We start from the raw sequence: 57671 nt of genomic DNA, 5'->3' as shown, positions 1-57671 counted from the left end.
AGCCATGCCCATTTTACCAATTTGCGCTAATGACCAACCTGCATCATTTAAGAATAATTTGGCTAAACCAAAACCGGAAACAGCTGTCACCGCAGAAAGCAAAGTTAATAACAGTAAACGCGGGGCACCACGGCGTTTAACCGTTTTTAATAGACTCGCTTTCTCGTTCATTTCCTGTGTGATTGATGGTGTTTTTAATGGACAGAGACTAATAAACACTAAACTGAGTAACGGCACACAAGCTAAAACCCCCAAGGCAAGGTGCTGGCCTAAACTTTCACTCATGATCATCAACCCTGCGCCACCAACAAAAAAGCCCGCCATCACCCCGGCTATCTGTACCGCATTAATTTTTGATAACATTGTGCCACTGACCTGCTCCGCAGCCATACCATCTGTTGCAATATCTTGGGTGGCACTGGCAAGTGAAGCGACAAACAACAAAACAATGCAGGGTAAAGCATTCGCAACTGACAGCCCGATGGTACTTAACGCAAACATCGTTACCGTCACAATGATTTGCATTGGAATAATCCAGCTTTTACGACGGCCTAAATGTTTCCCCCAATGGTTATCAACAAATGAAGCCCATAAAAACTTTACCACCCACGGCAAGCCGACTAATGGCAAAAAAGCCAATGCTTTCAGTTCCCCACCATCATGGCGTAAAAAAGTAGGCAACGCATCCATTGCGATCCCCATCGGTATCCCTTGTGCAAGATAAAGTAACCCCAACGTCACTACTAACTGTTTATTCTGTAATAGATCTTTCATACCCACTCCGTGCACGTTTTGCTGTGCATGACAATTTTCGACAACCGAATAAAATAAATAGGAGCCCTAACCCGCCACATAACAAAACGAGATTGATACGAGAAAAAGGTAACGAGCCAAACAAATAAGAGGCGATAAATGCGAATAGCAACAAAATGGCAGAGAGAAAAAGGGATACCATTAAGCTAAGCTGGGCATTTTTACACAGTAAGCTCGCGATACATGCAATCCCCCAAACCATAAAAAAGTGTATTGGCAGTAAAGCAGTGAACCATGGCATTACGGCTAACAGCACACATGCGGACAGCAGCAACCCACCGCAACAGCCCACAATGAACCTTGCGGCTAGGCTATGCATTCTTTTCCAACACCACATGGCGAGGCCAACAGAAACCAATATCAGCCCACTCAACCCTGCGATAAAATGCAGGTAACTCAATGTATTACTTACTTTAGGCAGCCATTGATATTGCCCATAATGCAAGGGTTGGATGGCAATAAAAGCACGTGTCCAAAAGCCTTGCTGTGCAGAATCTCGCACTGCAACTAACTGGCGTTTTTTACTATCAAATTGATATTGTTCGAAATTAGAAGTGGATAACTGCCCATCACGCACACCGCCAATCACCCACGTATCACCTTGTTTGAACAAGGTTTGAGGTATAAAGCTAGGGACCGTTTGCTGTAATGCGCTGACTGCCGCAGTAATCGAGCTTTCAGCCACAGAAACGGGTGTTTTTAGTGGCTCAAACTCCCCCATCAAGGTTTTCATGATAATGTGTGGATTATCCGGTGCCGCCCTTTCCCCAAGGGAGACGGTTCCGAGCGCACCTAACCCCGATAATGCGCCGGTAAACGCAAATAAAACCAGCCACGGATAACACCATAAGCCAAGCCAGCTATGTAAATCGTGAAGCAATACTTTTAAGTGTGTGGTGCGTGGCAAGTGCAACATTGTGGCTATTCTGCGACGTTGTATCACTAGCCCTGTGATTAATAAGACAACTAATGCAAAACCAAATAAACTGATAAAAATACGTCCAGGAAAACCCATAAATAAGTTTTTATGTAATGTCACTAACCACATTGTCGGGCTATCTAATACAACCAATTCACCGTTAATCGCGCTATAGCTGAGTTCGCATTTCCCCATGCTTTGGCAAAAAGTGATCACTGGGTTGTGCTGTTCTGGCAATTGGATCATGGTTGCACTTGGTTGCAACGCAAGGAGCTGTTCGAGTGGTAATAACTTACCTGAAAGTGGCACATTGTTACCCCACAACCTCAATGCATCACTGCCTAAGCTCCAGCACCCGGTGAAAAAGATCACAAACAGAAAAACACCAAATAGCGCCCCCGCACTGCGATGTAATTGGTTTAAACGACGAGTGAGGGAAAGAGGCTGTTTATGCTTCATATCCACCCACCTATCATTAAAAATAGCGGCAATGGCCACCAACTATAGCTGCGTACTAATATTTGCCGCCAATTTGATGCACTGAGGTTATAAATCAATAACCCCATTGAGGTGATAACACTTAGAAATATCGCACCATATAAGCGTTCGAGCGGATCTGTTGATGGATAAAAACGTGCTATCAACATCGATAGCACGATCCCACTGAACAAGGTGCCAATAACTGCTAGGCAACTCACTAATTTCATTAGAAATCAGCCTTCAATGTAAACATCACATTACGTGGGTCACCATAGCGGTTATTCCATTGAGGAGAGAACAACCCTGAGTAATAACGACGGTCAAATAAGTTATTCACGTTAACCGCTGCCGTCCATGTTTCATCGATTTGATAACCTAAACGAGCATTGAAAATGGCATAACCGCCTTGGCGTAAAGTCACATTGCCGTTACTTGTACTGTATGCACTCTGGGCTTGCATGCCACCGCCCAAGCTCCATTTTCGCTCATCCCAAGGTAAGTCATAGTTAGACCAGACACGCAACATATGTCGCGGAGTTAAGGTGTTGTAAGACTCACCTTCGCGCTGGCTGTCATCACGGTATTTCGTATCCGTATAGGTATAACCCACCGAGACATCCCAAAATGGGGTCAGATAACCAATGCCTTCAAGTTCAAAGCCTTGGCTACGGACTTTACCACCACTAATGAAATAGTTATTAAAGCCCCCCGTTGGGTGCGCAGGGTCAATTTGTGGATTATTTTTGATATCGATTTGGTAAATAGCACCGGATAAGTTTAATCCGCCATTGAATAGGGCACCTTTGACACCCGTTTCAAGAGTTTGCCCTTCAACAGGCTTGAGCATTTTTCCGCTCCACGTTTTTCCTGTTTGCGGCTGATAGACCGTTGAATAGCTGCTATACCATGACCATTGGGGGGTAAAATCCCAAATTACGCCACCATAGGGGGTAAGACGGCCATTTTCCGTGAAGTTTGCTGTTGGCGTTTTGACATCCCACCAGCTATCGCGTACACCCGCAATAACCGTGACAGGTTCGATCACTTTGATGCGCCCCATCCCATATAAGCCTTTTTGGGTTGTTTTAGTTGGCCCAGCTGAACTATAAGCGCCAACACTCGGTTTTGGCACGCTGTGAGGGTTCCAACGATACACATTCACAGGCACATTTAAGGCGGGGTCTAAACCTGCGCTATATTGCTTTTCACTGGCATGTGAGTAACTTGCACCGACAACCACATCATGGGTTAACCCCCACGCGTCCACTTTGCCGTTTAAACTGGTATCTAAGCTGGTTTGTTCGTTACGAAATTTATAGGCGCCCCCCATCAGCATCGCACCATCACCCGTAACTGGATCGATATTTCCCCATGCGCCTGCATACAGTAATCGAGCATTCACATGTTGATATTCTGCGTTAAGCTTATATTGCCAATCATCGTTGATTTTATGTTCAACACCCGCAAATGAGCGGGATGTATCCCACTTGAAGCGATCCCAATCCACATCTAAATAGGTTTTACGCGGTAGATGTAAATCACTGCCATCTTTACCAAAAGGCACCCCTGCCATATTGGTGACAGAATCAATGGTTTGGAATTGCGCGCCCATACGCAGCAAGGTGTCAGGGGTAATATCGATATCGACCGTACCGTACATCAAACGGGTTTGTTGATCAGAAACATCATAAAAATAATCTTTATCTTCCCACGCCATAACAAATCGCCCACGAACAGAGCCAGATCCATTCAGTAGCCCGCCAACATCCACTTCGCCGCGATAACGATCCCAACTTCCCGCACTTAAACTCAACTTGGCCATGTTTTCTTTTGGTGCATGTTTTCGCACCATATTGACAGTTGCCGCTGGGTTTCCCATACCATGCAATAGGCCGTTCGAGCCCCGCAGAATTTCGACCCGCTCGTATACCGCCATATCTTGAGGTGAGCTCGCCATATTCCCTAGTAACGCGGGCACGCCATCAATTTCAAATGAGTCAATCTGGAAACCACGGACATAATAAGCGGTTGTTAACTTCACATAAGGCGCGCTGGTTACCCCTGTTGCACGTTGCATTACATCATCAAGGGTTTGTAGGTTTTGTTTTTCAATTTGCTCTCTATCAATCACGCTAACAGATTGCGCCACTTCTCGCGGCTTAAGGGCAATTTTCCCAAGCGTTGTTACACCGGGTGCAACATAGTCATCATCAACCTCTGAGGATGCTGTCACTTGTATAACATCCTGTTTCGGTTGTACTAACTCTGGGTTTGCTTGTACAGACCAACTCACTGTTGCACACAAAAGGGCACAAGGTGTTAAGCGGAATATTCCGCGTGACTTAATGTTATAAACGGACAGCATTTCCCACCCTAAAAAAGTTAAATGATAATTGTTATCAATTTAGCAATTAATGTGATGGGTTACTTTCGACTGCCGGAATTTGTCTATCGTTATCCGGCACATCGATTGTTATTTTTTGAGTTGATTCGGGGAAATACCAAAGCGCTTGCGAAATGCAACGGAGAAATGAGCGGGGGTATAACCGACTTGGTAAGCTACGGTTGAGATATTTGCATCATTCATACTCAGCAGTTGAAAAGCCGTTTCTAAACGGTACTCCTGCAACCAGCCATAAATACTGTTACCGAATAATTGACGGAAACCTTGTGTAAGTTTACGGGTATTGATCCCTAACCGCTTAGCCAGTTCATCTAAACTGGGCGGAGATTCTATTTCCTGAATCAATATCGTTTTTGCCATATGCAGACTATCAATATCTCGCTGCCGTAATGTGCCCATAACCGCCGAATTCGCACTAGATAACGAATGATGTAAGCATAATGCCGTAATTTCAGACACTTTAGCGCTTAAATATAGCTGGCGTAATGATGAATGGGTTGGGCAAGCAAATAGTTGATGCGTGATTGCTAATATATTGGGAGGAATAACCAACTGTAATAGTTTTGGGGAATTTGGGTGATAACACGTATCTGGCAAACTTAATTGCTGCGCATCCAACCATTCAGGGGAAATATCTATCATGGTGTATTTCATGGTTTGTTGGCCATAAAATTGATTATTCAATAGATAATTTTTCTGGCTGCCCGATAAAATCAAAGAAGGCGAATTCACTTCAACATTTTGTCCCGCACTACTACGGCAGCCCATTGCACCTTGATGGATAGCCACAATTTTTAGCCCAGCGGCTTGCTCTTCTTCAATACCTAAATCACGGTTAATCAGAAACTCACCGCGACGGATCCGAATAAACTCACCAACAGAGTGTTCTTCTCGGGCTGAATGCGCTTGAGTGAATTTATCTTCGATGCGCTGCTGCATAAAGGCTCTTACCTAGACGAATAAATAAACAGTGATAGTGACAAAAAAACGCCAAGATAACAATAATTATCATTCGCAATAAATAAAGAGGAGATTAATCAGTTTAAATTGAAGATTTGACTGTAGCTTTTAGGGTTCAAACGCAAATAAAGAATCAATGTTACTAATACAAAGACCACATGCATTGCCCATACCCATGTAAAACTCTGGCTCAATTGCTGTATCCACGCAGCACATAGTGGCCCAAAAGCTGCAATAATGAATCCCCCAGCCTGCATCAATGAAGTCAATGCCCCTGCACTAACCGGGTGAGGTAGGTGGTCTAAAGCGGTAATAATACTTAATGCAAAGCAGCCACCTAGCCCCATGCCTAATAACGCAACCCATAAAAGTGGCGCATCGCTGGCAAACAGCATCAACCCAGAAAAACCAAGAGCTTGGCAACTGAGCGTGACAATCAACCAAAAGCGACGGTCAATATTATGCGATGCAAATACGGGTATCATAAGCGCAGATAACGCCTGAAAAACCGTTAATATGGCAACAAATGAGCCACTTTGTGCAGCACTCATTCCCTGCTCTTGGAAAAAAGGTGCCAGCCAAGTCACCACGGTGCCATATCCTGCATTAATCAGCCCAAAGCCTGCCATCAACAACCATGCTCTCGGCTTGCGTAAGAACACCAATACTGAGACCCGATCTGCTTTTGAGCCCCGTTCCGTGTGTACATTCGCCCAAATAGCCAACAGCGCCAACAAAGCAGGGAAAGCTAGCCACGCTAAGGCACTCTGCCAATGGCCTGTCATTTCCTCAACCAAAGGCGTAAGCTGTGCGCCGATAGCGCCTCCCGCCATCAATGTGGCTGAATATAGCCCGGTCATCATCGCCATTTTTTGGGGGAAATTCGCTTTAATGAGCCCAGGAAAGACCGACTGAATATAAGCCGCACCCACTCCACATAAAAAAGCGGTTAATAATAAAGCCGCACCATCCGCAACAAAGTAACGAGCGAGTGAACCGACTAGCAGTAACAACATTGCCGTACTGATACCCGCACGTTCGCCTATACGTTGGTTTAACATAGGTACAACCAATGCCCCAACCCCCATCAATAACATGGGTAACAGCGTTAAAAGCGAAATACTTTGATAACTCATCCCTGTCGTTTGAATAATATTGTCGATGACAGGCCCAGGCCCCGTCATAAAGGGTCGTAAGTTCAGCCCGACTAAGACAATGGTCAATATCAATGACAACGAAGATGGTGCTGTTTTACTCATTGAGATTGCCGTTCCCACCACTGTTGGTACAGGGTGCTACGCGTTTCATCATTAGGTTTTAATTGCTCAAACCGTAAACCTGATTGCTGCTCAGGAACGACCCTCAGCGCTTTTGCTATGGCGTCAGTAGAGAGCCCAAAAGGTGCGGCATCATCATTTGAATAGGCGTAGACGACCCGAGAGATCCCCGCCATTCGCATCGCGGCCAAGCACATCGGGCAAGGCTGCCCACTTGCATAAACCACACAGTCATCCAATTTCACACGGCTTAATTTTTGCCCTGCTTGACGCAATGCCATCAGCTCCGCATGGGCGGTTGGGTCATTGAGCTCAAGCATCTGGTTAACGCCACTTGCAACCACTTGCCCATCACGGACAACTATTGCGCCAAAAGGCCGTCCGCCAGCTTGCACGTTCTCCATTGCTAAGTTGATAGCTTGTTGTAAAAATTGCGTATCCGTCATTATTTCGCTCCTGAACGCTCAAGAATTTCGATTAAATTACGGTAACCTTTACTTTTCGCCAGCGTCAACGGTGATATCCCCGAACCATCCGCTAAATTGACATCTGCGCCACCTTTAATTAATTCAGTGACAATTTGTGCGTACTTATCGCTACCATCACCCAAAATAATCGCTTCAATCAGTGCAGTCCAACCCAACCGATTAACGTGATTGACATCAACACCCGCATCAATCAAGGTTTTGACCGTGGCAACATGGCCGCGCTCTGCTGCGGGGATCAACGCAGTTCCCCCGTAGCGATTGGTACTTTTCAAATCAGCACCATGTTGCAGAGTCAATACAAGTATCTCTTGCAAACCACGCGCCCCTGCGTACAAATAAGGGGAGTCTTGCATATTATCCCGTGCATTCACGTCCACGCCTTGCTCAATCAAAAAACGGGCAACCTCAAGATGGTTTTCATGGGTTGCCGCCATCAACGCAGTACGTTGGCGTGAATCTCGCTGTTCAATGTCTACGCCCTGCTCAACTAAGGACTTAACACTTTGTAAGTTACCTTGTTCAGCCAATGATACCAAAGAGTTAGCTTGTGAATTTGCCATGCCTTTCCCCATAAATATCAATGAAATCATAAGAATGCTAGCTAAGTGAACCAACCATTTTGCACGTAAAAAGAATGTTTTCATGATTAATCTCCCCTATGACTCTTTAATCTACTGAAAAAGTATGCTATTTAAAAATTAAATAACCAAATGATAGGTATTTATAAAATGAATTCGTTGCTCAATCTAGTTTTGTTGAAAACCTTTGTTACTGTCGCTGAGACGGGGAATTTCACCGTGGCTTCACAGCATTTAAATTCAACGCAATCAACATTGAGCCAGCAGATCCAACGACTAGAAACTTTAGTCGGCCAGCCTTTATTTATCCGAGGGCACCGCATACTCACCTTAACCGAAACTGGAGAAGTTTTGTTAAGCTATGCAAAAAATATTTTGGCGCTAAATGATACCTTCTTTATGAAAATCACTGGCAATGCCGTCATTCAAACTATCCGGCTCGGTTTTCCTGAGGACCTCGCTTCTGGCCAAGTCACCCCGACACTGGCCGCATTTATGCAAGCTAACCCCAATGTGCGGCTAGAAGTTACGAGTGGCCTAAGCCGCCAGCTCCATCAGCGCTACCAACATGGTGAATTAGATTTAATTATTGTGAAACAGAAGAAAGGTGAATTTAAAAGTGATTACCATTGGCCAGAGCCTTTGTGTTGGCTAACGAGCAACCAATATAAACGTTTCAATAATGATTCAGTACCTTTGGTAGTTTTTCCTGAAAACGGCCTTTATCGTAATGACATGTTTAAGTTATTAGACAATGAGCAACGCCCTTGGCACATAACTTATACTTGTTCTAGCCTTGCTGGTATTCAAAGTGCTATCGCAGACGGGTTAGGTATTAGTTTATTACCTTTACGAGCAAAACTTCCTCAACATCGAATTTTAACAGAAGAAGAAGGTTTCCCTACTGCTCAAGAAATGGAAATTGCGATGCATTTCCAAACAAATACTTCGGATACGGTGACTCAACTCGCCGAGAAACTGGCACAACAATTGGGGGCACGCGAGTGATGAATAAACTGATTGAATTAGAAAAAAAATTACATAACAGTACTAACCGACAGAATAGCAATTTTCTTCGCGAGATATTACATGAGGATTTTTTTGAATTTGGTCGTTCTGGCTTTTCAACCGATAAACTCGATACCTTAGCGTCATTGGCTAGTGAAACAACTAAAACGATTTACGCCGAAAATTTCTACTGCTCGCAATTGAGTGATAATACGGTGTTGATGACTTATATCAGTTTTGAACAGCAAGATGGGGATAAAACCAAGCTAACTAACCGCTCATCTATTTGGCTAAAAAATTCAGCAAACCAATGGCAATTAAGGTTTCATCAAGGGACACCCGCAAATTAACAATAAAGTGGAAATGAATCACCCACTTTATTGTTAGCACAACATTAATTGGCTAATTGGCTGCGTTATTTCTTATCAAAATACCCTGCGCGAATGGATGCTCCAATTAAATTCACAACAAAACGCCCTGCAGTCACCCCAGTTAGCTTAGAGGGAATATCTTTTGCGGGTGTAATTTCAACGATATCCATACCAACAACGCGACCTTTTTTCACTAAACCGTGAATTAGGCTACGCGCTTGCAAATAAGTCACCCCACCAGGGGCCGGGCCATCAACTCCAGGCATGATACTCGGGTCAATACCATCCGCATCAATACTAATATAATAGTTCGAATTATCTGGAATGCGGTCTAAAATGGCTTGCATGCCAACCTCGTGTAGTTCATAGGCCGGAATAACATGCGCACCATGGTCTTTAGCCGCTTGGTAATCCCCTGGGCGTCCGCTACCTTGTGCACGTAAACCAATTTGGAAAATTTCACCTATATGCTTCATTTCAGAAGCGCGACGGATCGGGCTTGAAAGGCCGGTATCCACCCCATTAACCTCTTCACGCCAATCTAAATGTGCATCAATATGCACAAGTGTAATCGGCCCTACTTCATCAAATCCCTGCAAAATAGGCGTTGTGATCCCATGGTCGCCCCCTAAAACAATAGGAAGTGCTTTAGCTCTTAATAACTGTCGAATTGCCTCGGCTGCACGCTGATGATGCTCCCCCAAAGGCTTTGATAAATCAGGAATAACATCACCACAGTCAACAAATTTAATATCTTTCCGGCCTTGTAGTAGTGGCCCATCAATATCAAAATCATAATGATCTGGATGTCTAACAATTCGGTCACTCATATCACGTAAATATTGTGGAGCACGAGATTGATCGTTGGTAAATGCATGAGCACTATAAGCTGAACTAAATGGCATCCCTAGTATGGCAATATCCGCTTCAATGTTGGTCAATTCAGTCACTAATTCTGAATATAAAAATGTTTTATGGCCAACATGTGGGGGTGTCGTTAATTTTTTCATACAAACTATTCCTTCTTAGATTTAGTTTTCTTTCTTTTGTTTTTTATTTCTTAGCCACCAAATGTGTTAGCTAAGAATACAAATAGAGGGACACCAACAATATCTGTTAATACCGTTCCAGCGATTGGTATAATAATGAATGCCTTTCGTGAGAATAAACCGTATTTATTACAAATAGCATCCATTACCACTAAGCCATTTGGTGTTGCACCTAAACCATGCCCAATAAAACCTGCTGACATAACAGCGGCATCATAGTTTTTACCTAATGCACGGTAAACAACAAATATAGCCACTAATATTGTTGTAATGACTTGTGATATTAATATGATAGTTAGAGGTAACGCTAACTCATATAATTCCCAAAGTTTTAGCTTCATCATTGCCATCACTAAAAACATTTCTAGTGATAGAGTGGAAAATAATACAACTGTATTGCGAGATATTTTAATCATCGGTTTTCTTTCATTAATTGAATGAAATATAACGCCGATAAACAAACTAAAAATATGGCCAGGAATAGTAAACCCTGTTACTGTGCTTATCCATTTTGCTGTCGGCATTCCGATAGCGAGTACGCTTAAAATAACTGCACCTGTAATAATACATTGTTGAGCTGTAATTTTATCCTCAGTATCGTTACTTTCCGCTAAATTTTCTAAATCAACATGGTCAGTTTCAATCTTTAATTTATTTCTTTGGATTAACCAGTTCCCAACAGGCCCACCTAGAATTGACCCTGCAATCAAACCAAAGGTCGAAGCCGCTAACCCAACATTCAGGGCTTGGTTGTGACCAAAGGACTCAATCAGCGGTGCTAAAGATGCCGCCATACCATGACCACCTTGCATCGAGGCTTGGCCTGCCATCATAGCAACTAGTGGCTCAATATCTAAAACATACGATAAACCAATACTGACGCCGTTTTGCATAAATGCCAAGCCCCAGCAAATCACCATATAAATCAGTAATATTTTTCCACCACTCACTAATAATTTAACCCCCGTCATTAAACCTATTGTGACGAAAAATATATACATTGATAAATCATATAATGTGTTATCAAAATTAAGCTCTACAATATTAAATTGATAAGCTATCCACATTACAATAGAAAACATAAACCCGCCGATAACCGGACTAGGAATTGAATATTTCATAAAAAATGGAAATTTCTTTATAATTACATTGCTAGCGATTAACAACAAAGCCCCTAATGCTGTAAATGTAATCATATCTAATTTTATTGTTAACAATTCATCTGTGACCATAAATTAGAATCCTTTTGTATTTATATATATTTGGATTAATTATTATTTTGTGGCGCCACTTTGGTAATAATCTATTAACAACTACAACTTTAAGATATACGTATCCACTAGGAATAAAAGTGATATTTTTGATCCTATGGTTTCATAAAATGAAACCTTTTATATAAATAAAAACAATTTTAACATTTAAAATAAAGCAGTATTAATTATGCTATTTGTATCGCAATAAAAAATAAGATAGATTAGCATTTAGTGATTGATTTCACGTAATAGGTATAAATATGCATAATAAAAAATTAACTGAAAAAGACTTAAAATCATTACGTGTTTTTACTTCCGTTGCAGAAGCTGGTGGCTTTACCATTGCAGAAAAAAAACTAAATATGTCAAAAGCGTCAATAAGCCGCCATATCCGTGAAATTGAAGAAAAACTCGGGGTTCAATTGTGTGAAAGGGGTCCTTCTGGCTTTAAGCTAACTGAGTCAGGCTTATTTGTTATCGAAAAAGCCAATACCGCTTTGAAAGCATTAGATAATATCAAAACTGAAGTTGATGAACGCCATGGGATTTTATCTGGAACATTAGTTATTGGTGTTATTGAACATATATTAACGGATCCACTCTGCCATCTATCAGCCACTATCGCTCAATTTACCCAAGAGGCACCTAATGTTAAATTAGAGCTAAGTATACTCAACCATAATCAATTAAATAAAGCGCTTAGTGATAGAACAATTCAAATCGGTATTCGCGGGCAATATCACGAAAATAGCCGTTTTAATTACCAATTCTTATTTATAGAAAACCATAAGCTTTATGTTTCTGCGAATACGGCCAACAACAAACATAATCTAGCATTGGTTTATCGGCCACACCCATTCACTGAAAGTATTTTAGCATCGGGTGAATTTAGCCGAGGCCCCGAAGCCGCTGGCCTTGAGGCCGTAGCCACCTTTATCGCTTCAGGTCACTATGTCGGAATTTTACCGGAAGACTATGCCTCACATATTAATTTCCGCCATTCACTCATAGAAATGAGCGACTCCCCTGTCTTTCATAACCGCATATGTGCAATCACCGAGGCTAGTAAACCGCTAACACAAAGTGAAGCTCTGTTTTTAAAACTACTTTCACAATTAAGTAAAGCACCAGTATCTACATGATCAAAAAATCCCCCAGCAAGTCACCTCACTGGGGGATTTTAAAAGTAAAAACTTAACGAATGTTAATTACAGTACATCAACACAGTTCAGTTCTTTAAATGCTTGCTCTAAACGAACAACCATTGACTCTTGTGCTTTACGCAGCCATACACGTGGGTCATAGTATTTTTTGTTAGGTTTATCCGCACCTTCTGGGTTACCTAACTGACCTTGCAGATAGCCTTCGTTCTTTTTGTAGTACTGTAAAATACCATCCCAAGTTGCCCACTGGGTATCAGTATCGATGTTCATTTTGATAACACCGTAGCTCACTGCTTCTTTGATTTCAGCAGCACTTGAGCCAGAACCACCGTGGAATACGAAGTCTAAGCTGTTGTGTGGCAGGTTATATTTTTCTGAAACGTAGTCTTGTGAATTACGCAGAATTTTTGGCGTTAGCTGGACGTTACCTGGTTTATAAACACCGTGAACGTTACCGAAAGAAGCCGCGATAGTGAAACGAGGGCTTACTGCATTCAGTTTTTCGTATGCGTATGCAACGTCTTCTGGTTGAGTGTACAGCTCAGAGCTGTCCATACCCGTGTTATCAACACCGTCTTCTTCGCCACCGGTACAGCCTAATTCGATTTCGAGTGTCATATCGATTTTAGCCATACGCGCTAAATATTTAGCACAGATTTCGATGTTTTCTTCCAGTGATTCTTCAGACAGGTCAATCATGTGAGAAGAGAACAGTGGTTTACCTGTTTTCGCGTAGTGCTTTTCACCCGCATCTAACAGACCGTCGATCCATGGCAGTAATTTCTTCGCACAGTGGTCGGTATGCAGAATAACAGGAACACCGTAGTGCTCAGCCATTTGGTGTACATGATGGGCACCAGAGATAGCACCTAAAATTGCCGCTTGTTGGCCTTCAGCTTTCAGGCCTTTACCTGCGATAAATGCAGCTCCGCCATTAGAAAACTGCACAATAACTGGCGCACGCACTTTAGCAGCCGTTTCAAGTACGGCGTTAATTGAATCCGTACCAACACAGTTCACTGCTGGCAATGCAAAGTTATTTTCTTTAGCAACTGCGAAAACTTTCTGTACATCATCACCAGTAAGAACACCCGGTTTAACAAAATCAAAAATTTTAGACATGTGAAAAGGTCCTGTGGTAAACAGGCAGCCTACGCTGCCTGTTGTGTATGAACAATTAATTACGCTTTAGCACGTTCTTCTAGCATCACAACGGCAGGGAGCTTTTTGCCTTCAACGAACTCAAGGAAAGCACCGCCACCAGTAGAGATATATGAAATTTTGTCAGCAATATCGAATAAATCGATAGCTGCTAGTGTGTCACCACCACCAGCAATAGAGAATGCGTCGCTGTCTGCGATTGCTTTTGCAACGATCTCCGTACCTTTACGGAAATTAGGGAACTCAAATACGCCAACAGGGCCATTCCAAAGAATGGTTTTGGCATTTTTCAGGATCTCAGCCAAACGTTGTGCAGATTCGTCTCCTAAATCCAGAATTTGTTCGTCGTCTTTAATTTCAGTACTTGCTTTCAAGGTTGCTGGCGCAGTTTCAGAGAACTCGGTAGCAACACGAACATCGGTTGGTACTGGAATTTGGCAGTTAGCCAGTAATTTTTTCGCTTCAGGGATTAAGTCCGCTTCATATAATGAACGGCCAACATTATTGCCTTCTGCTGCGATAAAGGTATTCGCAATACCGCCACCAACAATCAGTTGGTCTGCAATTTTAGATAGAGAATCTAAAACAGTCAGTTTAGTTGACACTTTAGAACCACCAACAATCGCAACCATTGGGCGAGCTGGGTTATCTAATGCTTTACCCAGAGCTTCTAATTCGCCGCTCAATAATGGGCCTGCACAAGCCACTGGAGAGAATTTTGCCACACCATGTGTAGATGCCTGCGCACGGTGAGCCGTACCAAATGCGTCCATGACGTAAACATCACATAATGCCGCATATTGTTTTGACAGCGTTTCGTCGTCTTTTTTCTCACCTTTATTAAAGCGAACGTTTTCTAGCACAACTAACTCGCCAGCGTTGATTTCAACACCATTCAAGTAGTCTTTCACTAAACGAACTGGGTAATCCATTTTGTCGGCCAGATAGTCAACAACAGGTTGCAGTGAAAACTCTTCGTTGTACTCGCCTTCGGTCGGACGACCAAGGTGAGAAGTGACCATGACTTTAGCGCCTTGTTTCAGAGCAGCTTCAATTGTTGGTAATGAAGCACGGATACGTGCATCAGAAGTAACTTTGCCATCTTTTACAGGAACGTTTAAGTCAGAACGGATGAATACGCGTTTACCCGCTAAGTCTAAATCGGTCATCTTAATTACAGACATGGTGAATCCTCTCGTTGATTCTCTATAAAGTTTCCATCAGCGGCTGTGCAAAGCAATAATGTTATCATGCCCTGCTGTCTGTCAGTCGCCAATTAGTTTAAACCTGTCGCTGCCATTGCTAATGTTGTATCTAGCATCCGGTTAGCAAACCCCCATTCGTTATCACACCAAACTAGGGTTTTAATTAAATGCTTACCACTAACTCGCGTTTGTGTACCATCAATAATAGCACTGTGTGGATCATGATTGAAATCCATCGAGACCAGCGGTAATTCTGTGTAGTCCACTATACCACGAAAATACCCTTGTGCAGCGCCTCGCAGTAGCTGATTGACTTTTTCAACACAGACATCGTCATGTACGGTAACACTCAAATCAATTGCTGTCACATTCGTCGTCGGTACACGAACAGAAATAGCTTCAAAATGGTCTTTAAATTTCGGAAAAATTCGCGTAATTCCTGCTGCTAACTTGGTATCAACAGGAATGATAGACTGACTCGCCGCGCGAGTTCTGCGTAAATCTTTATGATAGGCATCGATAACAGGCTGGTCATTCATTGACGCATGGATCGTCGTCACCGTTCCCGACTCAATCGAAAATGCCTCATCAAGTAATTTAATAATTGGAATAATACAATTGGTGGTACAAGAGGCATTGGAAACAATTTTGTCTTGAGCGGTTAAAGTCTCATGGTTAACCCCATAAACAATCGTCGCATCAAGGTCATCGGTTCCGGGATGAGAAAATAGCACTTTTTTAGCACCTGCGGCTAAATGTTGTAAACCGTCATCCCTTGAGCCATAAGCCCCACTGCAATCCAACACAACATCAATGCCTAACTCTTTCCAAGGTAATTCATGAATAGCCGGCTGATGAAACAAGCGAATATTGTCATCACCAACTTGCAAAAGTGTACCGTTAAGCCGCACATCCCAAGCAAAACGCCCATGACTGGAATCATACTTCAGCAAATGCGCAATACCTTCAGGTTCAGCCAGTTCATTAATCGCCACCACGACAATCTCTGCCCGACGGCCTGATTCATACAACGCTCTTAAAACACTTCGACCAATGCGGCCAAAGCCGTTTATTGCTACCCTGATTGCCATTCTACACCTTGTATCTGAGCAAAATCACACGGTTGCTAAGGATAACTGACTCACACCAACTCTACTGCTCATTTTAGCTGTCAAACATCAAAAGTGTGCTTCAACCGACATTTTTAAAAAATATTTTCATTCAGTAGCATGCAACTGAAACGGTTCAGCTTATCTAAGGTTAGAGTAAGGGATATATTTACAGAACGCAATAGAAAATCGTTAATCGGTGCACAAAAAAACAACGCCTAACTTATCATTAGGCGTTGTTCAGCAAAACATGATTACGAGGGGCATCCGCACATGGATACCCCAAAATGCAATCACTTATTTCAGAAGAGATTTCGCAGCTTCAACTGCTTTTTCTGCAGTGATGCCGAACTCTTTATACAGTTCTTCCGCTGGTGCAGATTCACCAAAGGTATGCATACCGATGATGGCACCGTTTAAGCCAGTGTACTTGAACCAGTAATCTGCAATACCTGCTTCGATAGCAACACGCGCTGTCACATTGGCAGGTAATACTGCTTCACGGTATGCCGCATCTTGTTTATCGAATGCATCAGTAGAAGGCATTGATACAACGCGAACTTTACGGCCTTCCGCTGTCAGTTGGTCAGCTGCTTTAACTGCCAGCTCCACTTCAGAACCTGTCGCAATAAAGATTAATTCAGGCGTACCTGCACAATCTTTCAGGACATAAGCCCCTTTCTCGATATTGGCTAATTGCTCAGCAGTACGAGGTTGTTGCTCTAAATTCTGACGAGAGAAGATTAAAGCGCTTGGGCCATCTTTACGTTCAATAGCATATTTCCATGCCACCGCAGATTCAACTTGGTCACAAGGACGCCATGTGCTGAGATTTGGTGTCACACGCAGGCTCGCCAGTTGCTCAACTGGTTGGTGAGTCGGGCCATCTTCACCCAGACCAATAGAATCGTGGGTATAAACAAAGATGCTACGCACTTTCATCAGTGCAGCCATACGAACCGCATTACGTGCGTATTCAACGAACATCAGGAATGTCGCGCCGTAAGGAATGAAACCACCATGTAACGCGATACCGTTCATGATAGCTGACATACCAAATTCGCGAACACCGTAGTGAATGTAGTTACCCGCTGGGTCAACATTCAGTGCTTTGGAGCCTGACCACATAGTTAAGTTACTTGGCGCCAAGTCTGCAGAACCGCCCATAAATTCAGGTAAAACTTTACCGAACGCTTCTAATGCATTTTGTGATGCTTTACGGCTGGCAATATTCGCTGGGTTTTGCTGCAAGTTTTCAACGAATTGTTTCGCATCTGCGTCGAAACTAGCCGGTAATTCACCATTCATACGACGAGTAAACTCCGCAGCTAATTCAGGGAATTGTGCTGCATAAGCGGCGAATTTTTTATCCCATGCGCTTTCTTTTTCTTTACCTGCGGTGCGAGCATCCCAAGCTTCGTAGATATCTTTAGGAATTTCAAATGGACCGTAGTTCCAACCTAGAGCTTCACGAGTTGCTGCAATTTCAGCATCACCTAAAGGTGCACCATGAACAGATTCAGAACCGGCTTTATTTGGTGAACCAAAACCAATGATCGTTTTACACATAATCAGTGTTGGTTTATCAGCTTGTTTCTTCGCTTCATTGATTGCTGCGTTGATCTGTGATGCATCATGGCCGTCGATATCACGAATAACATGCCAGCCATAAGACTCAAAGCGTGCTGCTGTGTCGTCAGTAAACCAACCTTCAACTTCACCATCAATAGAGATGCCGTTGTCATCATAGAATGCGATCAATTTATTTAATTTCAGTGTACCCGCTAAAGAACACGCTTCATGCGAGATACCTTCCATCATACAACCATCACCCATGAACACATAAGTGTGGTGGTCTACAACATCATGACCAGGACGGTTGAATTGCGCTGCTAATGTGCGTTCTGCAACCGCAAAGCCCACTGCGTTTGCAATACCTTGACCTAAAGGACCGGTTGTTGTTTCAACGCCTGGAGTATAACCATATTCTGGGTGGCCTGGTGTTTTAGAGTGTAGTTGGCGGAAGTTTTTTAACTCTTCGATAGGTAAGTCATAACCTGCAAGATGCAGCAAGCTATAGATCAACATAGAACCATGGCCATTTGATAGAACAAAACGGTCACGATCTACCCAGTGTGGGTTTGCTGGGTTATGATTCATATGGTCACGCCACAGTACTTCAGCAATATCAGCCATGCCCATTGGCGCGCCAGGATGCCCTGATTTTGCTTTTTGAACCGCATCCATACTTAGAAAGCGGATAGCATTAGCAAGGGTTTTACGAGTCGTCATCAGTATACTCCAGGTAGGATAAAAACGTACTTAAACCAATTTTTTCAACGCAATACAGATAGTGCTACTTTAATTTCGCTGTAACATGAAAATGTCAATTTACCGATGTATCGCCATATGCTCCTTTCCCTAAGGAACTACAACACATCGCCAACAAACTGAGCATTTCACGAATAGAGCGATTGAAAGTAACCCAATTCTACCTATACCGCAATATTTGCTATGTTCATGGCAGCAGATCGCAAATAAATTGAACTGCCGCAAAGCTGAATCCATTCTATTGCGCAAAATATCCCTTAAGGCTTACATTTTTGCGCAAGTGACTAACCTTATTAAACCTGAGTTCGGTGTCTGGGATCAAGATGATTTATGTATCTAGCACATTTAGCTGCCACATTAGTGATAATTGGCAAAGTTTTAGGCAAAAAAACTCAATATACCCGAGTATTTTTGTTTATGCTGAAATACCCACCACTTCTAATGATCAGAAATAGATAGTGCGTGCACTTCTAACAACCAACGTTTTTACAACAGAAATTCCTATACAGTTCACAGTTCTTATATGTATAGTTTTGAATGAAAGTGACTTTCAAAAGACAACAGTGCAATCTTAATTAGCGGTTAGGTGGATCCGTATATCTAACTTATTAAGTAATAATTAGTGAATCCCTAACTGAAGAATTGCTTTTAGAACAAACGTGTATAGTATTAGGCACTGCAAAACCTATATGCATTTAGTGACCTAATTACAAAGAGAAAGCCTTACCCATTATTATTTCTATAGCACGCTGCATCCACAGATAAAGACATCATAATCGATATTGCTGAAATTAAAATAAGGGACACTAGAGAGCGTAGTAACCTATCGCTGATTCTATTTTCACTGGTAAAAACCTGATGAGGTTATAGAAAATAAATTGGCCTGTAAGGCGAAATCTTAGGCCTAAACCCCATGTATCACAATAGGGTCAAGATATGAAAAAGTTGATACTATAGTATCAATCTACTAAACATTGATGTTATATCATATATCTAGTTAACGAAGCGGAATTTTAACATCATACACATTAAACTAGTTAGTTGAGTTATTAATAAATAATAGGGCTAAAAACACATCAAAAATTATAATTTTACCAATATAATTAGTATCCCGCCTTTATTCTAAATTATCCCCCCTTTTAATTGTAATAAATTGTAACTTTCAATGTGGATTCTTTATGCTTCTTAATTAAATATACATTTGTTAACAATTATAATAATTTTACACTTATTTAGTGTATTTTTTTATTAAATCCCCTTATTTCAACACTATTAAGTGTATTTTTAACCAATTAAACTGGTGGGAGTGTGTTTTTCAATTAGATAATGCCAAAAAAAACAATATCAATAGAAAAAACCTATTAATAATAACTTTTTAATAGAAATCCAGCCATTTACTCTTTTTTTAATGTATTTATTATAACACTCAATTAAACAAGCGAGTGAGTTAACGAATATCATATAAATAGATCTATTAATATTAGAGGCTGAAAAAATGAAAGCTAATATAATTAGTAGTCATGTAGGAAATTATTTACGAAAATCACGCAAAGAAAAAAACATGACAGGAAAACAGTTGGCAGAATTAATTAACATTAGCCAACAACAGGTATCTCGCTATGAAACTGGTAGCAGTTCATTATCGCTAGACCAATTAAATGAAATCTTAACCGTTTTAGATAAAAGATGGATTGAAATGATTTACTATATTGATTGTTTCTCTGAAGAAAATAAAAGAAACGATATAATTTTAAGTAAAAAAACAATCCAAATATTAATAAACAGCATGAAAGATATTTAAATATTCCATTTTAAATTCAATAAAACCATATCAATATGTAAAAATTAAATAACTAATTTTACTATTGTTTTCTATCAATATAAAAAGAGAGATTAGTATGTTAAATAAAAAAATGGCTTCTGTATTGTTATCAACAATTATCGCAGCTTCTTTTGCTACAGCTGCAAATGCAGATACACGCACCGCTCAAGCAACAGCAACATGGCAAGCGACTGCAATTAAAGACACGACAAGTATGTTAGTTGTGACTCCATTAAGAAGTTTAACTTTTAATTATGCCGAAGGCCAAAAAAGCTTTAACCAACAAAATGGAGCATTTGATATCGCTATTCAAGGCCAAGCTGGTGCAACAGATTTTAAATTAGCATCAAAAATTATTGCTAATACATTAGCAAGAACAACTGACGATTCTAAATTAACTGTTGGGGTTAAATGGAATGGCGAAGATCTGACTAAAAATAATGATTTAGTATTAATTGATACATCAACCGGTTTAACTTCTGGTTTAGACAATTTAGCGGCTGATGGTATCTATAATGGCTCTGAGCGTGCAGCAGATCGCGGTGAATTCACCTTTGTTATTGCTGGCGCTGAAGCTGATGGTGCAGCGACTGACTTTAAAGCACTGACTGATGGTACATGGGATGGTGATGTGAAAGTTCAATTTACTGCAACTTGGGACGGTGATTTCACGCCAGCTCCTTAATTCAATATCCCCTTATTAGATAATTAAATATTACGATAAAGATACTATAGGGAAATAATATCTTTATCGTCATTCATTTTTGAAATTTACGATTATGAAAAAGATAACATTAGCATTAATTTTATTATCATGGTTACCATTAAAAAACAGTTTTGCTGTCAACGTGGGAAACATTACTGAAATAATATCATCGAATGAAGACACCTTCTCTAAAGAAATTGAAAATACAGTAGATACCGCAAGATTGGTAAATTTAACGATAGAAAAAATAGATTCACCACTTGATACTGGAAAAGTAATTCCAGTTAATGACCCTAATGAAATATTATCAACGCCCGCCAACTTAATTCTCCCAGGGAATGCAAAAGATATATTTAAGATAATTTATCAAGGCCCAAAAGATAATAAAGAACGTTACTATAGATTAAATTGGAAAGATGATCCTATTGGCGAGAGTGGTGTTACACAAAGTGCAAAATCGGCATCAGCAACAACATCAGCAACAATTAGTACAATTCTCGTAGTCGCACCAAGAATTGAAAAATTTAATTATAAATACACTAGTTCTCAAGTTTCGAATACTGGAAACAGCACCTTCCGTGTAGTGGCTTCAGGCCCTTGTTTAGCAGAAAAACAAAAACACGGAGTGGATGGTATTTGCCGCGAGCGTTATTACCTCATGCCAAATTTAGCCGTCAAATTACAATTTGTCGATGTCACAAATAAAAAATCAAGCGTAGGTATTTGGCACAAAGGAGAGTTCATTGTTGTCAAATAATTAAGAATGGACTTAAATTATGCGTAAAAGTTCTATTGCTTTATCAATATTAAGTATTATTTTTTCGAATACGATTAATGCCAATGAAATGAAAAGCGTTAAGATCGGTGGATATATTATTCCTCCTGCATTTGTTAGTGCATTGGAAGAAGGAATGTCTGTACCTGTTTTTTTACGACTAAATGATGATACGGTAACCAATCAGAGCGAAAGCAAAATTGCAGATGCAGTTATTGTAGTCGATCATGGTAATATTAAATTATCAAGTATTCATCTCATTGAAAATGAGCACGGTGCGAAACTAAATAATTTACTAATCGATAAACTTGAAGAAAAAAAGGATGCCATTTTTAATGAAAGTAATGGCATTGTTATTGATAATAATGCAACCCTTCAATTAAATATTTCTTCATTTAATTTATCATTAGATGTTGATAAAGCTGCTTTTTCGCCAAAAGAACATGCGCGGCAATCTGTACTAGGAAATTCTTCAGTTAATTCATTTTCAGCAGTAGCTAACTATGATTTAGGGGTATTTCAGAGCCGTGTTAAAGATTCAAAAGATACATCCAGTAGCTATTTCAATTTAGATACATTATTCGCAGCTGCGGAACATCACTTTAATGTAAATGCATCAGCATATAGCATTGGAAAATATAATTCTAATGTTGAATTGTATCGTGCAATGTATGAGCGTGACTTCAACGGATTACGTTTTGCTCTTGGGCTAATGAGTACGTGGAATTTGCAATCTATTGCCAGCTTAACTGCCCTTAGCAGCAGTAAAATTTATGCGGCATCAATAGGGAACAACTCCTCAAGTATGGTGACAAATAAGCAGCAATCACTCACGCCGATTTATGCTTTTTTAAATAGTCCTGGTGAAGTACGTATTTATCGACAAGGTAAATTATTAAATATTCAAAATTTTCCCATGGGTAATTTTGAAATTGATACAAGTATACTGCCCTATGGCATTTACGACGTCACTATTGAGACGGTTATCGATGGCAAAATTGTCACAACACAGCACCAAACAATTAATAAATCCTTCGGTGCGATAACAGGCGGTTTTGATAAACTCAATTGGGAAGTTTATGGTGGTTATATTGACTTTGATAAGCGTCATTATGTAAGAGATGAAGGCTCAACGAGTCAAACTCCTGGTAAAAGCCATTTAATCGGAGCCTCTTTCGCTTATAACTTCCCAGTGTTGTCTGGCGTGCGTTTTCAAATGTCAAATTATGGATTTGATAAATTTGTTGTACAAGAAACAAGTATCAATGCGGCTTTAAATAACTATATCTCAGTTAACTGGCAAGGGATGCTAGAAAACCATGGTAGTTATCGGAACATAGCGACTCTTTCGGTCAATATACCTGAAGGTTACGGTTCTTTGTGGGCATCTAAAGAAAAAACTGTAGTGAGCGGTGACTTACCACTTTATGATGCTGACAGTTATTCTTATGGCGGGACCATTAATTTTGACAAAATAGTTGATAGAACAGGGTCACTGACTATTAGTAATACTAAAGATCGTCGTATTGGCAGTGATTCAATTAACTATGAATATGCGAATACATTATTCTCTGGCCGTTATGGAACGGTGGGGTTAAGGGCGGGTGTACAGCGTTATCATTATGATAATCAAAATAGCACCAACGAGAAATATATTAACCTCGATTTTTCCTTACCTTTATCAACATGGTTGAGCACGGGTGTTTCCTCAACAAATGGTAATGTGAAAGCAAATATTTATGCGAATAAGAATTTTGAAAATTCAGTGATTACCAATGCAGGAGTTTCTGTCTCCAAATTAGTCCGAGATAAAGATAATGGTGAATCCAATTTTTCAACATTAGGCTATGCTTCTTATGATACTAAATATAACTCAGGTACCGTGACTATTAATCGCCCTGATAATAACAGGCTTAATGGTAATTTAACCTCTCGTGGCTCTGTGGCATATAGCAACGGCATGATCATGCAAAGTGGGCAACAAGGCAAATCGGGCGTCATTATCAATTCCGATATAAAAGGTAGCGGCAGCATGGTCGCAAAAGTAAATGGGCAGAATTACCCAATTAGCGGAAAGAATACCTTTATTCCATTATCCCCTTATTCGGATTATGACATTCAATTAATGAATGATGGAAAATCAAAAGACAGTTTTGATATTGTTTCAGGGCGAAATAAATCCGTCACATTATACCCAGGGAACATTGCTCTTTATCAACCTGAGGTAAGACAATTAGTCACGGTATTTGGTCGTCTGAAATCACCAAATGGTGAATATATAAAATATGCCTCAATTCGAAATCATATTGGTCGCACAAAAACGGACCAAAATGGTGAGTTTTCCATGGACGTTGACGTCCGATATCCAGTGATATCTTTATTACAAGATGATCAGCAAACAATTTGCGAAGCAGATTTAAACCTTCAAGGTGCACGTGGTGCATTGTGGGTCGGTGAGGTGACATGTCAACCTCAAGAAGCATTGGCTAAACGTTAATTATCACTTTAAGGCTAATTTAATATGCGATTATTATCGATAACAGCATTTTTCATTTCATTTTCGGTTCTGATACCGAATTCGTTTTCTGCAACAGCGCCATTACAAGAGTATGTCATTGTTGAAAACCAAGTTGATAACGAATTCTTTATTGTTGCCAATAGAGTTGACCCACGCTTCTCGGGCTCAAATGTATTCACAAAATACCAGCGCAATAGACAATATAGTTTAGGCTATATGGGATATACAGGAACACCTTTTAGCTCAACTTATAATACAGGTGATATCTGGTTAGAAAATTCTCCCGTAAGCCAACCTTTTATCGGGAATCGTTGCATGACAAATAACCGAAATTGCCCGGCAACGTCTTATTGGTCAGCTCAGCAATTACGAGATAATGGTGCATATAAAATCCAACAAACAGGAACACCGGGTGAGTCTGGATATTCAAGACCAATATTTTCTGAATCTTTTTATCGCTGGTTAGCCGAAATCCCACCGGGAACAGAGTACACTTTTGATTTAAGAACCTGCACAAGCCGCGACGATTATGATTTAAGTAACTCGACCTGTATGACGAGTGGAGGAAGAACAACAACACAACAACATTACATTCCAACCAATAAAAAAGGCAATATTATTCTAAAAGGAACGGGCGCCTTACAAGAAGTCTTTGTGGATAGCAATGGCAATCCAACTATTGGGCTCGGTTCTAATTTTTGCTCGACAGGGATTGTTGGAAATACTTCTGGAATTATTTGTAAGTTGGTTGAATTAGAAACCCAAGGACAATCTATCGGCGGTACATTTACAGTACGTATGTATATTGATAGTGCAAAGTTAGGTTTAGCTAGAGATCCCCGTGCTGCACTTATTCAATATAAAGGGAGTAACAGCACACGCTGGACAAATTGGTCATCAACAACAAACATGTCAGAGATCTTTAATAATGGTTCACAAAATATTGAAGTTTTTCTCTCAAATGAATATTTAAAATCAATTGTTGACGCTTCACCTAATTCAACAGTCACACTTGCTGATAGTGTATATACTTTTGGTTTTCAATCACCACTTCCTCAATCTGGATTTTACGAATTTACACCTTCAAATTTCTTAATAATTAAACCGAGAGATTATGGAATTAGTATTATTCCTGCAGATTTTAACCCAAACCAATCCAAAACAGGAAAAGTCGGCAATGATGAGCCACCGATAGAATTTAATTATATCGTCACGACTAGCGGGCCAAGGCAAGCGGACTCTATTACAGCAAAAGTTGAAGGACCAAACACAACATTAAAAGGACAGTCATACTGTTTATTTACCTCAAGCGATAATAAACTTAATGTTCCTTTTTCCGCTTATCTTTCATTTAAAAATGAAAATGGCACTAAAGAATCACACCGAGCAAGTTGTGATAATAATGAAATTTCATTAAAAAATGCATTATGGTCTGAAACACCATGGGATAGGCCTAATGAGGATTTAGGGTCTTTTTATCGAACTAACTTAGATTTATCATTTCCAATGAATGACTCTGAATCATTTTTTACATTGGATGGTATTGATTGGCTAGGCACCGTTTCTGCAAGTGGCACAATAACTGTCAAAGCTATTTGGACAGGGCCCGATATTCAATAATATCTAATGGCTACTTTTAGGGCGACTTGTAAAAATTCAAGTCCCCCTTTTATTGAACCCCATATACACTTAAATTTTGGTTTGGATTTTTTAATATGAAACTATTTTATTTACTTAAAATCCTATTATTAGTTGTGCTATCAGTATTTTACAATAATGCTATTGCTTTATATATCAATGCAGATATTTCTTCGATGGAGTCAGGGCAAGAGTTTTTTTCTAAGCCATACATCAACGACACAGATAAGACTAATTTATATAGTTTTAGTGCCTACAAAATTGATAAACCAGGTAACCAAGAATATGGGGCACCTCTCCATAATGGCGAGATTATTTTTACTCCATTGAAGAAAATTTTATTACCTGGGGAACAAGAGTTTTTTAAGATTTTTTATCGAGGAGAAGCCGATGAGACCGAGCGCTATTATAAGATCATCATTAGCGAAACCCCTCTTGATATGCGTAATGATGATGAACAAAAAAAGCGACCTTTATTTTACCCAACGGTTAGCCTAGAAACCTATTTCGTTGTGAGACCTCAAAAACCAGATTTTAAATATGAGCTTAATCCAAGTACTAACACTCTAAAAAATACGGGTAATACCTATTTTAGAGTACTCTTACATGAAAGCTGTGATGCTAATGATGATTCTGAGCCTTATGTATTTTACTTATTACCCGGCCAAGAGTCTAAAGATGAGCGTCTTAAAAAGAAAAGTCGTAAATATATTGTAATATTTGATAAATATTACCCAATTGGCAATTGCACCTAAAATTCAATTATATCAATAAATTAAAAAATAAAAATAGCAAATTAATTTAGGTCTCTATGATTTAAAATAGTGGTTAATACTGCTTTTTATCTATGTGCGAGACATCAAAACAAAAATATCAGCTTCATTAATACAATACACTGAAATTTTTGCCATTACATATATAACCAATCGTTATAAACAAAAATTTATTTTCATATTTTCTTCTCAAGAAGAGAGTAGTATATTACACTGATATAATTACTTTAAAATCAATGACTATCATGTTAGCTAAAAGTGACCAAACTAAGCACATATTTTAATAACTAAATAAGAGTCATGTATGATATATATACTGAACAACATAATAAAATATAACTCTGACTTAGGTGAAATATTTAGGGTAGAAACAGAACTCAGTGTAATGAAATTAACACCCGTGTTGAATTATATTTTCATAATACTAATTCAGAATAATAAAACGACTATCACTCGTGAAGAGATACTAGAAAAAATATTAAATAAATATGACTTAAAAGTTTCGATAAACACCCTTAACCAATACATTAGTACATTAAGAAAGGTATTACATCAACAGCTTTTAGTTGAAAATGCGATCCTAAGCATATCAAAAAAAGGCCTTGTGATCTCTTCTGAAATTCAAATTGAAGAATCGATTACCAAATTCAATAATAAAATAGAGAAAAGCCTAGATCCCCCTCCCACTTCAAGCAATAAATCTAACAAATCACTATTACTTAGTGATAAAAATCATATTGTTAAAAAAACATTATTGATAATTAGTATTTTTTTAATTTTGGTGATCATTTACCTTATAAATCAAATTCATGCAGTAAAATTTCCATATACATCAATACAATCATACAAAATTAGCACAATTGGAGATTGCCCTGTTTATGGGTTCAAAGATAATTATGAAAAAAACATAAGTGACACAATAAGCAAACAAGTAATTGATTTTAACTTAACCTGTGAAGATTCTGATATTTTTTATTATTATAACAACATACAAAACTTAGGGAAAAACAAACATAGCTTATTAGTAAAATGCAAAAAAAACAAAGATTGCATTTCAACAAGAGTGAATTGGCAGGATAAAAATGACTAATAAAACACTATATTCATTGATACTACTTTTTTCATTAATTATCGTTTCCTTGTTATTTTACTTAAATTTAGAAAAAAGTAAAACACAATATTGTGAAGCAACTGTTTCCTCTAATTTCATATTAGCCAATAACAAATCATCATATACACTAAATATGAAATTAGTAAAAAACAATGATAACAGTGGATATATTAAATTATTAGGAACAATTACAACTGATAAGACATATACTGTTAATCGAGTTGTTCATTTCAATCAATCATCAAGAAAGTATGTGAAGGATTTAAAATTAACAATAAATTATGATAAAAAATCTTTAAATGACAATGTTCCTGATGATATATTTGAAAAATATTTCAAGGTATTCAATCTAAATTCAATTGCATATGTAGAAATTGATGAGATAACTTCTGATTGGTACCTTTTCTCTAGTTCATTTGGCCCATATTTTGTCTGTAACAGGAAAGATAAATTAAATAAAATTTAACACATAGCGTTCTACTTACAAAGTAGTTCAGGTAATAATCAATATTGTATCTCTTACTCGTGTTGCCCTTTTCATTTTTATCCAACTAAGCAGATTTAATTATGCTTTGCCTATAATTAAATTTATATGCTACCTACCGATAAGTACCAAATCAATCCCTAATAAATCACTCTTTCAACTTAATCTATAAATATTTTTTGTAATTTTATGTAAAAATATAAATAATTATTTTTAGATGACTATAAATCCATTTTTTTCATTTATTGTTTATTATATTCTCACTTTTAAGTCAATTTATAAGATTGATGTAATGCATTGTTTTTATTGAACTATAAAAACCTATATTTTGATTTAATAGTCTATACTCATTATTAACATTAATATCAATAGGCAAAAACTATCAAATCAACTATTTTTGATTCATTAAAACAATTTCACATTGGTAACTAAAAAATATAATCTATTACTCATAGAGAAAATCAAAAAATTTAAAGTAATGCCATCTTTAATAGCTAACTTTAAAATAATAAGTTTCTAATAGAGAGAGTATAAAATGAAATATATCAATACTAAAGAATTGAATAAAGGTAATGACCTAGATATTGTTATGGCTACCGCAAAATACTTGAAATCCGCACGTATTGAAAAATCATTAACAGGAACAGAATTAGGAAAATTATTAAATTTAAGCCAACAACAAATATCAAGGTATGAGAATGGCCAATCTGCTATTTCTATTGATAGCCTTCATATATACCTTAGAGCATTAGGTAAAGATTGGTTAGATTATTTCAGATCTGTTATCTTAGTTAGAGTTCATGCGAATTATTATTAATACAGTCATACAGAATTCAAACTTATAATTTCGATAAAATCGTGATAGAACCTAAAAATAGTTAATGTGATTAAAAAGAATGTGAATTATTCTCATAAATCTATTAATTATAAATCTCCTTATATTAAAAATTAACTCAAAGAAGTCATTAGAAGCAAAAAATATATTGTTTATAAATTCAAAAAAAAGTGATACAAAAAAGAAAGGAACTCTCATGCAGCTAAATACTGTCATGCTAAAAAAAAACGCCACGCTAATTTATTAGCGTGGCGTTATAATTTGGCGGAACGGACGGGACTCGAACCCGCGACCCCCTGCGTGACAGGCAGGTATTCTAACCAACTGAACTACCGCTCCTGATGTTCCCTGTTGGGAACGCCATGCATATTACGAAGACTTGAAGAACTCGTCAACACTTTTTCTTGTAAAATCGCGCAGTTGAGCAGTTTTTAGCCTTTAAAAGGGCTCATAATGTAAATCCATTCGCATGCATTAATAATAAATTCAATTATTAATGTAAATTTTCAGCTTCATCAGAAGATTGCCGCCAAAGACAGGGTTTTCCGCCCTTCTTATCAACAATATCCAACCGAGCTTCATGAGCAATGAGCTCCTCATCAGAAGCAAAAATGACTCTAAGACCACTCTGAGGACGCTCAATCCTTTGAATTTCATACTCTTGCTCATTATTAGCAGATTCTGAATCCATCGAAAATGACAATGAAGTTTGCCCACCCGTCATTGCCAAATAGACATCTGACAGGATCTCGGCATCGAGTAACGCCCCGTGCAGTGTTCGTTTAGCGTTATCAATTAAATAACGGTCACATAGCGCATCCAAGTTATTCCGTTTACCAGGAAAAAGTTTACGAGCCAACACTAAGCTATCAGTGATAGTGCAAAACTCTTGTGTAGGCGGAATACCTTTATTGAGTTTACGGAATTCATAATCCATAAACCCGATATCAAAGGGAGCATTATGAATAACAAGTTCAGCTCCTCGAATAAATTCAAGGAATTCATCTGCAATTTCTGCAAAAACGGGTTTATCTTGTAAAAATTCGTCACTGATCCCATGAACTTCAAATGCTTCAGGGTCAACTAAGCGATCAGGCTTAATATAGACGTGAAAGTTACGCCCTGTTAAACGACGGTTAATAACTTCAACCGCACCAATCTCAATAATGTTGTGGCCTTCATAATGAACCCCAAGCTTATTCATACCCGTGGTTTCAGTATCAAGGACAATTTGTCTGGTTATCACCGTGCTCATAATGTTTTTTTGTGTCAAACTAGAGGTGAATGAATAATATAGAGTGTACCAGAAATGACAAAGCAGGTAGAAATTTTCACGGATGGTTCCTGTTTGGGCAATCCAGGCCCTGGAGGATACGGGGTGGTTCTTCGTTATCAACAACACGAAAAAACCTTAAGCGATGGTTATTTTATGACCACAAACAATCGTATGGAACTACTTGCAGCCATTGTCGCTCTTGAATCCCTAAAGCGGCCTTGCGATATTATTTTAACCACAGATAGCCAATATGTACGCCAAGGGATCACCCAGTGGATCCACAGTTGGAAGCGCAAACAATGGCGCAAAGCCGATAAATCACCCGTGGTGAATGTGGATTTATGGAAACGCCTCGATGAAGCAATTCAAAGACATACTATTGATTGGCGCTGGGTCAAAGGCCATGCCGGTCACCCTGAAAATGAAAAATGTGATGAGCTGGCTCGTGCTGCGGCTTCAGCACCGACCAAGGAAGATACCGGTTACCAACCCGCACAAAATTAAGAAGGGTCGTTTATCTTCATTGATTTACTGATCTCCTTCGCAGCGCCAAGCGCGGTTCCAATCTTAACCTTTGGTTGTTTGAATTTTAGTGGTGTCGGAGTTAATGGACAAGTCCGTTTCCGCGCCACAATCACACTTAGAGCACCAATCCCCCCACAGCTTTTATTCACTCGCCTTTGTGCGCTCAACCAAGGGATTACTTGGCAATTACGATGATATAAAACTTCATAGTTTAATAAACTTAGCCAATCAAATACCCTGACAGATGGAAAAAAACGGCTACAATAAGGCTGCCGTTTACGCAAAACAGGTACGAGTTTCGCCATTCCGACAAGACTAAAAGGGTTAAAACCTGAAATGATTAACCAGCCATCATCAATTAACACCCGGTCAACTTCCCGTAAAAGCCAATGAGGGTCATGGCTATAGGCCAAGCAGTGAGTCATTAGGCAGGCATCTATAGATTTTTGGGTTAATGGCAATGCTTCGGGCTTGGCGACAAGATTAAAACGAGGGTCACCAGTGCCAACATTAAACTGATGGGAAATTAGGCAATCGTCGGTATGGATTTCAGTACTTAAATGGCCTAACTTAAGCAAATGAAAGCCGAATATCTTCGGCCACCAAGGGCTAAGTTGATTTTCTATAGCTTGACGGTATTGTTCCCCAAAAGGAATATCAGACCAACTAACAGGCATTTGAATTTTTTTATCAATACGCGCAGGCTTCATGAAATTCCCCTATTAACTATTAGCAAGTATCGAGGTCATTATGGAGTTAATTCGAGTACCCGCTTTAAACGATAACTACATTTGGGTTTTAGTCGATAGCCACCAACAGTGTATCATCGTTGACCCAGCAGAGGCAGAGCCCGTGCTTGAAATAATGACAGCCAAGCAACTAGCTCCTGTCGCCATCCTGCTAACTCACCACCATAATGACCATACTGGCGGTGTAAAAGGGATTTTAAGCAAATTTACAACACTTCCGGTTTTTGGCCCACAAGAAACCCAATCTAAAGGGGCAACAGAAATAGTCGAAAACGGTGATAAGGTTATAATTAACGAGTTCAATCTACAGGTTATTTCATTATCAGGCCATACCTCTGAGCATATCGGCTTTTACCAAGCACCTTATCTATTCTGTGGTGACACCCTATTTTCCGCGGGTTGCGGACGGATATTTGAAGGAACCCCCGAGCAAATGTTCGAATCTATCCAAAAAATTGCCGAGCTTCCTGATGAAACCTTAATTTGCTGTGCTCATGAATATACTTTATCTAATCTTAAATTTGCACACCATGTATGGCCTGAAAATGAAGCCATCACTCAATATTTACAAAAAATAACGCAAATACGTGACAAACATCAACCAACAGTACCCACTTCATTGAAAACAGAGAAAAAAATTAATATCTTTCTGCAATGCGATAACGTTCAATTACAGAAAAAACTCAATATTAACGTACAAAATCCACCTTTAAGGGCTGTTTTCACCCTGTTGCGTCAATTAAAAGACCAATATTAAAGTTTAATGATTGTCATATCGGGGTGGGATAAGTATTATTGTTCGACTTTTAAACATCAAAATGAAGAACAATAGAAAAGAATGAAGATAATCGCGACGCTTATCGCCGTTGTTCTGTTGGCCGGATGCCAAACTGCCTCGAAAAAAATTAAGCAGAACAAAACTCCAACTAACCATACAATTGAAACTGTTGCACCACATAACCAAGCAGCCAGTCGACAATTACCCAAAGCCGATTATGACTTATGGGGCTATATTAGCGATGAACTAAAAATGGATATCCCTGATAAACCTCAAGTTAGGGAACTCGCAAACAGTTATTTAGATAAACAACGTTTTGTCTACGATGTGGCATTAAGAGCTGAGCCATACATGTACCTCATCGTAGACGAAATTAATGAGCGAAATTTACCTATGGAATTAGCTTTAATTCCTATTGTTGAAAGCTCATTTAATCCTAAAGCGACCTCCCCAGCACAAGCTGCTGGTCTATGGCAAATCGTTCCTATCACGGCACGCTCATATGGCCTAAAACAGACACAATGGGTTGATGAACGCAGAGATGTGGTTTCTTCAACTAAAGCAGCCTTTGACCTTCTCGAAAACTTAAATGTTATGTTCGGCCATGATTGGGAGCTCACTCTTGCGGCCTATAACTGTGGAGAAGGTTGCGTACAAAATGCTATCAAGAAAAATGAAGCTGCCGGGTTACCTACTGATTTTTGGTCACTCTCTTTACCAAAAGAAACTAAACAGTACGTACCTAAAATCTTAGCGCTTAGCCAAGTATTGAAAAACCCTGAAAAGTATCAAGTTAATTTACCGACAAGTAATAAAAATAGAGCACTCACTCAAATTGATGTCGGCCAACAAATCACGTTATCTCAAGCAGCAGAGCTGGCTGGGCTAACAGTTGAATCGGTAAAAACATATAATTCTGGCTATACACGTGGCATAACATCGCCAAATGGCCCTCATTATATTATGTTGCCTACCGCGAAAGCTGAACAATTCAAAATATCACTGTCAGACCAAGATGTTTTAAACACGATCCGTTTAGCTGCGCAACAAAATCAGCAGATAAAAACAGTACAACCCACCGCAATTTCGAGTGCGCGTCAAAATAGGGCTAAAATAGCCACATATAAGGTGCGCAAAGGTGAGTCCGTCGCAAGTATTGCAAAAAAATTCAATACTACCGCGAAGAATATTCAAAAGCTAAATGGGTTAAAAACCGCAAGCGTTATCAAGCCTGGGCAAGTATTAAAAGTTTCAAATACAGCGTCTACGGTGAGCAATCGTAAGGCAAAAACTTATAAAGTAAGGAAAGGCGATTCCTACTATAGCATTGCGAAACGTCATGGCATAAAACTCAATGACCTAATGACGTGGAATTCCGGTGTTAAAATGGCCGACCTGAAACCCGGGGTAACCTTGAACCTCTACCTTTAAGTTATGCTTAACAAAAAAAGCTTTTGTCTATTTCAGGCAGAAGCTTTTTTATTTTTTAATTCTGTTATTAGTAAAAATAAATTATTTGAATGAATTAAATGGGATAATAATTTTTATAACATCTTTTGTATAAACACTTCATATTCACCGCACTAAAATAACTGATGGTTAAACTATAATATAAATGCTTCATGAAATTGAGTTTAAGCAGAACATACACAACTCAAACTTCAACCACCCACTAATAAATTAGAAAAAAGTAGTTTATTGGTGGTGACATATGTGATAATAATGCTATTATTATATCGCGGCTAGTTTAGTCCGAGCTGCCAGTCCGTATTCGAACATCGCTTATGTATTATATTAATAATCTTCGAAAAGTTTAACGAACTAGCAATAATCTTATATTTTTCAATATATTAATGAGCAACTTTTATATTGAACATAGGTGCTTTAATTAGTTAACATGATATTATTATTGATAAAAAATACACACAGCAAAAGTCAGATTCGCCTACGGAGGTGATTATGGATGAATACTCACCCAAAAAACATGATATAGCAGAGCTAAAATACTTATGTAATAGCCTCAATAGAGATGCTATTTTAAGCTTACAAAAAACAAATACACACTGGATTAATGACTTAAGCTCCCCTCAAAGCGCAGCCTTGAATGAGCTTATTGAACATATCGCTGCATTTGTATGGCGGTTTAAAATCAAATATCCAAAAGAGAATCTTGTTATATCACTTATCGAAGAGTACCTCGATGAGACCTATGACTTATTCGGTAGCCCGGTCATCACGCTCAGTGAAGTTATAGACTGGGAAGCAATGAACCAGAGTCTTGTCGCTGTGCTGGATGATGACCTAAAATGTCTAACCAGCAAAACCTAAAGATATTATTTATCTTTAGTTCAAACTATAAAACCATATATTAATAAGTAATTTTGCACAAAAGAAAGGGTATTATGACCAAATTTGATTATCTGATGCGTTTAAGAAAATGCACAACAATTGAAACTCTTGAGCGTGTCATTGAAAAAAACAAGTATGAATTATCTGATGATGAGCTAGAGCTATTCTACTCCGCAGCAGATCACCGCTTAGCTGAACTCACAATGAATAAGCTTTATGATAAAATCCCAGCTTCTGTTTGGAAGTTTGTTAGATAATACCTCATTAACACGCACAGATAGTGAATGGTTATGGCCGGTAAACCCACTTATCGGCTGGACGCAATGTAATTATTGTTAGTATTATAATTATGCTAATAAAAACCTTTACTGCTTTTCATTTCAATCTACTTTTTTCTTATCATAATAATTAAGGTTGTATTCTTAACCTTTCTTTTTTTAACTTTTGAATTTATTTAAGTTAATGAACTTAATTTACATTTATAAAAATAAAAAAAGAACAATTAAAGATTATATTCATAACAAATTAGAATATATGGATTGATATGCAGAGAAGAGTACGTAGAATTGGGTGGGAGCCCTGCCAGCGACATCCCGGCACACACGACCCCTGCTATGGCTGCTTCCTTCCAGACCTGACCAAGTTAACAAGTTAGTGTTGCGGGAGAACCAACAGAGCCCCCATTGATTGCTTCTTTCAAAGCAGGGGCATTATGCTTGATAGTCGTTGAAATAGCAAGAAACCCATGATTAAGTGACGATTTATTACACAAAGAACCTTTGAAAATAGCGACTCAACTAAGAAATCGCTTATTCGCTAGTTTGCAGATACCATCAATAATTCAACATTTTTTGTGATGCCGTTATTGATAACCTCTACAACACTATCACTAATGTATAATAATTTTCCATCTGCGTTCACGGTTGCATTAACAACGAGTGTACCTTCCTGCCTAACTTCATTTTTTTGGTAAGTGAGCTCAAAGGGAATTGTCGGGCGATTGTTCACTGAATTATAATATTTTTGAGATAATATTAGGGCTGGCAAGTCCGCCACCGTTGTATCCGCCAGAGTAATTGTAACAACCGCACCTTCAGGTAAAGCAGTATTCTGTAAAATGACAACACGGCCCTCGATTTTCCCTGAATCTACCGTCTGATTATTATTACTATTTTTAGCATTAAGTGCTTTTTCGTTGGGCTTTGTGCTATTCCCTTCACAACTAACCAACATTAAAAGTACTAATAAGCTAACAATGTAGCGAAAAAACTTCATAGTTATTACCTATAATACAATGTTTACTAAAACATTTTTAAATAATCGGAATAGACAAATCATTTTCTGATTGGTGAATAATAAAAAGTATAGCTAATATTGGTAGAATAATACATTTATATTTCCAAATGTAACAATGCGTAACCTGAATTTATTCGATAACAATTAACCTACCTATTCAGGATAAATAATGGGAAAATACGAGTATCTCATTCACATATAACAGAACTAAGATGACTATGAGCCCAGAATTACAGAATTTAATTAGCCTAATCGAACTCGAAAAAATTGAAGAAGGTATTTTTCGGGGACAAAGTGAAGACCTTGGTTTGCCTCAAGTTTTTGGCGGACAAGTTGTTGGACAAGCCATGTATGCAGCGAAACAAACCATACCTGAAGAGCGAGCGATTAATTCTTTTCATAGTTATTTTTTACGTCCAGGCGATAGCTCACGTCCTATTGTTTATGACGTTGAAATTTTACGCGATGGCGGAAGTTTTAGCGCACGTCGAGTGAGCGCCATTCAAAACGGCAAGCCTATCTTCTTTATGACCGCATCATTTCAATCTCAAGAAGAAGGTTATAATCATCAAAACTTGATGCCGGATGTACCACCACCGACTTCGTTAATTTCTCAAGATGATATTGTGCAAAGTTTGGCTGATAAATTGCCAGAATCAGTTAAAAAATATGCTCTTAGGCCAACTCCCTTTGAATTTCGTCCTGTTGAGTTTTACAGCCCATTCGATTCCGCACCTCAAGAGCCGTTTCGTTATATTTGGTTTAAAGCGAAAGGACAGTTACCGGATCTACCTTCGCTGCATCACTATTTGTTAGGTTATGCATCTGATTACAATTTCCTTCCAGCCGCATTGCAACCGCATGGTAGAGGCTTTATGGAACGAGACCTACAAGTCGCAACGATTGATCATTCAATGTGGTTCCATCGTCCATTCAAAATTGATGATTGGTTACTGTATGCCGTAGAAAGTCCCTCGGCATCTGGTGGAAGGGGTTTTGTTAAAGGACAAATCTATAATTTACAAGGTGATCTTGTTGCAACCGCAGTCCAAGAAGGTGTAATTCGGCATAGGCAACCCCATAAATAAAGCGGAGTTTCGAGTAAGTGATTACTTACTTAGAAAGGTAGATGAGTCGGTTTAAAAAGGTAATGGCAGCCAGCAATAAGCTGCCATTATCAATTTACACAAAGCACAGTATTATCCTGTAATTATCATTACATTAAGATTAATTGTAGGCACTTTCACCATGAGAAGTAATATCTAAACCTTCCCTTTCTTTTTCAACATTAATGCGTAAACCTGAAGTTTTCGCTGCCACTTTAAATGCAATATAAGCAACGATTGCGGTCCAAACAACACAAACTAGTATGCTGACGGCTTGAATTCCGACTTGTTTCATCATCGTAATACCCTCCGCAAAACCACTTCCGCCTAATGCCGTTGAAGTAAATACCCCCGTTAGTAAACAACCTAAAATCCCGCAGACACCATGAACCCCAAAAACATCGCAAACATCATCAACTTTTAATCGACGCTTTAAAATCACAACACCCCATAAACCCGCCAGCCCAGACAATACCCCTATAATTAATGCCCCACCGACCCCAACCGTTCCTGCCGCTGGCGTAACCCCAACTAACCCAGCTAAGCAACCAGAGCAAGCACCTAATAATGAAGGTTTTTCCCTGAAAAGCCACTCAGCTAAAGTCCATGATAAAATAGCACCAGCCGCAGCTGCGATAGTGTTCACAAACGCTAATGCAGCGATACTATTAGCACTTCCGGCCGAACCTGCATTGAAACCAAACCAGCCAATGAATAGTATGGATGTTCCCATAAACACCATAGGTAAGTTATGTGGTTTAATAGCCTCTTTTCCTAACCCAGTACGATGCCCAAGTAAGTAAGCACCAACTAAACCGGCAACAGCCGCATTAATATGAACAACCGTACCCCCAGCAAAATCTAGTGCGCCATCTTGCGATAAAATACCGCCGCCCCATACCATGTGTGCCATTGGTAAATAAGCAAATGTCGTCCAAATAATCGTAAAAATTAAAATTGCAGAAAATTTAATCCGCTCCCCTAGTGCACCAACCACCAATGCAACCGTTAAGCATGCAAATGCCCCTTGAAAAACAACGTGAATAAATTGAGGGATCGGTCCAGATAAGCTTTCAACAGTGATATTTTTTAACATAATCTGACTAAAACCACCGATAAAATCATTTCCCTCACTAAAAGCTAAACTGTACCCATAAACAATCCAAATAACAGACACTAAAGCGAAAATAACCGCGGTTTGAGCCATTAAAGAAAGAACATTTTTGCTTCTTAGTAGCCCACCATAGAATAATGCGATACCTGGAAGTATCATGAAAATAACTAAAGCTGTCGCTATCATCATAAATGCGTTATCCGCTTTATCTAGGGTTTCCTCTGCTGCAAGCACCGTTATTGGAAAACTCCCCATTGATATCAATAGACATAAGTATTGGAACCCTTTGCGCATAATTGCTCTCCTACAGTGCTTCGTCTTGTTTTTCACCTGTACGAATACGTACAGCTTGCTCTAATGACAAAATAAATATTTTTCCATCCCCGACTTGGCCCGTATAAGCTTTTTTTTCGATTGTTTCAATTACCTGTTCTACTAACTCATCAGAAACCGCTATTTCCATACGTACTTTAGGTAAAAAATCGACAGTATATTCAGCTCCTCTATATAATTCGGCATGTCCTTTCTGTCGTCCAAACCCTCGAACTTCAGTAATAGTAAGCCCTTGAACACCAATATCTGATAGTGCTTCTCGGACTTCATCTAATTTAAATGGCTTAATGATTGCGATGATATATTTCATGCTCACTCCTATAAGTCAGGTGAATAAGCCGCTCAATATCTTGAACAGCACTAACGTTATAGCAAATCGTGTGCCAAAATATATTTATCCATATTATTCAATAGGAAAGAACAAAATAAAAAACCACTCGAATGAGTGGCTTTAGGTCTTGCATTATAAGAGTGCAGAATAATTAACTAGTTATACTCTCAATTTCAGCATCACAACGGGCATTCAATGATTCCCCAACTTGTTGCAACTGGTACATTTGATAATAACGTCCTTTTTGCTGTAAAAGCTGCAAATGTTTACCTTGCTCAACAATTGCACCACGATGTAACACAACGACTTGATCAGCATCGACGATTGTCGATAAACGATGAGCTATCACGACGAGCGTAGTATGTTGACGGATCATTCGTAATGCTTTTTGTATCGCTTGCTCAGTCCCTGAGTCAATATTCGCCGTTGCTTCATCCAAAATTAAAATTTTAGGTGTGACCACAAGTACTCGAGCCATCGCTAGTAATTGTCTTTGCCCAACAGACAAGGTGTTTCCTTGTTCACCAAGTACGGTATCTAGCCCATCAGGTAACCCACGAACTAACTCAGCAAGCTGAACAGTTTCAAGAACTTCCCAAACTTTATCTTGGCTAATCTCACGCCCTAGTGCGACGTTATCAAAAAAAGAAGCCGCAAGGACAACAGGGTCTTGTTGCACCATCGCAATACCATGACGTAAAACTTGGTGAGATAGTGAACTCAAGTCACGTCCATCTAATAAAATATCCCCTTCCTGCCATGGGTAATACCCCATAATTAAATTTGCAATGGTACTTTTACCGCTCCCAGTATGACCGACCAATGCAACAAAATTATTATCAGGTACGTGTAAATTAATATCTTTAAGTACCATTTTGTTATCACGGTAAGCAAAAGATAAATGGTTAATTGAGATTGAGCCACCTTGTAATGGCTCAATACTTTCTCCATAGCCTTGTTGCGGGCTATCCATGAGTTCAAAAACACGCTCACCTGAAACAACCGCTTGCTGAAGCATCGATTGCTGAGAAGTTAATTCGATAAGCGGTTCATTCAAACGACCTAAATAGTTAATAAATGCATATAAGACACCAACACCAATGGTAGTCGTTCCTTCAAACCCAAATAGCAATAGCAAGCCACACAATACTGAAGCTGAAAGTAAACTTAGTAATGGCCTTAATAGTAAGCCATCAAGTTTTAATGCTTTCATTCTTGCAAAATAATGGTCTTGACTAATACTTTGCATTTTTTCGCCAAACCTAGCCTGTTGGATAAATTGCTGAATAACCGTCATTCCACTAATGACTTCGTTAAAACCGTTGTTAATATCCGCAAGATAAGATCTGACACGACGTACAATCGGTGTACTTAAGCGCTGATAAACAAGCATCACCACAAATACAGCAGGAAAAATCATCACTGCAATTGATGCCATACGCCATTCCAATGAAAACATAGCAACTAACATGGCACAAATCAGGGCTAAACTCCGAAACACCGTCGGCACAACCATCACAAATAGATCTTTAATCACTTCAGTATCATTTGTAACTCGTGAAATCAATTGGCCAACAGGTTGTTTATCAAAGGCACTCAAAGGCTGCCTAAGGGCGGCATTCATCACATCTGTTCGTAATGTTTGCACGACTCCCACAGAAGCTTTATTAAATAAAATAATTTGATAGTAATGTAATAATGCAGCAATAACTTGAAGCAATATAAAACCAACGGCCATATATAAAGCCAGTGGCATGATGATTTGCTTTTTCGCAATCATGTTATCAATAAAATAACTGATCAGCAGAGGCCCGCTGACCTCCGCAATAGCGGCTAACCATAGCATTGCAATAGCAATCCCCATGGTGCCTCGGTGTGCTTTTCCGTAAGAAAGTAAACGCTTAAGTGCTGGCCATAGTGGTTTCTTTTGGCTCATAGCTCACCATCCAACGCCGCTTCAATCTGTTGGTACTGATACATATCTTTATACCAACCCGACTGTGCAATAAGCGCTTCATGCCTACCTCGGCTAATAATCGCACCTTGAGATAGCACAATAATATTGTCTGCTTCTACCAATGCAGATAGACGATGAGCGCTAATTATCATGGTTCTACCCTGCCGCCAATGACTTAAGTTTTGTAAAATCGTAAACTCGGTCTGCCCGTCAACGGCAGAAAGTGCATCATCTAACACCAAAATTTCTGCATTTTGTAAGATTGCCCTTGCAATAGAAATTCGTTGTTTCTGCCCACCAGACAACATAACTCCACGTTCACCAACCTGAGTAGAATAGCCTTCCGGTAAACGTAAAATATCATCATGTACACAAGCGACACGCGCTGCCTGCTCAATTTCTTCCTGAGTGGCATTAGGTCGCCCAAGTGCGATATTGCCTGCAACTGTATCTGAAAATAAAAATGGAGACTGATTTACGATAGATAACCGAGCACGCCATTCATTTAAACGGACCTCAGATAGTGGTAAACCTTGATAGAGGATTTCCCCTTCCGTAACATCAAATTGGCGCTGTAATAACGTCAATAATGTTGATTTCCCAGCCCCTGTTGGCCCACAGATCCCCAAAAATTGCCCAGGTTTTAGGTCAAACCGAATATCATGTAATGCTATTCGTGTGGTTTCTGGATAACTAAAATTGATGATATTCACATTCAAGTTTCCCTTTTCAGGCTGTAATGAATGCGAGCCATCCTGAATAACTAACGGTTCATTGAGTAAACTTAGAATACGACTATAAGCTGCACTACCTCGTTCAACGATATTAAACATCCATGCGAGCGCTAGCATTGGCCAAATCATTAATCCTAAATACATCACAAAGCTCGTTAATTCACCTAACGTCAATGTGTCGTTTAACACCATCCAGCTGCCACCTGCAATAGCGAGTAAATTGGCCATACCAATCGCCATAAAAATGGTGGGATCAAAACGCGCATCAACTTTAGCAACATGCATATTGCGACGTCCAGCCTCAGTGGCTACCTGTTCAAATTGATTCGATTGATGATCTTCAAGGCCAAAAGCTTTAATCATACGGATACTTGTTAAACTTTCTTGCGCATGATTATTTAAAGACGAAAATGCCCCTTGAGCATGCTTAAAACGCTGATGAAGCTGGTCACCATAACGCTTAATGACTAGTGCCATAATTGGCATTGGAATAAGTGCTAGTAAAGTCAGTTGCCAACTAATTTCAACACTCATCATGATGAGCACCGCACACCCCATCACCAATGAGTCAACTAATGTTAAAACACCTTCACCAGCTGCAAACACAACTCGGTCAACATCATTCGTCGTGCGTGCAATTAAATCCCCTGTTCGGTACTTAAGGTAAAACTCTTGATTTTGCAGACTTAATTGCCGATAAAATTTTTGTCGTAGCTGTACGGCTAACTTATAAGAAGCACCAAATAACCATAAACGCCAAACATACCGCAAACCATACACAACCAGTGCAATCAACAGCATGACTGAAACATAAGTAATCAACTGCTTTGTTGGCATTGCCCCTTTACTTATTCCATCAACAACCACACCAACGATGCGTGGAGGGACTAATTGTAAGATAGCAATAATAATGAGAAAACAAACAGCACCGAGATAGCGCCGCCACTCACTCAAAAAATACCAACCTAGTTGTGAAAATAATCGCACGTAATACTGCCTTGAATATATTGATTTAATGATGCCTAAAAATGAGAAGCCGTAATCATCTACGTTATTACGGAGTTAATCAGGAATAGGCAATACTGTCGTATACTTGATTTTTTCCATTGCAAAACTTGAAGTCACATCGATTAAACCATGAACACCATTGACGAGTTTTTTATAAAATAAGTCATATGATTTCATGTCATGCACTTCTACTTGCATAAGGTAATCATACTCCCCAGCCATACGATAAAACATCAGAACTTCAGGAAGTTGACTGACAAAAGAAACAAATTGCTCATACCACTCACTATTATGATGCTGTGTTTTAATTGTCACAATTACCGTTAAACCTAAACCTAGCTTCTCACCGTCGAGTAAAGTCACTCGCCCTCGAATATAGCCCTCATCTTCAAGCCTTTTTAATCTTTTCCAGCACGGCGTAGATGTTAAATTAACAGCTTCAGCAAGGGTGTTTAGGGATAGGCTACTGTCATTTTGCAATAAACAAAGCAGCTTTTTGTCTATTTTATCTAGCATGATTGCTCTCTTGACTTGGGTGTAAGTACTTTTGTCGTTATTGTATTAGCTACATAACCATATTATGCAAAATTGAATAATTTAAAAACAATAAAGATGTTACCAAATGTCGTGATTATAGAATATTTTTATATGAATAACCAAATTCGCATATGAATAGTACTTCAATCAAACTCACTTTGTAAAAATAGAACTATTAATTACACCTTAGTATCGTTAACATGCTTCACTCTCTTCCCATCACATTTTAAAATGATATATCACCAAGGAGTACCTATGAAACGCGCAGTTGTGGTTTTCAGCGGAGGCCAAGACTCAACAACCTGTCTTATTCAAGCTTTGCAAAACTATGATGAAGTTCATTGTGTGACTTTCGATTATGGCCAGCGCCACCGTTTTGAAATCGAAGTCGCACAGAAGTTAAGCGTATCTCTAGGTGCTACAGCGCATAAAGTCTTAGATGTTACATTACTCAATGAATTAGCAATCAGTAGCTTAACTCGAGATAACATCCCAGTCCCTGATTTCACAGAAAGCGAGTCGAGCGGCCTGCCTAGCACTTTCGTACCTGGACGTAATATTTTATTTCTCACTCTCGCAGCAATATACGCCTATCAAGTCCAAGCAGAAGCGGTGATAACCGGTGTATGTGAAACCGATTTTTCAGGCTATCCCGATTGCCGTGATGAGTTTGTCAAAGCACTCAACCATGCTGTAGACCTCGGCCTTGCCAAAAATATTCGCTTTGAAACACCGTTAATGTGGCTGAATAAAGCCCAAACATGGGCTCTTGCCGACAGTTATGGTCACCTTGAGACCATTAGGCAGCAAACACTGACTTGTTATAATGGCATCCAGGGTGACGGTTGTGGTGAATGTGCAGCCTGTCATTTAAGAAGCAGGGGCTTAGCTGAATATCTAAATGATAAAGAAACCATCATGCTATCATTAAAATAAAAGCACTAATAAGTTAATCAAACACGTGGCCTACCATGCCCTATTCATAACTATTCAAGCTAGGTAGGCTAATTTTGAATGAAATCTTCAGAACCCACCTTGAATGACTCTAACTTCTCACGCAGCTGTTCATCGATAACAATCGCTTTATTCTCTATATTATCGATAAAAACAAATGTCACATAGGCATCTGAAACAACCTCTTGAACGCCTGCTTTATTACGAATAATTTGTTGATAACATACTGCGCTTTTACTTCCTATTTTATCCATACGAGTCACTACCGTCAGCTCATCACCAAGTAATACGCCTTGGATATAATTTACATTAATGTTCACTGCAGCCATTGTTAAATTATTTTTTATAGCCCAGTTAATGAAATTACGTTTATTCATCCATTCCCATCGGTCCGCTTCGTAAAATTCTAAATATCGTGCATTATTAACATGTTGAAAAACATCTATATGATAACCATGAACTTTAATATGTGTTGTCATAACTACTCCGACCAGTTTATTTTCCGATAACATAAAAATAACAAATGTACGGAAAATATGCTGAATGATTATCAATAATAAGACTTAGCTCTCAAATTATTTATAAGAGGTTTAGTTTTTTGCTTAATTATTAACCTTTAATATAATTCACCCATACTATATTCCCCCCATACTTTGTATGGGGGATTTTAGTTACAAAGTTAACTTATCTTTATTCTTTTCTAAAAATGCAGGACCTATCCCCTGAACCTCTAAAATGTTTTCAATGGAATTAAAAGCACCATATTTTTGCCTATATTCAACAATTGCTTTCGCTTTTTGCCTACCGATACCCGTCAGTTTTTCTGCGAGTTCTTCTTCACCCGCTAAGTTGATATTGACTTTGTCAGACTGGCCATGGCTCGTCGATGGTGAGTTATTACTTACTTGTTTCTCTTGAATGACAGCCGCAGTGGCTTTTTCTGGCTCAATTTTCTTAGCCAAAGAAAAAAAAGAGAATGAGCATAATAAAGAAAGGAGCAGAACAATACCTAATCTGCATTTATTGACTGAATTCCATAACATATTTGTTCTCCTGTGTATGTTGAGATACAACGATGCCATAGAAAAATACGGAACACTTTTCAATAATATTAGAAATACGAAAGGCCACCCAAAGGTGGCCTTCTATTCATGAAGTTACAATTTTACTTGCGAAGCTGTTCGCAATTATTCAATATTCAGCACTTCAATTTTTGCATTCTCACGCAAGTTAAGCATCAGAGCTTCGTTAACTGCAGAACTCATTGCACCTTGGTATTCACGGGTCAGTTGTTTTAACTCTTCATCCGTTGGTTGGCCTAATGTGACTTTATCTAACTGAATAACCACATAGTTATCGGACTCATCACGCGCAAGTGCATAACTTGGTTTACCATCAACAGGTTGTGACATTTCCATTGTCGCATTGATAACCGCTGTTTGTGGCATTAATCGAGAAACAGTCTGAACTTCAGAAAGTTTAACGCCAGCAGCATTTAGAGCTTCATCTCCTTTACCTGCTTTTAACTCAGCAAGTAGTTTATCGCCCGTCGTTTTCAACTCTGCATCGGCTTTTTGACGTTTAACCAGTGTTTCAATTTCTGACTTAACCTGTTCAAAAGGTTCAACACTTTCAGGTTTATACTCTGTTACACGTACAACAAATGCACGGTCACCTTCCACGTTAATCACGTCAGAGTTAATCCCTTTAGAACCATTTTTATCCACTAAACGGTCGCTAAACACTTCACTGACCACTTTAGGGAAATTAAGTGCAGCAGGTGGATTTGTTCTATCAAACCAATCCGTTGTCACCGCTTTCAAACCAGATACAGATTCAACTGATACTAATGATTCCATATCACTCGTAGCCGCTTCACTGACTTTTTGCTGTAAATCATAGAATTGTTTAATGTTTTTATCTTGAAGTAAGCTAGTTTTAATACTTTCTTCAACTTGCTCAAACGGTTTAATAGATTCAGGTTTAATATCATCTAAACGAAAGATAACATAGCTATTTTGTGATTTAACAGGTGCTGAAAGTTGCCCTTTTTCTGTTAATTTTGCATCTACAATTTCGATTGGCGTTGATGCAGCTTCCATCCAACCAATCAGGCCCTTTTGCCCTGCACTGAATTTATCCGTTGATTTTTCAGTTGCTAATGTTGCAAAGTCCGCGCCTTGTTTTAATTCATTCAGGATATCATTCGCATCCTGTTCAGAATCCACCTGAATCATACTGTACTGTTTTTGCTCTGCCTGAGTATAATTTTTCAGGTTTTGCTCATAATACGCTTTTACTTCTTCATCAGACACTGTGGCTGGAGGCATTGATGCAGCATCCATCTCAACATAGCTTACTTGTACTTTCTCAGGTGAGATAAAGCTATTTTGGTTAGCATCATAGTAGGCTTTTAATTCTTCTTCAGAAGCTGTTTGCTTCGCTTGAACTTCTGCTAAATCTAAGATTGCAGTACGAATTTCACGTTCTTGCATAAATAATTCAGCATATGCTTTAACTTCTGATGGTAAAGCGAAATCCGTTCCAGTAAAGGTTTTTCCTAACTGAGCTCGTGTAAGGTCTTGGCGAATTTGAGCTGCGAGGCTATCCGCGTTAATGTTGTTGCGGCTTAAAATCTCACGATATTTTTCGCTATCAAACCGGCCATCTGTCTGGAAAACAGGCATTGAGAAAATATATTGCTCAATTTGCTGATCACTTGCTGAAAGTTGTAGTTCATTAGCATACTGATTAATCAGTTCATTGTTAATCAAGTTATCGAGAGCTTGGCGGCGCAGTAAATTCATACTTTCTTCATTACTAGCGACTTCTGAAAATTTATCTCCCAGATACTCTTGTAATGATTGGCGCTCTTGTTGAAAAGCCTGCTGTAGCTGTTCTCGGCTTATTGACTGCCCGTTAACTTCAGCTGCATTATTTGCACTGTTGCCACCAAGGCCACCCATCATAACTCCACCCAACACGAATGAAAGGATAATCAGCGCCAGTATTATTTTGAGCAAAGGACTATTCGCCTTTGTGCGTAAATTTTCCATCATAAAAAGGCTTAACTCCGCTTTGTTGAATTCAATTTCCTGATAATACGCTAATCTTAACTCAGAAAGAAAAAAAAGCGCACCATTTCAATGGCGCGCTTATATATTAGCTGATTAAAGACATTCCGTCAGTTTGAGTTTTCGCAAAAATACGAGAAAGACAAACTTAAATACCTAATTAGCTATTTACAGCGTCTTTAAGACCCTTGCCTGGACGGAAAGCAGGAACTTTCGCCGCAGCTATTTTAATTTCTTTACCCGTTTGAGGGTTACGGCCTGTACGTGCTGCACGCTCACGAACAGAGAAAGTCCCAAAGCCAACTAGAGCAACATCGTCCCCTTTACTCAAAGAACCCGTTACAGTAGCAACGAACGCGTCAACAACACGACCTGCTGCAGCTTTAGAAATATTCGCATCAGAAGCGATTTGATCAATCAGTTGAGCTTTATTCACTCTTATCATCCCCATATTAGTTGGACTATAAATCTCTTAATTAACTATAATTAACTATAGCAGTTATTAGTATAGTTAATTAATATGCAGCCGTTATATCAATCCTGATTACCAATGGCAAGAGAACAGATTGCATACAAACAATTATCAGAATCATCGTTAAATTAGCGATGAAAAAAAAGGCTGACAAGCTCTAAATTAGCTGTCAGCCTTAATTTTATACAAACTTCTTGATTCAGCTCACTCTTTTAGCTTTCTTTTTAACTACTTCAGCGCCAAAAGGAGGGTTAACTAAAGCCAAAGAAAGAACTTCTTCAATTGTTTTCACCGGATGAATTTCGAGATCCGCGATCACATTTTGAGGAATTTCCTCTAAATCACGTTCGTTTTCTTTAGGGATTAATACTGTTTTAATCCCACCACGATGTGCAGCTAATAATTTCTCTTTCAGACCGCCTATCGGGAAAACTAAACCTCTTAACGTAATTTCACCTGTCATTGCCACGTCGGCTCTAACTGGGTTACCGGTTAAGCAAGAAACTAAAGCAGTTGACATCGCAATACCCGCACTCGGGCCATCTTTTGGCGTCGCCCCTTCCGGTACGTGAACGTGAATATCACGCTTTTCATAGAAATCGCTATTGATACCCAGTTTTTCTGCTCGAGCTCTAACAACCGTTAATGCCGTTTGGATAGACTCCTGCATGACTTCACCTAAAGAACCGGTGTAAGTTAGTTTACCTTTACCAGGTACACATGCAGTTTCAATAGTAAGTAAGTCACCACCAACTTCTGTCCAAGCTAGGCCTGTAACTTGCCCAACACGATTTTCTGTATCTGCTTGGCCATAATCAAAACGGCGAACACCCAGATAATCTTTCAGGTTATCAGCGTTGATTTCAATGTGCTTAAGCTTTTTGTCCATCAGTAGCGCTTTAACTGCTTTACGGCACAATTTAGAGATTTCACGCTCTAAACCACGGACGCCAGCCTCGCGAGTGTAATAACGAATGATGCTCATTAGAGCACTATCGTCGATAGTTAACTCATTCTTTTTCAACGCATTACGTTCAATCTGCTTAGATAACAAATGTTTCTTCGCAATATTCAGTTTTTCATCTTCTGTATAACCAGAAAGACGGATAACTTCCATACGATCTAACAATGGCGCAGGAATGTTCATCGAGTTCGATGTTGCAACAAACATCACATCAGACAAATCATAATCCACTTCTAAGTAGTGATCGTTAAATGCAATATTTTGTTCTGGATCAAGTACTTCTAACAATGCAGAGGCAGGATCACCACGCATGTCAGATGACATTTTGTCAATTTCATCCAGTAAAAATAGTGGGTTTTTGACCCCTACTTTTGCCATTTTCTGGATCAACTTACCAGGCATTGAGCCAATATAGGTACGACGGTGACCGCGAATTTCAGCTTCATCACGTACCCCACCTAATGCCATACGGGTATATTGGCGACCCGTAGCCTTAGCAATAGATTGCCCCAAAGAGGTTTTACCCACACCTGGAGGCCCAACTAAACAAAGAATCGGCCCTTTAATTTTACTGACACGGCTTTGCACTGCCAGATACTCTAAAATACGGTCTTTCACACGCTCTAAACCGTAGTGATCGGTATCTAACACTTCTTGGGCTTTCACTAAGTCTTTTTTGACTTTGCTACGTTTATGCCATGGAACCTGCACCATCCAATCGATATAACTACGGACTACGGTAGCTTCCGCTGACATTGGAGACATCATTTTCAGCTTCTGCAATTCTGCTTCTGCTTTTTCTTGTGCCTCTTTTGGCATTTTCGCTTCTTCGATTTTACGTTTTAGCGATTCATATTCATCTGGCGCATCATCCATTTCGCCTAGCTCTTTCTGAATAGCTTTCATTTGCTCATTCAGATAATACTCGCGCTGGCTTTTTTCCATCTGTTTTTTAACACGATTACGGATGCGTTTTTCGACTTGCAGCAACTCAGTTTCTGACTCCATCATGGCCATCAAAAACTCAACACGCTCAGCGATATTCGCCATTTCTAAAACGCGTTGTTTATCCGCTAATTTTAGTGGCATATGAGAAGCAATGGTATCCGCCAGTTTATCTAGCTGATCTTGCTCTATTGCATGTAATGCGGTTAATACTTCAGGTGGGATCTTTTTATTCAGCTTTATATAGCTTTCAAACTGACTAACGATAGTGCGATACAATACTTCGTTTTCTTTTTCATCAAGTGCGTCTGATGATTGAGAACCCGCTGTCGCTTCATCATACGCAGCGTGTTCAGACTCATTATTTTGTTCTGTTGCCAAATATTCCGCTTGCGCTAAGAAATATTCGCCATTATCTGTCAAACTGGTAATACGTGCGCGTCGTAGACCTTCAACAAGGACTTTAACGGTGCCATCAGGCAGTTTTAACATCTGAATAACAGACGCGACTGTACCGACAGCAAATAAATCATTCACCCCTGGCTCATCAGTCGAGGCTTCTTTTTGCGCAACCAGCATTACCTGCTTGTCATGATCCATCGCTGCTTCCAGACTGTGAATGGATTTTTCACGTCCAACAAACAGTGGGATCACCATATGTGGGTATACCACTACATCACGCAGAGGCAATACTGGTATTTCAATGCGTTCGGAACGCTCAGGATTCATAAAGCTCTCTCTTCGTTTAGCTCACGCTAGTTTAAGGGTTTCTCTCTCTTGTTCTAAAATTGCTGTCTAAAACAAGGAAACCACACCTCAGAATATAAACTATATGGGGACAAGATTTTAGCATTCAATGGTTAGTTGAACATAAAAAACAAAATGAGGGAAACCCCTCATTTCGTTTGATTAACTATTGAACATTTTATATGGGATTAGTTATCGCCAGAAGCTTGAGCATCAGGTTTGCTATAGATTAAAAGCGGTTCTGATTGTTCATTAATGACGTTTTCATCAACGACAACTTTTTCAACATCACTCATTGAAGGGAGATCATACATCGTATTCAACAATGCAGCTTCAACGATAGAACGTAAACCACGAGCTCCAGTTTTACGTGCCATTGCTTTCTTAGCGATGGCTTTTAATGCTTCCTCACGGAATTCAAGCTCAGTGTTTTCAAGACTAAATAAAGCTTGATATTGTTTCGTTAATGCATTTTTAGGTTCTTGCAGAATCTGAATCAGAGCTTCTTCACTTAGTTCAGTTAATGTTGCAACAACAGGTAAACGGCCAATAAATTCAGGAATTAAACCAAATTTGATTAGATCTTCTGGCTCTGCCTGAGTTAATAATTCGCCTTCTGTTGCTTTATCTGACTCACCTTTCACTTCTGCAGCAAAACCAATACCTGAGCGGGTATTCAAACGCTGACCGATAACTTTGTCTAGCCCTGCAAATGCCCCGCCACAAATGAAGAGGATCTTTGAGGTATCAACCTGCAAAAATTCTTGCTGAGGGTGCTTACGCCCTCCTTGTGGTGGCACTGCCGCAACAGTTCCTTCAATAAGTTTAAGAAGTGCTTGTTGCACACCTTCCCCAGAAACGTCACGGGTAATTGATGGGTTATCTGATTTACGTGAAATTTTATCGATTTCATCAATATATACGATACCACGTTGAGCTTTTTCAACATCGTAATCGCATTTTTGTAGTAATTTTTGAATGATATTTTCAACGTCTTCACCGACATAACCTGCTTCAGTTAATGTCGTTGCATCAGCCATTGTAAATGGCACATCCAAATAACGCGCTAGCGTTTCAGCTAAAAGCGTTTTACCACTACCTGTTGGGCCAATTAGCAAAATATTACTTTTACCTAATTCAACACCATCACTGGTTTTATCACCATTACGTAAGCGTTTGTAGTGGTTATATACCGCAACAGCTAAAACTTTCTTCGCTTTTTCCTGACCAATAACATAGTCGTCAAGATGCTGTCGAATTTCATGTGGCGTAGGCAATTCACTACGCTCACGATGCGGCGTAAGTTCTTTTATTTCTTCGCGGATGATATCGAGACATAAATCTACACATTCATCACAAATATAGACTGACGGACCGGCAATCAGCTTGCGCACTTCATGCTGACTTTTTCCGCAGAAAGAGCAGTAAAGCAGTTTTCCTGTCCCCTCTTTGCGTTTATCTGTCATCAGTTGACCTCACTTTTATCCATATTGTTTTGTTTTCGTTCATTTAAAAACAAAACAACGATTTTCTTTAAAATAGTTTATGGTATGAACTAATTATACCAAAAGTTAACCCATTAACGGCTACTATAAATTTGATCGACTAAACCATATTCTTTTGCTTCATTTGCAGATAAGAAACGGTCACGCTCTGTGTCTCGGGTAATTTCTTCAATGGATTTACCAGTATGCAGAGCCATTAACTCGTTCATTCGAGATTTCACTTTAAGAATTTCTTGGGCGTGGATTTCGATATCTGACGCTTGGCCTTGATAACCCCCTAACGGTTGGTGGATCATCACGCGTGAATTTGGTAAGCAGAAACGTTTACCTTTTGTACCCGCTGTCAATAAAAAAGCCCCCATGGAACAAGCTTGTCCCATACAAATAGTACTTACATCAGGCTTGATAAACTGCATCGTATCGTAAATTGACATACCTGCGGTAATTACACCACCCGGTGAATTAATATACAAATGAATATCTTTTTCAGGGTTTTCTGCTTCAAGAAATAACATCTGAGCGACGATTAAATTCGCCATATGGTCTTCCACTTGACCTGTCAGGAAGATAATACGTTCTTTTAATAGACGTGAGTAAATATCATACGAGCGCTCACCACGAGAAGTCTGCTCTATGACCATAGGCACAAGGGCCATTTGAGATGCTAATTGTTCCTGACTGCCAAAATGTGACATCGAAATCTCCTATTAAAACGTTCTGGTGCTTGCGCCTAATTTGCTGTCTGCCTGCTATTTTGAGCAGAGTTCATGCCACAAACAACGGTTTTAAAAAATTCCTGTGTCTGCAAGCTCTTTCACTCCTCTTATTTTTCTAGTTTAGCTAATATTTAACCAAATTACTGACAAAATAAGAAGAAAATGCAGCTAAGTATGCTGCAGTAAACAAGACGCTCTTTAAAAGAGTTTAACACAAGTCTATTGGGTTACACGGAATTATACCATTAGAAAACCATACTTGATTTTCAAGGATGACGAAATAACTCAATTGGTTAATATCATCGTTTTCGGCAATATTAAGCGGTAAAAAGACAATATTAAGCTATTCAAAATAGTTTAAATCGCAATTAAGACCCCACTTAGACTACTGAAGTATAGATAATATAATTAGGGTTTAAATGTGTTTTTCAAGGGTTTCCTAATTAAATTCGCTAAAGTGATAATTTAAAGGCTTTAATTGACAAAAAACCCGTAGTAGCACACCACGGGTTTCATTATTTTGCACAGCAAGAAAAAATTAACCTGCTTGAACTTGGTTCATCAGTTCAGTGAAGTTAGTTTCTTTTTCTGTCACTTTAGCAACAGCTAATACTGTTTCAACAGCTTGTTCTTCTAAAGCTAAGTTACGAACACTGTTCATCAGCTCTTCGTTTTTGCTGTAGTATTCGATAACTTCAGATGGATCTTCATACGCAGAAGCCATTTCTTCGATCAGTGCTTTAACACGATCTTCATCAGCTTTCAGTTCGTTTTTGTTGATCACTTCACCTAACAGCAGACCGATCACTACGCGACGTTTTGCTTGTTCTTCAAACAGTTCACGAGGTAATTCCATCGCTTGTTTTTCGTCACCACCAAAGCGTTGTGCTGCTTGACGACGCAGAACATCAATTTCACCATCAACAACTGCTGCTGGTACTTCGATGTCGTTAGCTTTGATTAAGCCATCCAGAACTTGGGCTTTAACACGGTTACGCACAGCATTTTTCAGCTCACGCTCCATGTTTTTACGTACTTCTGCACGCAGGCCATCTAAAGAGCCATCAGCGATACCAAAACGCTTGATGAATTCTTCAGTGAACTCAGGCAGTTCACGCTGTTCTACTTTCTTCAGAACGATAGCAAATTTCGCTGCTTTACCTTTCAGGTTTTCAGCATGGTAGTCTTCTGGGAAGTTAACTTCGATATCGAATTCTTCACCCGCTTTATGACCCACAACACCTTCTTCGAAACCTGGGATCATACGACCTTCGCCCATAACGAGTGCGAAATCTTCTGCTTTGCCGCCTTCGAATTCTTCACCATCGATAGAACCGGTAAAGTTGATAGTGATGCGAGAGTCAGCTTCTGCTGCCGCTTCAACTTCTTTCCACTGCGCTTGTTGCTTACGCAGAGTTTCTAACATGTTTTCCAGATCTTCGTCTTTTACAGAAACTGCTGGTTTTTCAACTTCGATAGTTTCTAAACCTGCTAATTCGATTTCTGGGTAAACTTCGAATTCAACTGAATAAACAAAATCTTTACCATCTTCGAGTTGCTCTGGCTTGTAGCTAGGTGCACCCGCTGGATTGATTTTTTGCTCAATAATTGCATTGATGAAGTTACGTTGCATTACATCGCCCAGAACGTCTTGCATAACAGACGCACCGTAACGCTGTTTAACGATGTTCATTGGTACTTTTCCTTTACGGAAACCATCAACACGTACTTTTTTAGCAACACTAACTAATTCGCTATTAACTGCTTTTTCAATATCAGTGGCAGGAACGGTGATTGTTACACGACGCCCAAGGCCTTGAGTCGTTTCAACAGAAACTTGCATCTTCTTACCTCAAAATAAATCTTAGTGATCGGTCTACTCCAGAGTTATGCCATTAAATCATAACGGCTGTCTCCCTTCCAGAACCGGGGGCGTTACTTTCGTAACGGTCAATCCCTGATATCAGAAGCGTCCCGAAACCTTACTGAAAATTAGACGCAGCATTATACCGATGCATGCGCCCTGAGTCGAGAAAAGCTGAGAAAAGAAGCGTTTTTTCCTCTTTATTTGTGACTTTTCTGACTAAATTTTTTGTTTTTTCGCCTAAATTGAAGAAAAAACATTCACCAAACTCATTATTAAGCATGGCTGATTATGTAAAGAATAGTCTCAGTGCATTACCTGAAACGAAGAATTATCGATTAACACCACCTACACCACGACAAGCTGGTGATTTTAATGCTGTATCAGCAAGCTCGTTCCACTCTTGTTGTGTATATGTATGCAAAGCAAGGGCATGGATCCCTCCTGATAATTCGTCCGCTAAAATAGCATAAATTTCACGATGACGGGCAAGCATTCGTTTATTTTCAAATTTATCACTCACTAAAATAACTTTGAAATGGCTTTCAGACCCAGGTAACACATTGTGTTGATGGCTTTCATTAATCACCTCCAAATGTGTAGGTTCAAAAGCAGCTTGTAATTTTTGGATCACAAGAGATTGCATACTTTGAGCTGCATTAGCGCCCATAAAATGCTCCTTAATTAAAAATTATGCTCAGAGGCAATTATCTTTTATTGTACGCGTTGATTATTGCTATCTTCTATATCCGATAATAACTTGCCAATGTTATGATAGCGGCACGTTGATGCGAATTTTTTCAAAAATTGTTGTCTAACAGTTTAGGATAAATAAGCCGCTAAGCTTTATATTGAACGACGGCTACCCGCACCATAACGAAACATTTTCAATTAGGAAAGATGAACTGGAAAAAATTATGTTAAGAAAACTGTGTTTTCCACTTTTAGGGTTATTTCTTCTTGCGGGCTGTGCAACCAGCAGCAATACACTATCACTTGAGCCTAAGATAGCTTTACCTGCAAAAAACCCGACATTGAATGCGACTTCAATCAGTGTTAGCAGTGTAGATAATCGTGCGAACAAATCCTTAGCAGAGGTCAATCGTAATGGTAGTCTAGTCGTACTAAACCCTTCTCGCGATCCTCGCTATCTAATGCAAGAAGCTGTCGAAAAACAGATGGCTGCACGTGGGTTTATGGTGACATCACCGGCAAACGTGAATCTAGTTGTTCAATTGAATAAGCTCGATACCAAAGTAAGTGAAGGCAGTCTACGCCATAATATTACCGTCAACTCTAGTGTGAGCATTATTGCAACGGCTCCAAATGGTTCAACAAAAACACGCTCATTTACCCGCAATTTTAATACACAAGAGTTATTAGCTGCCAATAATGACAAGATAGCAACGGCTATCAATAGCGCACTCACTGATTTAATTGCAGATATGGCAACAGACCAAGAAATCACCGATTTTATCAGACAAAATTCACGCTATTAACTGAGCAATCATTATCATTAAGTATTAAGCTACCTAAGCTCCCATTGATTGAGCTTGGGTAGCATAGCGCAGCCAATACCTCTGCAGCGCAATGTATTGCAGCAATATCACACTGGCTTAGAGGGAATAATGCCTCGTTTTACTCTACCAAATAACATCACTTTAATCCTTTTAGGCTTTGTTTCTGGTCTACCTTTAGCTTTGACTGCAGGTACATTACAAGCTTGGCTAACTGTTGAAAATGTCGATATTAAAACCATTGGTTTCTTTTCATTAGTCGGACAGGCTTATGTGCTGAAATTTCTTTGGTCCCCAATGATGGATCGCTACACCCCGCCCTTTCTTGGCCGCCGAAGAGGATGGCTATTAACCACGCAAATTCTGTTGATTATCAGTATTGCCGCGATGGGCTTTGTGAACCCCTCAGAACATTTGTGGTATCTGGCTGCGCTAGCCGTTACTGTTGCATTTTGTTCAGCCTCACAAGATATTGTTTTTGATGCTTATAAAACCGATTTACTGAGTGCTGAAGAACGAGGAATTGGTGCGGCAACCTCCGTTATGGGGTACCGGATCAGCATGCTAGTTTCAGGTGGCCTTGCACTTTGGTTAGCAGACAAGTTTTTAACCTGGAAACAACTGTACTTAGTCATGGCTGGGCTGATGGTTATCGGTGTTATCGCGACATTACTCGCCAAAGAACCTGAAGAAAGCGGTGCTGCGCCAACCTCATTAAAAAAAGCAATTTACGAGCCACTCGCTGAATTCTTTAGCAGGAACAATGCATGGCTAATCTTACTCCTGTTAGTTTTTTACAAACTCGGTGACGCCTTTGTCATGGCGCTCAATACCAACTTTCTGTTAAACGCGCTTGGTTTTAGTTTAAGTGAAGTGGGTACCGTCAATAAAACTGTCGGTATGGCGGCAACCATAGTTGGGGCATTACTTGGTGGTTACCTAATGAAAAACATGAGCTTATTTAAAGCTCTATTTATTTTTGGACTTCTACAAGGCGGCTCTAATATCGGATATTGGTTCTTAGCGATAACCCCCCCTAATATCTTAACCATGGGGTCGATTATATTTCTAGAAAATATCTTCTCTGGCATGGGAACTGCTGCTTTTGTCGCCCTCTTAATGACATTATGTAATAAGTCGTTATCTGCAACGCAATTTGCCCTTCTTTCTGCTCTTTCTGCTGTTGGGCGTGTTTACATTGGCCCAGTCGCAAGTATTTTTGTCAGTAACTATGGCTGGCCACTTTTCTACCTAATTTCAATCGCGGTTGCAGTTCCTGGCGTTTTACTTTTATTAGCTTGCCGAACATCCTTAATTTACACTCAAACAACAGGGCTATTCCAACGACGTCAACTATATGCTAGAGGCTACCGTATTGCCGTATATGCACTTATTACTGCCGTAAGCTGCCTTGCTATTTGGTTACTTTCATTACTTGTATTTTCATTTAGTGATATGAAAGTTTATCTATTTACGACACAAATTGAATTTTGGCTAAGTTTACCCCACTACCAAAACCTTATTTTTAATACTGGTATTAGCATTGGTGCTATCAGCTTAGTTATTGGTGGTAGTTTAGATTTCCTCGC

52 protein-coding genes, 1 tRNA gene and 1 other RNA gene (2 of these 54 cut by a window edge) are annotated in these 57671 nt (G+C 39.2%); 21 read left to right on the top strand and 33 right to left on the bottom strand.

The features are described from left to right. The 8 genes from PSF67_RS13205 to PSF67_RS13170 form a co-directional block, all read right to left on the bottom strand. On the bottom strand, positions 1-774 hold the 5' portion of the coding sequence (locus PSF67_RS13205; protein WP_231068229.1) for a RhtX/FptX family siderophore transporter. It extends 450 nt beyond the left edge of the window; 774 of the gene's 1224 nt are visible here — the first part of the coding sequence; it begins with the start codon at positions 772-774; the stop codon falls past the left edge of the window. Further along, positions 752-2191, bottom strand: coding sequence for a PepSY-associated TM helix domain-containing protein (locus PSF67_RS13200; protein ID WP_272677050.1), 1440 nt, complete (start codon positions 2189-2191; stop codon positions 752-754). The genes PSF67_RS13205 and PSF67_RS13200 overlap by 23 nt, the downstream gene beginning before the upstream one ends. Further along, entirely contained in the window at positions 2188-2439 is a 252-nt protein-coding gene (locus tag PSF67_RS13195) for a hypothetical protein (protein ID WP_272677049.1), read from the bottom strand. Before PSF67_RS13195 ends, PSF67_RS13200 begins: the two co-directional genes overlap by 4 nt. Further along, positions 2439-4577 carry a TonB-dependent siderophore receptor gene (locus tag PSF67_RS13190; protein ID WP_272677048.1) on the bottom strand — a complete coding sequence of 713 codons (2139 nt, stop codon included), beginning with the start codon at positions 4575-4577 and terminating at the stop codon, positions 2439-2441. The genes PSF67_RS13195 and PSF67_RS13190 overlap by 1 nt, the downstream gene beginning before the upstream one ends. 108 nt (positions 4578-4685) lie before the next feature. Beyond that, positions 4686-5555: a helix-turn-helix transcriptional regulator gene (locus tag PSF67_RS13185; RefSeq protein ID WP_102139521.1), complete on the bottom strand. Its 870-nt coding sequence runs from the start codon at positions 5553-5555 to the stop codon at positions 4686-4688. Positions 5556-5653: 98 nt separating this feature from the next. Continuing rightward, entirely contained in the window at positions 5654-6835 is a 1182-nt protein-coding gene (locus tag PSF67_RS13180; protein WP_166266757.1) for a cyanate transporter, read from the bottom strand. Continuing rightward, complete coding sequence (locus PSF67_RS13175; protein ID WP_166266755.1) at positions 6832-7299, bottom strand: nucleoside deaminase; 468 nt, start codon at positions 7297-7299, stop codon at positions 6832-6834. Before PSF67_RS13175 ends, PSF67_RS13180 begins: the two co-directional genes overlap by 4 nt. Then, positions 7299-7985: an ankyrin repeat domain-containing protein gene (locus PSF67_RS13170; protein WP_206276941.1), complete on the bottom strand. Its 687-nt coding sequence runs from the start codon at positions 7983-7985 to the stop codon at positions 7299-7301. Before PSF67_RS13170 ends, PSF67_RS13175 begins: the two co-directional genes overlap by 1 nt. Before the next feature lie 84 nt (positions 7986-8069). Here PSF67_RS13170 and PSF67_RS13165 point away from each other — a divergent pair, with 84 nt between their 5' ends. Then, complete coding sequence (locus PSF67_RS13165; protein ID WP_231068226.1) at positions 8070-8927, top strand: LysR substrate-binding domain-containing protein; 858 nt, start codon at positions 8070-8072, stop codon at positions 8925-8927. After that, complete coding sequence (locus PSF67_RS13160; protein WP_272530760.1) at positions 8927-9277, top strand: nuclear transport factor 2 family protein; 351 nt, start codon at positions 8927-8929, stop codon at positions 9275-9277. Before PSF67_RS13165 ends, PSF67_RS13160 begins: the two co-directional genes overlap by 1 nt. Positions 9278-9342: 65 nt before the next feature. On the opposite strand, the gene PSF67_RS13155 is transcribed toward PSF67_RS13160, so the two are convergent. Next, positions 9343-10308 (bottom strand): agmatinase, encoded by a 966-nt coding sequence (locus PSF67_RS13155; RefSeq protein WP_102139526.1) that lies wholly within the window; start codon positions 10306-10308, stop codon positions 9343-9345. Positions 10309-10358: 50 nt separating this feature from the next. Next, a complete protein-coding gene (locus tag PSF67_RS13150) occupies positions 10359-11543 on the bottom strand; it encodes a sodium/glutamate symporter (RefSeq protein ID WP_238706851.1) in 1185 nt (394 codons plus the stop codon). A 317-nt stretch (positions 11544-11860) separates the two neighbouring features. Here PSF67_RS13150 and PSF67_RS13145 point away from each other — a divergent pair, with 317 nt between their 5' ends. After that, on the top strand, positions 11861-12742 hold the full coding sequence (locus tag PSF67_RS13145) for a LysR family transcriptional regulator (RefSeq protein ID WP_272677045.1): 882 nt from the start codon (positions 11861-11863) through the stop codon (positions 12740-12742). A gap of 66 nt (positions 12743-12808) precedes the next feature. On the opposite strand, the gene fbaA is transcribed toward PSF67_RS13145, so the two are convergent. The 4 genes from fbaA to tkt form a co-directional block, all read right to left on the bottom strand. Further along, positions 12809-13885 (bottom strand): class II fructose-bisphosphate aldolase, encoded by a 1077-nt coding sequence (gene fbaA / locus PSF67_RS13140; protein WP_102139529.1) that lies wholly within the window; start codon positions 13883-13885, stop codon positions 12809-12811. 59 nt (positions 13886-13944) lie between these two features. Beyond that, positions 13945-15108 carry a phosphoglycerate kinase gene (gene pgk, locus PSF67_RS13135; protein ID WP_102139530.1) on the bottom strand — a complete coding sequence of 388 codons (1164 nt, stop codon included), beginning with the start codon at positions 15106-15108 and terminating at the stop codon, positions 13945-13947. A gap of 92 nt (positions 15109-15200) precedes the next feature. Then, a complete protein-coding gene (gene epd, locus PSF67_RS13130; RefSeq protein ID WP_102139531.1) occupies positions 15201-16220 on the bottom strand; it encodes an erythrose-4-phosphate dehydrogenase in 1020 nt (339 codons plus the stop codon). Between the two features lie 315 nt (positions 16221-16535). Further along, positions 16536-18530, bottom strand: coding sequence for a transketolase (tkt, locus tag PSF67_RS13125; RefSeq protein WP_272677043.1), 1995 nt, complete (start codon positions 18528-18530; stop codon positions 16536-16538). Positions 18531-20064: 1534 nt separating this feature from the next. Between tkt and PSF67_RS13120 the strand changes: the two genes are divergently transcribed. From PSF67_RS13120 to PSF67_RS13080, 9 genes are all read left to right on the top strand, one after another. Further along, a complete protein-coding gene (locus tag PSF67_RS13120; RefSeq protein WP_102139064.1) occupies positions 20065-20370 on the top strand; it encodes a helix-turn-helix domain-containing protein in 306 nt (101 codons plus the stop codon). 97 nt (positions 20371-20467) lie between these two features. Then, a complete protein-coding gene (ecpA, locus tag PSF67_RS13115; protein WP_004905392.1) occupies positions 20468-21076 on the top strand; it encodes a common pilus major fimbrillin subunit EcpA in 609 nt (202 codons plus the stop codon). Positions 21077-21170: 94 nt separating this feature from the next. Beyond that, positions 21171-21854, top strand: a complete 684-nt coding sequence (locus tag PSF67_RS13110) for a hypothetical protein (protein ID WP_166266739.1) — start codon at positions 21171-21173, stop codon at positions 21852-21854. 19 nt (positions 21855-21873) lie between these two features. Continuing rightward, positions 21874-24369 (top strand): TcfC E-set like domain-containing protein, encoded by a 2496-nt coding sequence (locus PSF67_RS13105; RefSeq protein ID WP_272677042.1) that lies wholly within the window; start codon positions 21874-21876, stop codon positions 24367-24369. A gap of 24 nt (positions 24370-24393) precedes the next feature. Next, the gene (locus tag PSF67_RS13100) at positions 24394-26010 is read left to right on the top strand and encodes a fimbrial protein (protein WP_102139061.1); all 1617 of its coding nucleotides are present in this window, start codon (positions 24394-24396) and stop codon (positions 26008-26010) included. A gap of 95 nt (positions 26011-26105) precedes the next feature. After that, positions 26106-26783, top strand: a complete 678-nt coding sequence (locus PSF67_RS13095) for a fimbrial protein (protein ID WP_102139060.1) — start codon at positions 26106-26108, stop codon at positions 26781-26783. 322 nt (positions 26784-27105) lie between these two features. After that, complete coding sequence (locus tag PSF67_RS13090) at positions 27106-27891, top strand: winged helix-turn-helix domain-containing protein (RefSeq protein WP_195698225.1); 786 nt, start codon at positions 27106-27108, stop codon at positions 27889-27891. After that, positions 27884-28378, top strand: coding sequence for a FidL-like protein (locus tag PSF67_RS13085; protein WP_102139058.1), 495 nt, complete (start codon positions 27884-27886; stop codon positions 28376-28378). The genes PSF67_RS13090 and PSF67_RS13085 overlap by 8 nt, the downstream gene beginning before the upstream one ends. Positions 28379-28931: 553 nt before the next feature. Further along, positions 28932-29213: a helix-turn-helix domain-containing protein gene (locus PSF67_RS13080; protein WP_210844145.1), complete on the top strand. Its 282-nt coding sequence runs from the start codon at positions 28932-28934 to the stop codon at positions 29211-29213. A 280-nt stretch (positions 29214-29493) separates the two neighbouring features. Here PSF67_RS13080 and PSF67_RS13075 read toward each other — a convergent pair. Next, positions 29494-29570: transfer RNA gene (locus PSF67_RS13075), tRNA-Asp, on the bottom strand. Between the two features lie 154 nt (positions 29571-29724). Then, complete coding sequence (gene dnaQ / locus PSF67_RS13070) at positions 29725-30486, bottom strand: DNA polymerase III subunit epsilon (protein ID WP_102139069.1); 762 nt, start codon at positions 30484-30486, stop codon at positions 29725-29727. A gap of 54 nt (positions 30487-30540) precedes the next feature. Between dnaQ and rnhA the strand changes: the two genes are divergently transcribed. Continuing rightward, positions 30541-31011: a ribonuclease HI gene (gene rnhA / locus PSF67_RS13065; RefSeq protein ID WP_102139057.1), complete on the top strand. Its 471-nt coding sequence runs from the start codon at positions 30541-30543 to the stop codon at positions 31009-31011. Here the strand turns inward: rnhA and PSF67_RS13060 are convergent. Then, positions 31008-31742 carry a class I SAM-dependent methyltransferase gene (locus PSF67_RS13060; RefSeq protein WP_102139056.1) on the bottom strand — a complete coding sequence of 245 codons (735 nt, stop codon included), beginning with the start codon at positions 31740-31742 and terminating at the stop codon, positions 31008-31010. The genes rnhA and PSF67_RS13060 overlap by 4 nt on opposite strands. Positions 31743-31782: 40 nt before the next feature. On the opposite strand from PSF67_RS13060, the gene gloB reads away from it, so the two are divergent. From gloB to PSF67_RS13040, 4 genes are all read left to right on the top strand, one after another. Continuing rightward, positions 31783-32538, top strand: coding sequence for a hydroxyacylglutathione hydrolase (gene gloB / locus PSF67_RS13055; RefSeq protein ID WP_102139055.1), 756 nt, complete (start codon positions 31783-31785; stop codon positions 32536-32538). 81 nt (positions 32539-32619) lie between these two features. After that, positions 32620-33990, top strand: coding sequence for a murein transglycosylase D (gene mltD / locus PSF67_RS13050; RefSeq protein WP_272677041.1), 1371 nt, complete (start codon positions 32620-32622; stop codon positions 33988-33990). A gap of 528 nt (positions 33991-34518) precedes the next feature. Next, on the top strand, positions 34519-34887 hold the full coding sequence (gene tomB, locus PSF67_RS13045; protein ID WP_102139053.1) for an Hha toxicity modulator TomB: 369 nt from the start codon (positions 34519-34521) through the stop codon (positions 34885-34887). Positions 34888-34961: 74 nt separating this feature from the next. Then, positions 34962-35165, top strand: coding sequence for an HHA domain-containing protein (locus PSF67_RS13040; protein WP_102139052.1), 204 nt, complete (start codon positions 34962-34964; stop codon positions 35163-35165). Positions 35166-35485: 320 nt separating this feature from the next. On the opposite strand, the gene ffs is transcribed toward PSF67_RS13040, so the two are convergent. Then, positions 35486-35582: signal recognition particle sRNA small type (ffs, locus tag PSF67_RS13035), an RNA gene on the bottom strand. A gap of 142 nt (positions 35583-35724) precedes the next feature. Then, a complete protein-coding gene (locus PSF67_RS13030; RefSeq protein WP_102139051.1) occupies positions 35725-36183 on the bottom strand; it encodes a YbaY family lipoprotein in 459 nt (152 codons plus the stop codon). 239 nt (positions 36184-36422) lie between these two features. On the opposite strand from PSF67_RS13030, the gene tesB reads away from it, so the two are divergent. After that, positions 36423-37292: an acyl-CoA thioesterase II gene (gene tesB / locus PSF67_RS13025; protein WP_166266727.1), complete on the top strand. Its 870-nt coding sequence runs from the start codon at positions 36423-36425 to the stop codon at positions 37290-37292. Positions 37293-37431: 139 nt separating this feature from the next. Here tesB and amtB read toward each other — a convergent pair whose 3' ends face one another. The 5 genes from amtB to PSF67_RS13000 all read right to left on the bottom strand — a co-directional run bounded on the left by amtB (position 37432) and on the right by PSF67_RS13000 (position 43303). After that, the gene (amtB, locus tag PSF67_RS13020; protein WP_181490144.1) at positions 37432-38679 is read right to left on the bottom strand and encodes an ammonium transporter AmtB; all 1248 of its coding nucleotides are present in this window, start codon (positions 38677-38679) and stop codon (positions 37432-37434) included. Between the two features lie 49 nt (positions 38680-38728). Further along, positions 38729-39067 carry a P-II family nitrogen regulator gene (glnK, locus tag PSF67_RS13015; protein ID WP_004905421.1) on the bottom strand — a complete coding sequence of 113 codons (339 nt, stop codon included), beginning with the start codon at positions 39065-39067 and terminating at the stop codon, positions 38729-38731. Positions 39068-39239: 172 nt separating this feature from the next. Then, the gene (locus PSF67_RS13010) at positions 39240-41024 is read right to left on the bottom strand and encodes a SmdB family multidrug efflux ABC transporter permease/ATP-binding protein (protein ID WP_195698222.1); all 1785 of its coding nucleotides are present in this window, start codon (positions 41022-41024) and stop codon (positions 39240-39242) included. After that, a complete protein-coding gene (locus PSF67_RS13005) occupies positions 41021-42766 on the bottom strand; it encodes a SmdA family multidrug ABC transporter permease/ATP-binding protein (protein ID WP_102139047.1) in 1746 nt (581 codons plus the stop codon). Before PSF67_RS13005 ends, PSF67_RS13010 begins: the two co-directional genes overlap by 4 nt. A 75-nt stretch (positions 42767-42841) precedes the next feature. Then, positions 42842-43303, bottom strand: coding sequence for an Lrp/AsnC family transcriptional regulator (locus PSF67_RS13000; RefSeq protein ID WP_004905429.1), 462 nt, complete (start codon positions 43301-43303; stop codon positions 42842-42844). A 276-nt stretch (positions 43304-43579) separates the two neighbouring features. On the opposite strand from PSF67_RS13000, the gene queC reads away from it, so the two are divergent. Further along, positions 43580-44260 (top strand): 7-cyano-7-deazaguanine synthase QueC, encoded by a 681-nt coding sequence (gene queC / locus PSF67_RS12995; RefSeq protein ID WP_102139046.1) that lies wholly within the window; start codon positions 43580-43582, stop codon positions 44258-44260. Between the two features lie 68 nt (positions 44261-44328). On the opposite strand, the gene PSF67_RS12990 is transcribed toward queC, so the two are convergent. The 9 genes from PSF67_RS12990 to bolA form a co-directional block, all read right to left on the bottom strand. Next, entirely contained in the window at positions 44329-44757 is a 429-nt protein-coding gene (locus tag PSF67_RS12990) for an acyl-CoA thioesterase (protein ID WP_102139045.1), read from the bottom strand. Positions 44758-44949: 192 nt separating this feature from the next. Beyond that, positions 44950-45321, bottom strand: a complete 372-nt coding sequence (locus PSF67_RS12985; RefSeq protein ID WP_102139044.1) for a ComEA family DNA-binding protein — start codon at positions 45319-45321, stop codon at positions 44950-44952. Positions 45322-45465: 144 nt separating this feature from the next. Continuing rightward, a complete protein-coding gene (gene ppiD / locus PSF67_RS12980; RefSeq protein ID WP_272677040.1) occupies positions 45466-47337 on the bottom strand; it encodes a peptidylprolyl isomerase in 1872 nt (623 codons plus the stop codon). 175 nt (positions 47338-47512) lie between these two features. After that, entirely contained in the window at positions 47513-47788 is a 276-nt protein-coding gene (gene hupB, locus PSF67_RS12975; RefSeq protein ID WP_004914513.1) for a nucleoid-associated protein HU-beta, read from the bottom strand. A 235-nt stretch (positions 47789-48023) separates the two neighbouring features. Continuing rightward, positions 48024-50462, bottom strand: coding sequence for an endopeptidase La (gene lon / locus PSF67_RS12970; RefSeq protein ID WP_166266719.1), 2439 nt, complete (start codon positions 50460-50462; stop codon positions 48024-48026). Positions 50463-50668: 206 nt separating this feature from the next. Continuing rightward, the gene (gene clpX, locus PSF67_RS12965; RefSeq protein ID WP_094962144.1) at positions 50669-51946 is read right to left on the bottom strand and encodes an ATP-dependent protease ATP-binding subunit ClpX; all 1278 of its coding nucleotides are present in this window, start codon (positions 51944-51946) and stop codon (positions 50669-50671) included. Between the two features lie 113 nt (positions 51947-52059). Then, entirely contained in the window at positions 52060-52680 is a 621-nt protein-coding gene (gene clpP / locus PSF67_RS12960; RefSeq protein ID WP_004905443.1) for an ATP-dependent Clp endopeptidase proteolytic subunit ClpP, read from the bottom strand. Between the two features lie 559 nt (positions 52681-53239). Beyond that, on the bottom strand, positions 53240-54544 hold the full coding sequence (gene tig / locus PSF67_RS12955; protein ID WP_102139041.1) for a trigger factor: 1305 nt from the start codon (positions 54542-54544) through the stop codon (positions 53240-53242). A 352-nt stretch (positions 54545-54896) separates the two neighbouring features. Beyond that, complete coding sequence (gene bolA, locus PSF67_RS12950; protein WP_102139040.1) at positions 54897-55235, bottom strand: transcriptional regulator BolA; 339 nt, start codon at positions 55233-55235, stop codon at positions 54897-54899. 247 nt (positions 55236-55482) lie between these two features. Between bolA and PSF67_RS12945 the strand changes: the two genes are divergently transcribed. Together PSF67_RS12945 and ampG are read left to right on the top strand one after the other, a co-directional pair. Beyond that, a complete protein-coding gene (locus tag PSF67_RS12945; RefSeq protein WP_195698221.1) occupies positions 55483-56064 on the top strand; it encodes a YajG family lipoprotein in 582 nt (193 codons plus the stop codon). A 129-nt stretch (positions 56065-56193) separates the two neighbouring features. Continuing rightward, positions 56194-57671 carry the 5' portion of a muropeptide MFS transporter AmpG gene (ampG, locus tag PSF67_RS12940; protein WP_102139039.1) on the top strand. It continues 25 nt past the right edge of the window, so only the first 1478 of its 1503 coding nucleotides appear in the window; the start codon lies at positions 56194-56196; the stop codon falls past the right edge of the window.

The sequence above is a fragment of the Providencia sp. PROV076 genome (genome assembly GCF_028483405.1).
In the GTDB taxonomy this organism is placed as follows: Bacteria; Pseudomonadota; Gammaproteobacteria; order Enterobacterales; family Enterobacteriaceae; genus Providencia; species Providencia huaxiensis.
This window is presented reverse-complemented; position numbering and strand designations above follow the sequence as displayed.

Excerpts from the sequence above, each read along its gene's own strand:
- PSF67_RS13165 (WP_231068226.1), top strand. The coding sequence starts at position 8,070 with ATGAATTCGTTGCTCAATCTAGTTTTGTTGAAAACCTTTGTTACTGTC.
- ecpA (WP_004905392.1), top strand. The coding sequence starts at position 20,468 with ATGTTAAATAAAAAAATGGCTTCTGTATTGTTATCAACAATTATCGCA.
- PSF67_RS13105 (WP_272677042.1), top strand. The coding sequence starts at position 21,874 with ATGCGTAAAAGTTCTATTGCTTTATCAATATTAAGTATTATTTTTTCG.
- lon (WP_166266719.1), bottom strand. The coding sequence starts at position 50,462 with ATGAATCCTGAGCGTTCCGAACGCATTGAAATACCAGTATTGCCTCTG.
- queC (WP_102139046.1), top strand. The coding sequence starts at position 43,580 with ATGAAACGCGCAGTTGTGGTTTTCAGCGGAGGCCAAGACTCAACAACC.
- PSF67_RS13145 (WP_272677045.1), top strand. The coding sequence starts at position 11,861 with ATGCATAATAAAAAATTAACTGAAAAAGACTTAAAATCATTACGTGTT.
- PSF67_RS13160 (WP_272530760.1), top strand. The coding sequence starts at position 8,927 with ATGAATAAACTGATTGAATTAGAAAAAAAATTACATAACAGTACTAAC.
- PSF67_RS13100 (WP_102139061.1), top strand. The coding sequence starts at position 24,394 with ATGCGATTATTATCGATAACAGCATTTTTCATTTCATTTTCGGTTCTG.
- ppiD (WP_272677040.1), bottom strand. The coding sequence starts at position 47,337 with ATGATGGAAAATTTACGCACAAAGGCGAATAGTCCTTTGCTCAAAATA.
- PSF67_RS13110 (WP_166266739.1), top strand. The coding sequence starts at position 21,171 with ATGAAAAAGATAACATTAGCATTAATTTTATTATCATGGTTACCATTA.
- rnhA (WP_102139057.1), top strand. The coding sequence starts at position 30,541 with ATGACAAAGCAGGTAGAAATTTTCACGGATGGTTCCTGTTTGGGCAAT.
- PSF67_RS13185 (WP_102139521.1), bottom strand. The coding sequence starts at position 5,555 with ATGCAGCAGCGCATCGAAGATAAATTCACTCAAGCGCATTCAGCCCGA.
- tesB (WP_166266727.1), top strand. The coding sequence starts at position 36,423 with ATGAGCCCAGAATTACAGAATTTAATTAGCCTAATCGAACTCGAAAAA.
- PSF67_RS12945 (WP_195698221.1), top strand. The coding sequence starts at position 55,483 with ATGTTAAGAAAACTGTGTTTTCCACTTTTAGGGTTATTTCTTCTTGCG.
- gloB (WP_102139055.1), top strand. The coding sequence starts at position 31,783 with ATGGAGTTAATTCGAGTACCCGCTTTAAACGATAACTACATTTGGGTT.
- PSF67_RS12985 (WP_102139044.1), bottom strand. The coding sequence starts at position 45,321 with ATGTTATGGAATTCAGTCAATAAATGCAGATTAGGTATTGTTCTGCTC.
- fbaA (WP_102139529.1), bottom strand. The coding sequence starts at position 13,885 with ATGTCTAAAATTTTTGATTTTGTTAAACCGGGTGTTCTTACTGGTGAT.
- PSF67_RS12990 (WP_102139045.1), bottom strand. The coding sequence starts at position 44,757 with ATGACAACACATATTAAAGTTCATGGTTATCATATAGATGTTTTTCAA.
- PSF67_RS13090 (WP_195698225.1), top strand. The coding sequence starts at position 27,106 with ATGATATATATACTGAACAACATAATAAAATATAACTCTGACTTAGGT.
- PSF67_RS13155 (WP_102139526.1), bottom strand. The coding sequence starts at position 10,308 with ATGAAAAAATTAACGACACCCCCACATGTTGGCCATAAAACATTTTTA.
- mltD (WP_272677041.1), top strand. The coding sequence starts at position 32,620 with ATGAAGATAATCGCGACGCTTATCGCCGTTGTTCTGTTGGCCGGATGC.
- PSF67_RS13040 (WP_102139052.1), top strand. The coding sequence starts at position 34,962 with ATGACCAAATTTGATTATCTGATGCGTTTAAGAAAATGCACAACAATT.
- PSF67_RS13175 (WP_166266755.1), bottom strand. The coding sequence starts at position 7,299 with ATGACGGATACGCAATTTTTACAACAAGCTATCAACTTAGCAATGGAG.
- PSF67_RS13060 (WP_102139056.1), bottom strand. The coding sequence starts at position 31,742 with ATGAAGCCTGCGCGTATTGATAAAAAAATTCAAATGCCTGTTAGTTGG.
- PSF67_RS13085 (WP_102139058.1), top strand. The coding sequence starts at position 27,884 with ATGACTAATAAAACACTATATTCATTGATACTACTTTTTTCATTAATT.
- PSF67_RS13150 (WP_238706851.1), bottom strand. The coding sequence starts at position 11,543 with ATGATTACATTTACAGCATTAGGGGCTTTGTTGTTAATCGCTAGCAAT.
- pgk (WP_102139530.1), bottom strand. The coding sequence starts at position 15,108 with ATGTCTGTAATTAAGATGACCGATTTAGACTTAGCGGGTAAACGCGTA.
- PSF67_RS13200 (WP_272677050.1), bottom strand. The coding sequence starts at position 2,191 with ATGAAGCATAAACAGCCTCTTTCCCTCACTCGTCGTTTAAACCAATTA.
- amtB (WP_181490144.1), bottom strand. The coding sequence starts at position 38,679 with ATGGGGAGTTTTCCAATAACGGTGCTTGCAGCAGAGGAAACCCTAGAT.
- PSF67_RS13010 (WP_195698222.1), bottom strand. The coding sequence starts at position 41,024 with ATGAGCCAAAAGAAACCACTATGGCCAGCACTTAAGCGTTTACTTTCT.
- tig (WP_102139041.1), bottom strand. The coding sequence starts at position 54,544 with ATGCAAGTTTCTGTTGAAACGACTCAAGGCCTTGGGCGTCGTGTAACA.
- tkt (WP_272677043.1), bottom strand. The coding sequence starts at position 18,530 with ATGACGACTCGTAAAACCCTTGCTAATGCTATCCGCTTTCTAAGTATG.
- PSF67_RS13120 (WP_102139064.1), top strand. The coding sequence starts at position 20,065 with ATGAAAGCTAATATAATTAGTAGTCATGTAGGAAATTATTTACGAAAA.
- tomB (WP_102139053.1), top strand. The coding sequence starts at position 34,519 with ATGGATGAATACTCACCCAAAAAACATGATATAGCAGAGCTAAAATAC.
- clpX (WP_094962144.1), bottom strand. The coding sequence starts at position 51,946 with ATGACAGATAAACGCAAAGAGGGGACAGGAAAACTGCTTTACTGCTCT.
- PSF67_RS13095 (WP_102139060.1), top strand. The coding sequence starts at position 26,106 with ATGAAACTATTTTATTTACTTAAAATCCTATTATTAGTTGTGCTATCA.
- clpP (WP_004905443.1), bottom strand. The coding sequence starts at position 52,680 with ATGTCACATTTTGGCAGTCAGGAACAATTAGCATCTCAAATGGCCCTT.
- PSF67_RS13190 (WP_272677048.1), bottom strand. The coding sequence starts at position 4,577 with ATGCTGTCCGTTTATAACATTAAGTCACGCGGAATATTCCGCTTAACA.
- PSF67_RS13170 (WP_206276941.1), bottom strand. The coding sequence starts at position 7,985 with ATGAAAACATTCTTTTTACGTGCAAAATGGTTGGTTCACTTAGCTAGC.
- PSF67_RS13180 (WP_166266757.1), bottom strand. The coding sequence starts at position 6,835 with ATGAGTAAAACAGCACCATCTTCGTTGTCATTGATATTGACCATTGTC.
- PSF67_RS13080 (WP_210844145.1), top strand. The coding sequence starts at position 28,932 with ATGAAATATATCAATACTAAAGAATTGAATAAAGGTAATGACCTAGAT.
- PSF67_RS13195 (WP_272677049.1), bottom strand. The coding sequence starts at position 2,439 with ATGAAATTAGTGAGTTGCCTAGCAGTTATTGGCACCTTGTTCAGTGGG.
- dnaQ (WP_102139069.1), bottom strand. The coding sequence starts at position 30,486 with ATGAGCACGGTGATAACCAGACAAATTGTCCTTGATACTGAAACCACG.
- PSF67_RS13000 (WP_004905429.1), bottom strand. The coding sequence starts at position 43,303 with ATGCTAGATAAAATAGACAAAAAGCTGCTTTGTTTATTGCAAAATGAC.
- PSF67_RS13030 (WP_102139051.1), bottom strand. The coding sequence starts at position 36,183 with ATGAAGTTTTTTCGCTACATTGTTAGCTTATTAGTACTTTTAATGTTG.
- bolA (WP_102139040.1), bottom strand. The coding sequence starts at position 55,235 with ATGGGCGCTAATGCAGCTCAAAGTATGCAATCTCTTGTGATCCAAAAA.
- epd (WP_102139531.1), bottom strand. The coding sequence starts at position 16,220 with ATGGCAATCAGGGTAGCAATAAACGGCTTTGGCCGCATTGGTCGAAGT.
- glnK (WP_004905421.1), bottom strand. The coding sequence starts at position 39,067 with ATGAAATATATCATCGCAATCATTAAGCCATTTAAATTAGATGAAGTC.